General features: G+C 68.4%; 48 protein-coding genes and 1 pseudogene (1 of these 49 cut by a window edge). 29 read left to right on the top strand and 20 right to left on the bottom strand.

Features of this window, described 5'->3' with window-relative positions; translation table 11 throughout:
- On the bottom strand, positions 1–1,087 hold the 5' portion of the coding sequence (locus tag HNP48_RS33090) for a branched-chain amino acid ABC transporter substrate-binding protein (RefSeq protein WP_184865468.1). Its footprint begins 74 nt before the window's first position; the window shows 1,087 of its 1,161 coding nt (coding positions 1–1,087); its start codon is at positions 1,085–1,087; its stop codon lies off the left edge, out of view.
- Between the two features lie 206 nt (positions 1,088–1,293).
- Between HNP48_RS33090 and HNP48_RS33085 the strand changes: the two genes are divergently transcribed.
- The 4 genes from HNP48_RS33085 to HNP48_RS33070 all read left to right on the top strand — a co-directional run bounded on the left by HNP48_RS33085 (position 1,294) and on the right by HNP48_RS33070 (position 5,409).
- The gene (locus HNP48_RS33085) at positions 1,294–1,920 is read left to right on the top strand and encodes an ANTAR domain-containing response regulator (protein ID WP_184865467.1); all 627 of its coding nucleotides are present in this window, start codon (positions 1,294–1,296) and stop codon (positions 1,918–1,920) included.
- Between the two features lie 422 nt (positions 1,921–2,342).
- Positions 2,343–3,587: a CmpA/NrtA family ABC transporter substrate-binding protein gene (locus HNP48_RS33080; RefSeq protein ID WP_184865466.1), complete on the top strand. Its 1,245-nt coding sequence runs from the start codon at positions 2,343–2,345 to the stop codon at positions 3,585–3,587.
- 65 nt (positions 3,588–3,652) lie between these two features.
- Entirely contained in the window at positions 3,653–4,585 is a 933-nt protein-coding gene (gene ntrB, locus HNP48_RS33075) for a nitrate ABC transporter permease (RefSeq protein ID WP_184865465.1), read from the top strand.
- The gene (locus HNP48_RS33070) at positions 4,582–5,409 is read left to right on the top strand and encodes an ABC transporter ATP-binding protein (protein ID WP_184865464.1); all 828 of its coding nucleotides are present in this window, start codon (positions 4,582–4,584) and stop codon (positions 5,407–5,409) included. Before ntrB ends, HNP48_RS33070 begins: the two co-directional genes overlap by 4 nt.
- A gap of 80 nt (positions 5,410–5,489) precedes the next feature.
- On the opposite strand, the gene HNP48_RS33065 is transcribed toward HNP48_RS33070, so the two are convergent.
- Positions 5,490–5,927 carry a CBS domain-containing protein gene (locus tag HNP48_RS33065; RefSeq protein WP_184865463.1) on the bottom strand — a complete coding sequence of 146 codons (438 nt, stop codon included), beginning with the start codon at positions 5,925–5,927 and terminating at the stop codon, positions 5,490–5,492.
- A gap of 198 nt (positions 5,928–6,125) precedes the next feature.
- On the opposite strand from HNP48_RS33065, the gene HNP48_RS33060 reads away from it, so the two are divergent.
- The 3 genes from HNP48_RS33060 to HNP48_RS33050 are packed head-to-tail and all read left to right on the top strand — an operon-like array spanning position 6,126 to position 7,016.
- A complete protein-coding gene (locus HNP48_RS33060; protein WP_184865462.1) occupies positions 6,126–6,344 on the top strand; it encodes a hypothetical protein in 219 nt (72 codons plus the stop codon).
- A 28-nt stretch (positions 6,345–6,372) separates the two neighbouring features.
- Positions 6,373–6,666 (top strand): DUF4148 domain-containing protein, encoded by a 294-nt coding sequence (locus HNP48_RS33055; RefSeq protein ID WP_184865461.1) that lies wholly within the window; start codon positions 6,373–6,375, stop codon positions 6,664–6,666.
- 56 nt (positions 6,667–6,722) lie between these two features.
- Positions 6,723–7,016 carry a DUF4148 domain-containing protein gene (locus HNP48_RS33050; protein WP_184865460.1) on the top strand — a complete coding sequence of 98 codons (294 nt, stop codon included), beginning with the start codon at positions 6,723–6,725 and terminating at the stop codon, positions 7,014–7,016.
- Between the two features lie 92 nt (positions 7,017–7,108).
- On the opposite strand, the gene HNP48_RS33045 is transcribed toward HNP48_RS33050, so the two are convergent.
- From HNP48_RS33045 to HNP48_RS33030, 4 genes are read right to left on the bottom strand one after another with little or no spacing between them, the layout of a single operon-like run.
- Entirely contained in the window at positions 7,109–8,122 is a 1,014-nt protein-coding gene (locus HNP48_RS33045; RefSeq protein WP_184865458.1) for a TRAP transporter substrate-binding protein, read from the bottom strand.
- A gap of 59 nt (positions 8,123–8,181) precedes the next feature.
- Positions 8,182–9,477 (bottom strand): TRAP transporter large permease, encoded by a 1,296-nt coding sequence (locus HNP48_RS33040; RefSeq protein ID WP_184865483.1) that lies wholly within the window; start codon positions 9,475–9,477, stop codon positions 8,182–8,184.
- Positions 9,478–9,482: 5 nt separating this feature from the next.
- Positions 9,483–10,013, bottom strand: a complete 531-nt coding sequence (locus HNP48_RS33035; RefSeq protein WP_184865457.1) for a TRAP transporter small permease — start codon at positions 10,011–10,013, stop codon at positions 9,483–9,485.
- The gene (locus HNP48_RS33030; protein ID WP_184865481.1) at positions 10,010–10,501 is read right to left on the bottom strand and encodes a gluconokinase; all 492 of its coding nucleotides are present in this window, start codon (positions 10,499–10,501) and stop codon (positions 10,010–10,012) included. Before HNP48_RS33030 ends, HNP48_RS33035 begins: the two co-directional genes overlap by 4 nt.
- A 203-nt stretch (positions 10,502–10,704) precedes the next feature.
- Between HNP48_RS33030 and HNP48_RS33025 the strand changes: the two genes are divergently transcribed.
- Complete coding sequence (locus tag HNP48_RS33025; RefSeq protein ID WP_184865455.1) at positions 10,705–11,730, top strand: LacI family DNA-binding transcriptional regulator; 1,026 nt, start codon at positions 10,705–10,707, stop codon at positions 11,728–11,730.
- A gap of 156 nt (positions 11,731–11,886) precedes the next feature.
- On the opposite strand, the gene HNP48_RS33020 is transcribed toward HNP48_RS33025, so the two are convergent.
- On the bottom strand, positions 11,887–13,533 hold the full coding sequence (locus HNP48_RS33020) for a methyl-accepting chemotaxis protein (protein ID WP_184865453.1): 1,647 nt from the start codon (positions 13,531–13,533) through the stop codon (positions 11,887–11,889).
- Between the two features lie 554 nt (positions 13,534–14,087).
- Between HNP48_RS33020 and HNP48_RS33015 the strand changes: the two genes are divergently transcribed.
- Entirely contained in the window at positions 14,088–15,302 is a 1,215-nt protein-coding gene (locus tag HNP48_RS33015; RefSeq protein ID WP_184865451.1) for a nitrate/nitrite transporter, read from the top strand.
- 215 nt (positions 15,303–15,517) lie between these two features.
- Here HNP48_RS33015 and HNP48_RS33010 read toward each other — a convergent pair whose 3' ends face one another.
- Positions 15,518–17,275 carry a bifunctional protein-serine/threonine kinase/phosphatase gene (locus tag HNP48_RS33010; protein WP_184865449.1) on the bottom strand — a complete coding sequence of 586 codons (1,758 nt, stop codon included), beginning with the start codon at positions 17,273–17,275 and terminating at the stop codon, positions 15,518–15,520.
- 367 nt (positions 17,276–17,642) lie between these two features.
- On the opposite strand from HNP48_RS33010, the pseudogene HNP48_RS33005 reads away from it, so the two are divergent.
- From HNP48_RS33005 to HNP48_RS32980, 6 genes and pseudogenes are all read left to right on the top strand, one after another.
- Positions 17,643–18,854, top strand: a pseudogene (locus tag HNP48_RS33005) (NAD(P)/FAD-dependent oxidoreductase); the annotation flags it as partial.
- A 56-nt stretch (positions 18,855–18,910) separates the two neighbouring features.
- Positions 18,911–19,774 carry a type IV pili methyl-accepting chemotaxis transducer N-terminal domain-containing protein gene (locus tag HNP48_RS33000; protein ID WP_260420476.1) on the top strand — a complete coding sequence of 288 codons (864 nt, stop codon included), beginning with the start codon at positions 18,911–18,913 and terminating at the stop codon, positions 19,772–19,774.
- 762 nt (positions 19,775–20,536) lie between these two features.
- Positions 20,537–23,383 (top strand): nitrate reductase, encoded by a 2,847-nt coding sequence (locus tag HNP48_RS32995; protein WP_184865445.1) that lies wholly within the window; start codon positions 20,537–20,539, stop codon positions 23,381–23,383.
- Positions 23,384–23,444: 61 nt separating this feature from the next.
- Positions 23,445–24,380, top strand: coding sequence for a DNA-binding protein YbiB (gene ybiB / locus HNP48_RS32990; protein ID WP_184865443.1), 936 nt, complete (start codon positions 23,445–23,447; stop codon positions 24,378–24,380).
- A complete protein-coding gene (gene cobA, locus HNP48_RS32985) occupies positions 24,377–25,207 on the top strand; it encodes a uroporphyrinogen-III C-methyltransferase (protein ID WP_184865441.1) in 831 nt (276 codons plus the stop codon). Before ybiB ends, cobA begins: the two co-directional genes overlap by 4 nt.
- A gap of 178 nt (positions 25,208–25,385) precedes the next feature.
- Positions 25,386–26,081, top strand: a complete 696-nt coding sequence (locus HNP48_RS32980; protein WP_184865439.1) for a type IV pili methyl-accepting chemotaxis transducer N-terminal domain-containing protein — start codon at positions 25,386–25,388, stop codon at positions 26,079–26,081.
- On the opposite strand, the gene HNP48_RS32975 is transcribed toward HNP48_RS32980, so the two are convergent.
- Together HNP48_RS32975 and HNP48_RS32970 are read right to left on the bottom strand one after the other, a co-directional pair.
- On the bottom strand, positions 26,082–26,450 hold the full coding sequence (locus HNP48_RS32975; RefSeq protein ID WP_184865437.1) for a nuclear transport factor 2 family protein: 369 nt from the start codon (positions 26,448–26,450) through the stop codon (positions 26,082–26,084).
- A gap of 94 nt (positions 26,451–26,544) precedes the next feature.
- Entirely contained in the window at positions 26,545–27,048 is a 504-nt protein-coding gene (locus HNP48_RS32970) for an acyl-CoA thioesterase (RefSeq protein ID WP_184865435.1), read from the bottom strand.
- 119 nt (positions 27,049–27,167) lie between these two features.
- Here HNP48_RS32970 and HNP48_RS32965 point away from each other — a divergent pair, with 119 nt between their 5' ends.
- The 5 genes from HNP48_RS32965 (at position 27,168) to HNP48_RS32945 (ending at position 35,072) form a co-directional block, all read left to right on the top strand.
- Positions 27,168–28,301: a sterol desaturase family protein gene (locus HNP48_RS32965; RefSeq protein ID WP_184865433.1), complete on the top strand. Its 1,134-nt coding sequence runs from the start codon at positions 27,168–27,170 to the stop codon at positions 28,299–28,301.
- A 207-nt stretch (positions 28,302–28,508) separates the two neighbouring features.
- Positions 28,509–30,692 carry a TonB-dependent siderophore receptor gene (locus HNP48_RS32960; RefSeq protein WP_184865431.1) on the top strand — a complete coding sequence of 728 codons (2,184 nt, stop codon included), beginning with the start codon at positions 28,509–28,511 and terminating at the stop codon, positions 30,690–30,692.
- Positions 30,693–31,011: 319 nt separating this feature from the next.
- Positions 31,012–31,524, top strand: a complete 513-nt coding sequence (locus tag HNP48_RS32955) for a sigma-70 family RNA polymerase sigma factor (protein WP_184865429.1) — start codon at positions 31,012–31,014, stop codon at positions 31,522–31,524.
- Entirely contained in the window at positions 31,521–32,537 is a 1,017-nt protein-coding gene (locus tag HNP48_RS32950; RefSeq protein WP_184865427.1) for a FecR domain-containing protein, read from the top strand. Before HNP48_RS32955 ends, HNP48_RS32950 begins: the two co-directional genes overlap by 4 nt.
- A 96-nt stretch (positions 32,538–32,633) precedes the next feature.
- Positions 32,634–35,072: a TonB-dependent receptor gene (locus HNP48_RS32945; RefSeq protein ID WP_184865425.1), complete on the top strand. Its 2,439-nt coding sequence runs from the start codon at positions 32,634–32,636 to the stop codon at positions 35,070–35,072.
- Between the two features lie 7 nt (positions 35,073–35,079).
- Here the strand turns inward: HNP48_RS32945 and HNP48_RS32940 are convergent, their stop codons facing one another.
- Entirely contained in the window at positions 35,080–35,559 is a 480-nt protein-coding gene (locus tag HNP48_RS32940) for a DUF4124 domain-containing protein (RefSeq protein ID WP_184865423.1), read from the bottom strand.
- A 91-nt stretch (positions 35,560–35,650) separates the two neighbouring features.
- Between HNP48_RS32940 and HNP48_RS32935 the strand changes: the two genes are divergently transcribed.
- Entirely contained in the window at positions 35,651–36,883 is a 1,233-nt protein-coding gene (locus tag HNP48_RS32935) for an NAD(P)/FAD-dependent oxidoreductase (protein ID WP_184865421.1), read from the top strand.
- 128 nt (positions 36,884–37,011) lie between these two features.
- Here the strand turns inward: HNP48_RS32935 and HNP48_RS32930 are convergent, their stop codons facing one another.
- Positions 37,012–37,740 (bottom strand): helix-turn-helix transcriptional regulator, encoded by a 729-nt coding sequence (locus HNP48_RS32930; protein ID WP_184865419.1) that lies wholly within the window; start codon positions 37,738–37,740, stop codon positions 37,012–37,014.
- 58 nt (positions 37,741–37,798) lie between these two features.
- Positions 37,799–41,059 carry an EAL domain-containing protein gene (locus HNP48_RS32925; protein WP_184865417.1) on the bottom strand — a complete coding sequence of 1,087 codons (3,261 nt, stop codon included), beginning with the start codon at positions 41,057–41,059 and terminating at the stop codon, positions 37,799–37,801.
- A 265-nt stretch (positions 41,060–41,324) separates the two neighbouring features.
- Between HNP48_RS32925 and rpsU the strand changes: the two genes are divergently transcribed.
- Both rpsU and HNP48_RS32915 read left to right on the top strand, forming a co-directional pair.
- Positions 41,325–41,537 carry a 30S ribosomal protein S21 gene (gene rpsU / locus HNP48_RS32920; RefSeq protein ID WP_007833691.1) on the top strand — a complete coding sequence of 71 codons (213 nt, stop codon included), beginning with the start codon at positions 41,325–41,327 and terminating at the stop codon, positions 41,535–41,537.
- 116 nt (positions 41,538–41,653) lie between these two features.
- Positions 41,654–42,103, top strand: coding sequence for a GatB/YqeY domain-containing protein (locus tag HNP48_RS32915; RefSeq protein WP_184865415.1), 450 nt, complete (start codon positions 41,654–41,656; stop codon positions 42,101–42,103).
- Between the two features lie 7 nt (positions 42,104–42,110).
- Here HNP48_RS32915 and HNP48_RS32910 read toward each other — a convergent pair whose 3' ends face one another.
- Positions 42,111–43,022, bottom strand: a complete 912-nt coding sequence (locus HNP48_RS32910; RefSeq protein WP_184865413.1) for a LysR substrate-binding domain-containing protein — start codon at positions 43,020–43,022, stop codon at positions 42,111–42,113.
- A 100-nt stretch (positions 43,023–43,122) separates the two neighbouring features.
- Between HNP48_RS32910 and HNP48_RS32905 the strand changes: the two genes are divergently transcribed.
- Positions 43,123–44,220, top strand: coding sequence for a tartrate dehydrogenase (locus HNP48_RS32905; RefSeq protein ID WP_184865411.1), 1,098 nt, complete (start codon positions 43,123–43,125; stop codon positions 44,218–44,220).
- Positions 44,221–44,236: 16 nt separating this feature from the next.
- Here the strand turns inward: HNP48_RS32905 and HNP48_RS32900 are convergent, their stop codons facing one another.
- The 5 genes from HNP48_RS32900 to HNP48_RS32880 are packed head-to-tail and all read right to left on the bottom strand — an operon-like array spanning position 44,237 to position 49,395.
- Positions 44,237–45,169 carry an EamA family transporter gene (locus HNP48_RS32900; RefSeq protein WP_184865409.1) on the bottom strand — a complete coding sequence of 311 codons (933 nt, stop codon included), beginning with the start codon at positions 45,167–45,169 and terminating at the stop codon, positions 44,237–44,239.
- On the bottom strand, positions 45,166–46,185 hold the full coding sequence (locus tag HNP48_RS32895; protein WP_184865407.1) for an SDR family oxidoreductase: 1,020 nt from the start codon (positions 46,183–46,185) through the stop codon (positions 45,166–45,168). The genes HNP48_RS32900 and HNP48_RS32895 overlap by 4 nt, the downstream gene beginning before the upstream one ends.
- Positions 46,182–47,114 (bottom strand): bile acid:sodium symporter family protein, encoded by a 933-nt coding sequence (locus HNP48_RS32890; protein ID WP_184865405.1) that lies wholly within the window; start codon positions 47,112–47,114, stop codon positions 46,182–46,184. Before HNP48_RS32890 ends, HNP48_RS32895 begins: the two co-directional genes overlap by 4 nt.
- A 33-nt stretch (positions 47,115–47,147) precedes the next feature.
- Entirely contained in the window at positions 47,148–48,515 is a 1,368-nt protein-coding gene (locus tag HNP48_RS32885; protein ID WP_260420475.1) for an NAD(P)/FAD-dependent oxidoreductase, read from the bottom strand.
- A gap of 25 nt (positions 48,516–48,540) precedes the next feature.
- Entirely contained in the window at positions 48,541–49,395 is an 855-nt protein-coding gene (locus HNP48_RS32880) for an SDR family oxidoreductase (RefSeq protein ID WP_184865403.1), read from the bottom strand.
- 98 nt (positions 49,396–49,493) lie between these two features.
- Here HNP48_RS32880 and HNP48_RS32875 point away from each other — a divergent pair, with 98 nt between their 5' ends.
- Positions 49,494–50,258: an IclR family transcriptional regulator gene (locus tag HNP48_RS32875; RefSeq protein ID WP_184865401.1), complete on the top strand. Its 765-nt coding sequence runs from the start codon at positions 49,494–49,496 to the stop codon at positions 50,256–50,258.
- Here the strand turns inward: HNP48_RS32875 and HNP48_RS32870 are convergent.
- On the bottom strand, positions 50,255–51,211 hold the full coding sequence (locus tag HNP48_RS32870) for a LysR substrate-binding domain-containing protein (protein ID WP_184865399.1): 957 nt from the start codon (positions 51,209–51,211) through the stop codon (positions 50,255–50,257). The two genes, HNP48_RS32875 and HNP48_RS32870, sit on opposite strands and share 4 nt — an antisense overlap.
- A gap of 118 nt (positions 51,212–51,329) precedes the next feature.
- Here HNP48_RS32870 and HNP48_RS32865 point away from each other — a divergent pair, with 118 nt between their 5' ends.
- The 4 genes from HNP48_RS32865 to HNP48_RS32850 are packed head-to-tail and all read left to right on the top strand — an operon-like array spanning position 51,330 to position 56,247.
- Positions 51,330–52,322, top strand: a complete 993-nt coding sequence (locus HNP48_RS32865) for a tripartite tricarboxylate transporter substrate binding protein (protein WP_184865397.1) — start codon at positions 51,330–51,332, stop codon at positions 52,320–52,322.
- Between the two features lie 47 nt (positions 52,323–52,369).
- The gene (locus HNP48_RS32860; RefSeq protein ID WP_184865395.1) at positions 52,370–53,917 is read left to right on the top strand and encodes a UxaA family hydrolase; all 1,548 of its coding nucleotides are present in this window, start codon (positions 52,370–52,372) and stop codon (positions 53,915–53,917) included.
- A 38-nt stretch (positions 53,918–53,955) separates the two neighbouring features.
- Entirely contained in the window at positions 53,956–55,425 is a 1,470-nt protein-coding gene (locus HNP48_RS32855; protein ID WP_184865476.1) for an NAD-dependent succinate-semialdehyde dehydrogenase, read from the top strand.
- Positions 55,426–55,437: 12 nt separating this feature from the next.
- The gene (locus HNP48_RS32850) at positions 55,438–56,247 is read left to right on the top strand and encodes an aldolase/citrate lyase family protein (protein ID WP_184865393.1); all 810 of its coding nucleotides are present in this window, start codon (positions 55,438–55,440) and stop codon (positions 56,245–56,247) included.
- Positions 56,248–56,590 lie beyond the last annotated feature (343 nt).

Here is a 56,590-nt window from a genome sequence, read left to right as displayed (position 1 = left end):
GCTGCTCCCCCTTGTCGTCCCAGGTCATGGTGCCGATCACCGGTGCATAGCCGTTGATGCTGTGCATGGCCTTGGTGATGTCCTTGGGCGCGGCGGACTTGGCCTTCTGGATCGCGGCGGACAGCACGTAGGTGCTGTCGTAGCTGTAGTGGCCGCCATAGGCGGGGGCCTTCTTGAATTCGGCGATGTACTTTTCGAGGAAGGGCTTGCCGGTGGTGAATTCCTTGGCCTCCAGCACCGGCGAGGTGGCGTAGATGCCCTCCACGATGCCTGCGCCCTTGGCCATGTCGGTGGTCTTGATGGTGTCGCCACCGAGCAGGCGCACCTTGGTGTGGCCCACCTTGCGCAGGGCTTCCAGCACGGCGATGGCCTGGAAGTCGTTGAGCGTGGAGACGATCACCTCGACCCGGGCAGCCTTGAGCTCGCCGGCCAGGGCCTCGAAGTCCGTGGTCTTGTCGTCGAAGGACTTGCGCACCACGACCTCGCGCTTCTCGGCCTTGAGCTGCTCGGCTGCACCGTCGGCCAGGCCCTTGCCATAAGGGGTGCCGTCATCGAGCGCCGCATAGCGGCTGGCACCCAGCTGGGTGGCGGCGAAGGAGCCGATGGCTCGCGCCTGCAGCGTGTCGTTGGCCACCATGCGGAAGGTGGTGGGAAAGCCTAGCTGCGTGAACTTGGGATTGGTGGAGATGGCAATCTGCGGGATGTCCTTGGCCGCATAGATGGGCGCGGTCTCGATGCTCACGCCCGAATTGAGGTGGCCGATGACCGCCACCACTCCGGCATCCACCAGTTGCTGGGCCACGGTCTTGCCGGTGGCAGCGTCGGCCTTGTCGTCCACCGAGACCACTTCGAGGGTCACGCGCTTGCCGTCCACGGTGTAGCCGCCCTTGTTGAGCTCGGCCACAGCCAGGTTCACCCCGTTGAGCAAATCCTGGCCCAGGGCGGCCAGGGGGCCGCTCAGGGGCTGGGCCACACCGATCTTGATGGTGTCGGGCACTTTGCCGCAGCCCGCCAGCAAGGCGGTGGCGGCCAGGGCGGAGAAGGCCAGGCTGGCCGAGAATCGGCGCCGGTCGATGGGCAGGTTCATGCAGGAAACTCCATATCAGTATGTCAATGTGACCGGATGTATATGCGACGCCGCAAAGAGGCGCTATCGGGTATGCCCTCCCAATACACACTCTATTAGCAAGTTTCAGGCCCCCGCCGCCAGCGGCCCACCAAAACCAGGGTAGACCCCGGTCTGCACCAGCCCGGCGCACCAATTTGTGGCGTAAATCTTGCTATGCTGACGGCATGAACGAGGCCTTGCGCATAGTGGTAGTCGCCCCCGACCTGGCGGTCACCGACCCCGATGACGAGCACGCCCTGCTGCAGGCCGAGCGCTCGCGGGCGCTGCGCATCGGCCTTTTGGAAAACAACTTCAACCTGGTGGCCACGCTGCCGGCGGATGTATTTTTGAGCGAGCGCCTGGCCCAATTGCAGCCCGACCTCATCATCGTGGACGCCGAGAGCGAGGCCCGCGATGCGCTGGAACACGTGGTGATGGCCACGCGCAACGAGCGCCGCCCCATCGTGATGTTCACCAACGATGAGGACACCTCGCATGTGAAAGCGGCAGTGGCCGCCGGTGTGTCGGCCTACATCGTGGCCGGCCTGGCGCCCCAGCGCATCCGCCCCATCCTGGATGTGGCGATGGCGCGCTTCCAGCACGAGCAGGCACTGCGTGCCGAGCTCGCCGACGCCAAGACCGAGCTCAAGGACCGCAAGACCATCGACCGCGCCAAGGGCCTGCTGATGGAGCGCCAGGGCCTGACCGAGCAGGCCGCGTACGAGAAGCTGCGCAAGACGGCCATGGACAAGGGCCTCAAGCTGGTTGACGTGGCCCAGCGCATGCTCGACGTGGCCGATCTGCTGGGCTGACAGCCCCGCCGGCATCACGCACGGCGCCGCCAGCGCGCGGCGCACCACTCCCGCCCGCCCACCGCACTGCGCATGCCCGCGATGGTGCGCCGCACAACACCTGTGCAGTCAAAGCCGGTGCATGGCACCTGCATTCCCATGGTGCATCCGCCAGAAATCCTTTTGAAATAAGGAAATCACGCTATCAAGAACATAGCTACATAGCAGACAAAAAGGCTGGCACGGGGCTTGCATTACCGGGACAAGACCAACGAAGGTCTTCGATGAGCGGTATCCACCCAATGGCGGGCGGGTACCTCTCGCCACCGGACAGAGGCGTCCCCACCCGCGCTTGGCGCTGCGTGACTTTCTTTTGTGAAGTCGCAGCAGCCCGGCGCCGGGGGGACGCCTTTTTTGTTTTTCAAGCCACCAGGGAAGCAACCATGACCGATCTGCTCAAAACCAGTCTCAACCGCCGCACCGTGCTGCAGGCCGCCACCGTGGGTGCCGTCGGCGTGAGCCCCGCCCTGCGCGCCCTCGTGCATGCACAGGGCTCGGACGCGCCCGAGAAGAAGGAAGTGAAGATCGGCTTCATCCCGCTGACCGATTGCGCCAGCGTGGTGATGGCCTCGGTGCTGGGCATCGACAAGAAGTATGGCGTGACCATCATCCCCACCAAGGAAGCCAGCTGGGCCGGTGTGCGCGACAAGCTGGTCAACGGCGAACTGGACTTCGCCCACGTGCTCTACGGCCTGGTGTATGGCGTGCACCTGGGCATCGCCGGCCCCAAGAAGGACATGGCCGTGCTGATGAACCTGAACCACAACGGCCAGGCCATCACGCTGTCCAAGAAGCTGGCCGACAAGGGTGCCGTCAACGGCGCCGGCCTGGCCAAGCTCATGGCCAGCGAGAAGCGCGAATACACCTTTGCCCAGACCTTCCCCACGGGCACGCACGCCATGTGGCTGTACTACTGGCTCGCCGCGCACGGCATCGACCCGATGAAGGATGCCAAGGTCATCACCGTGCCGCCGCCGCAGATGGTGGCCAACATGCGCGTGGGCAACATGGACGGCTTCTGCGTGGGCGAGCCCTGGAACCACCGCGCCATCATGGACGGCATCGGCGTGACCGCCACCACCACCCAGGACATCTGGAAGGACCACCCCGAAAAGGTGCTGGGCACGACCTCGGAGTTCGTGCAGAAGTACCCCAACACGGCACGTGCCGTGACCGCCGCCATCCTGGAGGCCGGCCGCTGGATCGACGAAGGCCTGGCCAACAAGAACAAGATGGCCGAGACCATTGCCGGCAAGGCCTACGTGAACACCGGCGTGGATGCGATCAACCAGCGCATCCTGGGCCGTTACCAGGACGGCATGGGCAAGACCTGGGACGACCCCAACCACATGAAGTTCTACAACGATGGCGCGGTGAACTTCCCCTACCTGTCGGACGGCATGTGGTTCCTGACCCAGCACAAGCGCTGGGGCCTGCTCAAGGACCACCCCGACTATGCCGGCGTGGCCAAGGCCATCAACCGCACCGATGTCTACAAGCAGGCGGCCACCGCCTCCAAGACGCCGCTGCCCAAGAGCGAGATGCGCACGCACAAGCTCGTGGACGGCGTGGTCTGGGACGGCAAGGACCCCGCCAAGTACGCCGACGGCTTCAAGCTCAAGGCCTGAGTACCCGTCGCTACCCCATCGCCACCCCGATCGCCCCACGTTCCCACCCGCACAGGAGATCCACCATGGTCAGTGCCGTTTTCCACTCCCCTCCCGCCGCGCTGCCGGCCGACGCCGCGGCAGCGCCTGCCCGCAGCACGGCCGTGCAGGCCGAGGCGCGCAAGCCAGCCCCTGCCAGCGCACCCGCAGCCCGCGCCCCGCGCGACTGGGCTGCGCTCTCGCGCAGCTTCTGGATGGCCGTGCTGCCGCCGCTGTGCGGCCTGGGCCTGCTCATCGGCCTGTGGGCCGTGGTCTCGACCACCACCGGCGGCAACATCCCCAGCCCGCGTGAGACCTGGGTGCAGGCGCTGGAGATCTTCAGCAGCCCCTTCTACCGCAACGGCCCCAACGACCAGGGCGTGGGCTGGAACGTGCTGATGTCGCTGGAGCGCGTGGCCATCGGCTTCGGCCTGGCGGCGCTGGTGGGCATTCCCGCCGGTTTCGTGATCGGGCGCTTTTCCTTTCTCTCGCGCATGTTCAACCCGCTGATCAGCCTGCTGCGCCCGGTCTCGCCCCTGGCCTGGCTGCCCATCGGCCTGCTGGTGTTCAAGGGCGCCAATCCGGCCGCCATCTGGACCATCTTCATCTGCTCCATCTGGCCCATGGTCATCAACACCGCCGTAGGCGTGCAGCGTGTGCCGCAGGACTACATGAACGTGGCCCGCGTGCTCAACCTCTCGGAGTGGAAGATCGCCACCAAGATCCTGTTCCCCGCCGTGCTGCCCTACATGCTGACCGGCGTGCGCCTGGCCGTGGGCACAGCCTGGCTGGTGATCGTGGCCGCCGAAATGCTGACCGGCGGCGTGGGCATCGGCTTCTGGGTCTGGGACGAATGGAACAACCTGAACGTCAAGAACATCATCATCGCGATCTTCGTGATCGGCATCGTGGGGCTGGCGCTGGAGTTCGCGCTCATCAAGCTGGCCACCGCATTCACATTCGAAGAGGTGAAGGCATGAACACCACCGCAGCACACGCATCCCATTCCACGAAGTTCATCGAGGTCCACGGGGTCGAGCAGACCTTCAAGACCGCCAAGGGCCTGTTCCCGGCGCTCAGGGACATCCACCTGACCATCGCCAAGGGCGAGTTCGTGGCCCTGATCGGCCACTCGGGCTGCGGCAAGTCCACCCTGCTGAACCTGATCGCCGGGCTCACCACGCCCACGGCCGGCGCCCTGCTGTGCGCCAACAAGGAGATCAAGGGCCCCGGCCCCGAGCGTGCGGTGGTGTTCCAGAACCACTCGCTGCTGCCCTGGCTGACCTGCTTTGACAACATCTACCTGGCGGTGGAGCGGGTGTTCGGCGGGCGCGAGAACAAGGCCCAGCTCAAGGCCCGCACCGATGCCGCGCTGGCCCTGGTCGGCCTGACGCATGCGGGCCAGAAGCGCCCCGGCGAGATCTCGGGCGGCATGAAGCAGCGCGTGGGCATCGCCCGCGCCCTGTCGATGGAGCCCCAGGTGCTGCTGATGGACGAGCCCTTCGGCGCCCTGGACGCCCTCACGCGCGCCAAGCTGCAGGACGAGCTGCTGGAGATCGTGGCGCGCACGCAAAGCACCGTGGTCATGGTGACCCACGACGTGGACGAGGCCGTGCTGCTGTCCGACAAGATCGTGATGATGACCAACGGCCCTGCTGCCACCATCGGCGAGGTGCTGCAGGTCGACCTGCCGCGCCCGCGCAAGCGCGTGGAGCTGGCCGAAGACCCGCAGTACGTGCACTACCGCAAGGCGGTGATCGATTTTCTCTACACCCGCCAGGGGCACGTCGAGAAGGCGGCCTGACACCCCGCGCCGCAAGGCGCGGCAGCAAGAACGCACGCCCAAGGCGCTGGCCGGTCCCGGTCAGCGCCTTTTTTTCAGGTTCAGTGCGTGCCAGTGATGTACTGCTCCAGCTGTTCGATGATGAATTTCTGCTCGGAGATGATGTCCTTGACCAAGTCACCGATGGAAATCATGCCCACGAGCTTGCCGTTGTCCACCACGGGCAGGTGGCGCAGGCGGCCGGTGCTCATGATCTGCATGCACTGCTCGCTCGACTGGTCGGGCCGCACGAAGCGCACGGCCGTGGTCATCACGTCGCGCGCCAGCGTGGCGGCCGAGGTGCGGCCCAGGAGCGCGATCTTTCGCGCATAGTCGCGCTCGGTGAAGATGCCCACGATGGCGTCACCCTCGGTGACCACCAGAGCCCCGATGCCCTTGTCGGCCATCAGTTGCAGGGCCGAGAGCACCGAGTCGGTGGGCCGGATGGTGTGCACGGTGGTGTCAGGCTTGGACTGAAGAATCTTGGCTACGACGGTCATGGAAACCTCCCTCTGAGAGACGTGGATCGGGCACAGGGCCATTTCAGCCCATCTGCCCGGCCAGTGCAACCGCTAAGCGTCACGCAAGCGGCCACTGATGTTTCTGCGCTGTTGCATTGCCCGGCGGTCGAAACAAATCGAAAAGAAACGAAACCGCGACGAGACCCCCGCTACGGGTTAACCCGGCACGATACACCCATGTTCAACGCGCTGGCTCTCTCGGGAACAAGCCTGCTGGACACCGCAGGAACTCTGTGGATTGTTTCTGATACCGGAACAGTTAATTGGCGACTGAGTGGTTTTTCATTGAACACCCCAGGCGTACAGTTCACTCCATCGATGAGCCGAACCCGCAAGGCGACTCACCGAACCCGGTTCAGCAGCTGGTTTGCATCGCAGCCGTTCCGGTTTTTTTGAGACGCTTTTTTATCCAAAGGAAATCATCATGAACACGACCGCACGCTTCCTCTCCATCGCCGCTGTTGCCGCTTTTGCATCGTTCGGTGCCCAGGCCGACGAAGCCGACGCTTCGCAATTCGCCACCAAGTACGACACCAGCCGCACCCGCGCCGAAGTGATGGCCGAAGCCTCTTCGATCGCCAAGACCCGCAGCCTGGAGCCCGCTGGCTCCCGCGTGGTGAGCTACAGCTCCACCGCCGACCGCGCTGCCGTGAGCGCCCAGGCCGCCAACGCCGTGCGCACCGGCCAGATCCCAGCCGGCGAAATCGGCTCGCTGTAAGCGCCCGCCTGAACCGTAGCACCCCATTTATTTATTGAATTCGATCGGAGATCACCATGAACACCACCGCACGCTTTCTTTCCATTGCCGCCGTTGCCGCTTTCGCCTCCTTTGGTGCCCAGGCCGATGAGGCCGACGCCTCCCAGTTCGCCACCAAGTACGACACCACCCGCACCCGCGCCGAAGTGATGGCCGAAGCTTCCAGCGTGGCCAAGACCCGCAGCCTGGAACCCGCCGGTTCGCGCGTCGTGACCTACACCTCGACGGCCGACCGCGCCGCCGTGCGTGCCGCAGCCGCCGAAGCCGTGCGCACGGGCCAGATCCCAGCGGGCGAAATCAGCGCGCTGTAATTGCCAAGGCGGCCGACCGCACGGCAGCCCCCGCAAAAAAGGCCGGAACCCCGCAAGGGGCTCCGGCCTTTTGCCATCGGCGCAGATGCGGCTTACTTGCGCGCGGCCGCCACGGCGCCCTGCACTTCCTTCCACAGGTCCTCGCCCACGTTGGCGGCGATGCTGGCGTTCACGGCGCCGAGCTTCTCGCGCATGCGGCCGGCTTCGGCCGCTGGCAGTTCGTTGACCTGCATGCCCTTGCCCTTGAGGTCGGCCAACGCCTTGGCGGCCTCGTCACGCGTGTCCTGGCGCTCGAAGTCGCGGCTCTTCTTGGCGGCATCGAGCAGCACCTTCTGCTCGGCCTTCGACAGGCCGTCCCAGTACTTCTTGCTGACCAGCACGATCCAGGGGCTGTAGACGTGGTTGGTCACGGTGAGGTACTTCTGCACCTCGTAGAACTTGCTCGACAGGATGGTGTTGTAGGGGTTCTCCTGGCCATCGACCGTGTTGGTCTCGAGCGCCGTGAACAGTTCCGAGAACGGCAGCGGCACGGCGTTGGCGCCCAGGGTCTTGAAGCTGTCGAGGAACACATTGTTCTGCATCACGCGCAGCTTGATGCCGCTCATGTCTTCGAGCTTGGCCACGGGGCGCTTGCTGTTGGTCAGGTTGCGGAAACCGTTCTCCCAGTACACCAGGCCCACGAGGCCCTTTTCCTGCAGCTTGTCCATCACCTTCTGGCCCACGGGGCCGTCGAGCACCACGTCGGCCTCCTTGGCGTTGTTGAACAGGAAGGGCGTGTCCCAGATCGCCATTTCCTTGGTGATGCCCACCAGCGTGGCCGTGGAGCCGACCATCATCTCCTGCGCGCCGCCGATGAGCGCCTGCTGCATCTGCAGATCGGTGCCGAGGGCGGCAGCGCCGATGGCACGCACCTTCATCTTGCCGCCCGAGGCCTTCTCGACCTCTTGCGCGAACAGCTTGGTGGCGCGGCCCTGGTTGGACACCTCGTTGAGGCCATAGCCGAAGCGGATGATGCGCGGCTTGAAGTCCTGGGCAGCGGCCTGGAACGAGGCGGCGAAGGCGGCCACCGACAGGGCGGCCAGCAGGGTACGGCGGAAAGTCTTCATGGTTGTCTCCATTGGCAGGGAAAGAAGAAAGGTCACGGGGAAGAAACGGGTAACGGGGGTCAACGCATCCAGTGCACCGGCATGGTCACGAGCTGCGGGAACACCACCAGCAGCGCCAGGATGAACACGTAGGTGAGCAGGAACGGGTTGACGCCCTTGATGACGCTGTGCATCGAGATGCGGCCCACGCCGGCCACCACGTTGAGCACGGTGCCCACGGGCGGGGTGATCAGGCCGATGGCGCCGTTGAGCACGAACATCAGGCCGAAGTAGACCGGGTCGATGCCGGCCTTGACGGCGATCGGCAGCATCACGGGCGCGAAGATCAGGATGGTGGGCGTGAGGTCCAGCGCGGTGCCGATGAGCACCAGCACCACCATCATCACCGCCATCAGCAGGCGCGGGTTCTCCACCAGCGGGCCGAGCCAGCCGGTCAGCACGGTGGGCAGGTCGGCCAGCGTGATCATGTAGCTGGCCACCTGGGCGCCGGCGCACAGGAACATCACGATGGCCGTGGTCTTGGCGGCGCGCACCAGCACGCCATAGATCTCGGGCACCTTCATCTCGCGGTGCACGAACAGGGCCACCGCCAGCGCGTAGAAGGCGGCCACCACGGCGGCCTCGGTGGGCGTGAACACGCCCGACTTCATGCCGCCGATGATGATCAGCGGCATGAGCATGGCCCAGAAGGCCTTGCGCGTGGCGTGCAGGCGCTCGCGCAGCGGCAGGGCGGGACGGCTGTCGGGCAGGTCGATGCCGCGCAGCACCCAGCGCCACGCGAAGATCAGGCCCACACCCATCATGAGGCCGGGCACGATGCCCGAGACGAACAGTGCCGAGATCGAGGTATTGGTCGTCACGCCGTAGATCACGAAGGGCATGGACGGCGGGATGATGGGCGCGATGATGCCGCCCGAGGCGATCAGCCCGGCCGAGGTGTTCATCGGGTAGCCCTGCTGGCGCATCATGGGCAAGAGAATGGTGGCCAGCGCCGCCGTATCGGCCAGGGCCGAGCCACTCATGCTGGCCATGAGCACTGCCGCGCCGATGGCCACGTAGCCCAGGCCGCCGCGGATGTGCCCCACCCAGGCCTGCGCCATGTCGATGATGCGCCGGCTGATGCCGCCGGAGTTCATGAGCTCGCCGGCCAGGATGAAGAAGGGCACGGCCAGCAGCGGGAAGCTGTCGACCCCGGCCACGAGGTTCTGGGCCAGCAGCTGGGTGTCGAAGAAATCGAGCACCCAGGCCATGCCGGCGCCGGTGAGCACCAGGGCCAGGCCCATGTTCATGCCGGTGCCCATGAACACCAGCATGCCCAGCGAAAAGACGATGAAAGCCTGCGCTTCGGGACCCATGTCCATCACTCCACTTCTGCGCCGTGACCCAGGTCCAGCGGCTTGCGTTGAATCAATTCGATGAAGGCCATCACCCCGATGGCCACGGCGCACAGGAAGGCCGGCAGCGGCAGCAGTGCGGCCGGGTAGGCCAGCACCACGGAGCGGCTGCCCATGCCCACGACGACCTGCTGCCAGGCACCCCAGGCCAGCATGGCGCAGGCCGCGATCACCAGCAGCCGGATCAGGGCACTGAGCAGGGCAAAGGCCAGTGGCCGCCGGGCCAGCAACCCGGCCAGGCTGGTGAAGGCCATGTGCTCGCCCGCCGGGTAGGCCGCGGCGGCGCCGATGAACACCATCCAGACGAAGAGCAGGCGCGAGAGTTCTTCGCTGGCCACGATGCCACTGCCAAAGCCGTAGCGCAGCACCACGTTGACGAAAACGGCCAGGGCCATCACGCCCAGGCAGCTGGCCATCAGCACCTGGGCCAGCTTTTCAAAAGGACCGGGGGCCTTGTCTGCGGGTGCGGGTTCGGCAGGGGAGCGATTGGCACTCATGGGGCGGTTTCCTCGTGGGCAGCAAGCCAGGCGCAGACCTGGTCCTGCAGGGTGGCAAGGGGCAGCAGCGCATCGAGGCGCAGCACGCCGGGCTCGCCCACGGGCGACTCCAGCGTGGCGAACTGGCTGTCCACCAGTGTCGTGGAAAAGAAGTGGGTGTTCACCCGGGCGGCCACGCGCTCGGCGGCATGGGCGCGGTCGATCTCCAGGAAGGCGAAGCGCACGCCTGGGCAGGCGGCGCGCAGGCGCTCGCGGTAGGCCTTCTTGAGGGCCGAGCAGGTGAGTACAGCGCCCCCGGCATGGCCTTGCAGCAGCTGGCCCAGCGTGGCCAGCCAGCCTTCGCGGTCGGCGTCGGTCAGGGCAATGCCCTGGCGCATCTTCTCGCGGCTGACCAGGCTGTGGTGGTCATCCCCTTCGATCAGGGGCAGGCCCTGGGCGTGGGCGACGGCGGCGCCCAGGCTGGACTTGCCGCAGCCGGCCACGCCCATGACCACGAGGAATACCGGTGACGGCGAACGGTTCATATGGTAGCGCTATCCAACAAGCTTCAAAAAAACATCCCTGCGGGATGGCGGTGAAAAAACGGGAATCCAAAGAGAAAATGACACACTAGCGCACGCGCTGGCTTGCTCTCGCCATTGGATAGCGCTATCCTAAATCCATCAGGCCATAACCATCCGAGGGAAAACCCTTGCCCAGACCCGAAACCCGGCGCCGCTCCAGCGGGCGCGTCACGCTCAGCCATGTTGCCGAGGCGGCCGGCGTGAGCCCCATCACCGCCTCGCGCGCGCTGCGCGGCGAGCGCGGCGTGGCCGACGAACTGGTGCAGCGCGTGAAGGCGGCGGCTACCCAACTGGGCTATGTGCCCGACCCTGCGGCCCGTGCCCTGGCTTCGCAGCGCAGCGTGCAGGTGCCGGTGCTCGTGCCCCTGCTGTCCAATGCGCTGTTCGTGGATGTGCTCGATGCCGTGCACCGCATCCTCTTTCCGCATGGCTACCAGGCCCTGATCGGCGTGACCCACTACGACCCCGACGAGGAGGAGCAGCTGCTGCGCACCTACCTCGCGCACCGGCCGGCCGGCCTGCTGGTCACGGGCTTCGACCGCACCGAATCAGCGCGCCAGATGATTGCCGCCAGCGGCGTGCCCTGCGTGCACCTGATGGAGATGACCTCGGCCCCCGGCGTCTATTGCGTGGGCTTTTCGCAGCAGGACGCGGGCCACCGCATCACCGCCCACCTGCTGGAACGCAGCCGCCGGCGCGTGGCCTTTGTCGCGGCGCAACTGGACCCGCGCACCATGCAGCGCGCCGAAGGCTACCGCCGCTGCCTCAAGGAAGTCGGTCTGTACGACCCCCAGTTGGAGTTGCTGAGCCCGCAGCCCTCGTCCATTCGCCTGGGGGCCGAGCTGTTCGAGCAGATGCTGCGCACCCAGCCCGACGTGGACGCGATCTTCTTTTGCAACGACGACCTGGCCCAGGGTGGCCTGCTGGCAGCCCAGCGCCTGGGCATCGCCGTGCCGGGCCGGGTGGCGGTGGCGGGCTTCAACGACCTGGCCGGCAGCGACCAGATGCTGCCCACGCTGACCACCGTGCGCACGCCGCGCTCCTCGATCGGCGAGGCCAGCGCGCGCATGCTGCTGGCCCTGATGCGCGGCGAGGCACTCGAGCACAACTCGGTGAACCTGGGGTTCGAGCTGACCGTGCGCGAAAGCACGTAAATAAAGCACCCCCTGAGGCGCTGCGCGCCTTCACCCCTCTCTCGAATCGCTGCGCGATTCGGGAGGGGGACGCTCCCAGCGCGGCGGGGCGGCCCTTGCGCGGGAGCACTGGCTTTCGGCCGCGCCAGTTTTGGAGGCAGGGACGAAATTTGCTGACTACGCGGATACCAATGCCCGTTGTGGCGACGACTTCATGGCTTTGCGCAGGGCGACCGCGTCCTGGGCCTGGGCGGGCGCCGAGGCATCGAGGCGGAACACCGCTACGGTCTCGGTGACGGACTGGGCCTGGCCTTGCAGCTCCATGGCCGAGGCCGCGTTCTCCTCCACCAGCGCGGCGTTCTGCTGCGTGATGGTGTCGAGCTGGGCCACGGCGGCATTGACCTGCGAGATGCCCGTGAGCTGCTCGTTGGAGGCGTTGTGGATCTCGCCGATCAGCGTGTTCACGCGGCGCACCAGCTCCAGCGATTCGCTCATGGTCTTTTGCGCCGTGTCGGTCTTCTGGTGGCCTTCCTCGACCTTGGTGGCCGAATCGTCGATGAGCTGGCGGATCTCCTTGGCGGCCGACAGCGTGCGGTGCGACAGGCTGCGCACCTCGGAGGCCACCACGGCGAAGCCGCGCCCCTGGTCGCCCGCGCGTGCGGCCTCCACGGCGGCATTGAGCGCCAGGATGTTGGTCTGGAAGGCGATGCTGTCGATGAGCTGCGTGATCTCGCCAATGCGGCCCGACGCGGTCTGGATCTGCTTCATGGTCTCGGCCACGCCATCGACCGCCTGGTTGCTGCGCTCGGCCACCGAGGTGGCCTGCGTGGCCAGCACCGTGGCCTGGCGCGCCGATTCGGCCGTGTGCTTGACGGTGCCGGTGATCTCCTCCATCGACGCCGCGGTCTGCTGCAGGTTGCTGGCCTGGTTCTCGGTGCGCGAGGACAGGTCCTGGTTGCCCTGCGCGATCTCGCGCGTGGAGACCTGCATGCGCTCGCTCTCCTGGCGCGCATCGCGCACGATGGACAAGAGGTTCACATTGAGCTGCGACAGTGCCTTCTGCAGGTTGCCCACCGTGTCGTCGCGCGAGACCTCGATCTTCTGCGTGAGGTCGCCCGCCGCCATGCGGTTGGCCCAGCCCAGCATCTGGAACAGCGGTGCCACCGTGGCACTGTGCAGGTACCAGGCCATGCCCATGGCCAGTGCCAGCACGCCCACCCAGGCCAGGGTGGAGCCGAACGAGAAATTGTGCCCGCCCAGGTCGGCCGCGCCCCAGGCCGCCAGCACCAGCACGGCCAGGCACATGCACATCTTGCCCAGCGGCCCGAGCTTGAACCGGGCCGCCAGGGCGCCCCAGGCGGTGTTGCGCACCAGGCGCCCGTTGCGCAGCACGTGCACCAGGCTGCCGCGCTCCTTCTCGGCCCGCATGGTGGCGTAGAGCCGGTCGGCCGCCTGGATCTGCTCGCGCGAGGCCTCGGTGCGCACCGACATGTAGCCTGTGGGGTGGTCACCCTGCATCAAGGGGGTGACGTTGGCCATCACCCAGTAGAAGCTGCCGTCCTTGCGCCGGTTCTTGACCGCGGCCGACCACGGGTGGCCGTTGCCTATGGTCTCCCACATGTCGCGGAAGGCCTCCTCGGGCATCTCCGGGTGGCGGATCATGTTGTGGGGCTGGCCCAGCAGTTCTTCCTTCTCGTAACCGCTGACCTCGATGAACATCGGGTTGCAGTAGAGGATGCGGCCCTTGAGATCGGTCGTGGAGACCAGGGTTTCGCCTTTGGGAAAAACGTACTCCTGGGTACTGACGGGCAGATTCACGCGCATTGGATTCCCTCCAAGGATGGCATCTCGTCCCCGCTGTCTTCGGCCGTGGAACCAGGCCCGGGGCCTGCAGCGGTCAAAACATCCTAGGAAGAAACCTCCGTTCGCGCAAACAACATTTGCGCAATGCGGCCATCCCCAGGCTGGTGCAGGCCTTGGTGCACTGCGCCGCACCCCAGGCTCGGGCTTCGCACCATGGCGGCCCACAGGCGCGCCGTGCAGTACAAATTTCATAGCAGGCAGTTCAATGGAATCAAGCACTTGGCGGTGAATCGCCTTGGCACCACGGCACGCACCATCATCTGGCACACGCCTTGCTTCGATCACGGTACGGCCGAAGTTGGCCGTTCGTGCAACCGGGTGCAAAGGCGCATCCGGCGAGCACAGGACGCAGGCGTCCCCATGGAGAGTCGTTGGCCCATCGGCCCGCGTGCTCCATGCGGACGCCTTTTTGTTTTTCCATTTTTCCGCAGCAAGCCACGGTACAGAGCCGCGCTGCGGGCAGATCGGTCCCCGCCGTCCCTGCCTGCCGACGCCCCTTTCCACGCGAGACATCCATGCTTCAATTTCGGGACTTCCTCAAATCCGGCCACGCCCCCACGCTGTGGTCCGCGTTCCTCTACTTCGCCTTTTCGTGCGCCGTATGGGTCATCAACGGTGCGATGGCGCCGTTCATCACCGAGAGCCTGAAACTCACCCCCACGCAGATGGGGATCATGCTGTCCATCCCGATCTTCGCCGGCGCGCTGATGCGCTTTCCGCTGGGCATCCTGGCACAGTACATCGGGCGCAAGAACGCCACGCTGGTGGAGATGGCCGGCATCTTCATCGCCATGGGCTATGGCTACCTGTTCGTCAACGACTACAACGACCTGCTGGCCATGGGCGTGCTGCTGGGTGTGGCCGGGGCCAGCTTCGGCGTGGCGCTGTCGCTGGGCTCGGGCTCCTTCCCGCCGCGCTACAAGGGCCTGGCCATGGGCATCGTGGGCGCCGGCAACGTGGGCACGGCCGTGTCCGCGCTGCTGGCCCCGGTGCTGGCACAGAAGTTCGGCTGGCAATCGGTCTATGGCTTCGCCGCCGTGAGCGTGGCCGTACCGGCCCTGGTGATGGCCATCTACGCCAAGGAGCCGCCCGACCGCGCGCCCCACTCGTCCTTCCGCGAGCACATCGCCTGCCTGTTCGAGAAGGACGGCTGGGCCTTCAGCCTGATCTATGCCGTGACCTTCGGCGGCTTCATCGGCCTCATCGCCTTCATGCCCACCTACTTCTACGACCAGTTCGGCGTGAGCAAGGTGCAGGCCGGCCAGCTGACCATGATGGCCGCCTTTCTCGGCGCTGCGCTGCGGATCTTCGGCGGCTGGCTGTCGGACCTGTGGGGCGGTGTGAACACGCTCACGGGCGTGCTGGCCATCACCACCGTGTGCCTGGTGCTGTGCGGCCTGGCCGAGAAGTCGCTGCCAGTGACCATGCTGCTGTTCCTGGTGTGCTTCGCCGCACTGGGCGCGGGCAACGGCGCCCTGTTCCAGCTGGTGCCCCTGCGCTGGCCCCTGTCCACGGCCGTGGCCGGCTCCATGATCGGCGAGATCGGCGCCTTGGGCGGCGGCCTCATCCCCAACGCCATGGGCCTGTCGCGCCAGTACAGCGGCAGCTACCTCTGGGGCTTTGTCTCCATCGCCGTCTGCGCTGCGGCCATGCTGGTGCTGCTGCGCGTGATGCAGATCCGCTGGACGCGCACGTGGGCGGAAAAGGGCGGTCGGGCGCGCAGCGCCTGAGCTGGCGTCAGCCAGCCAACGCGCAGCGTTGCCAGCACTTTCACCAGAAGGGGGGCCGCGCGCGCAGCGCGTGACCGGCACAGCCGGTAAGCGCGACAGCGCTTGCCCCGCTTCCAGCGAAAGAGAGGGTGGCGCGCAGCGCCTGAGTTGGCGCACGCCAACCAACGCGCAGCGTTGCCCTCGCTTTCGCTAAAAGGGTGATCGCACGCGCAAGCTCATCTCGGCAAAAACAACACCCAATACACCAGCAACAGATTCACCAGCACGCTCACCGCCAGCGCGATCTTCCAGATGGCCGTGGCGTCGCGCTGCATCAGCGGTGCCTGCGGTGCGTGGGCATGCAGGGGCCTGGAGGCCCCGCGCTCCAGCGCCAGCAGCAGCTCCTCGGCTGTCTCGAAACGCTGGGCGCGGTGCCGCGCCACCGCCTTGAGGGCGATCTGGTCGAGCCAGATCGGCACCTCGGGGTTGTGGCGGCTGGGCGCCACGGGGTCGCGGTGGTAGCGCCCGATCTGGTAGGGCACGACCTCGCCATAGGGCAGTCGGCCGTGGCTGAGCAACTGGTACAGGGTCACGCCCAGCGCGAACAGATCGCTGCCGGCATCGGGCAGCCGACCGGTCTCGCCATCGGCGCTGCGCTCATAGCCCGGCCATTGCTCGGGGTTCATGTAGCTCGGCGTGCCGGCGTGCAGCAGCCGCGTGGCCTCGGGCTCGCGCCCGCTCAGAGCCACGCCCAGGTCGAGCACGCGCAGCACGCCATCGTCCCCCAGGTGCAGGTTGTCGGGCTTGATGTCCCGGTGCACCACGCCCTGGCGGTGCAGCAGGCCGAGCACGCGCACGGCCTGGGTGAGCACGCCCACGGTGCGGGCCACGCCAAAGGGCTGGCGCCGGCGCAGCTGCTGGCCCAGGGTCTCGCCGCGGTGCCAGTCGTAGAGCAGGTAAAAGAAGCTGCTGCCAGCCCCCGAAGCCGGGGCAGGCCAGTCGTTGAGGCAGGCCAGGTGGGCCGCGGCACTGCCCGACTGCATGCGCCGCGCCACCCAGGCCTCGTGCGCCAGCGTGGCGCGCTCCTCGCCATCGTGGGCGCGCTGGGGGTTCAAGGTCTTGAGCGCATACAGACGCTGGGTGGCGGGGTCGCGCACCTGGTAGATGCGGTGGATGCCGCTGTCAGCCACCAGCGCCGTGACCACCAGGCCATCGACCGCATCGCCCACCTTGAGCAGGGGCAGCACCGGCAGCTCCTGCGCACGCCGCGATTCGTCCTGCAGGGTGGCTTCGAGCACGCCGCGCACCTGCACGGCCATGGCGGTCACGTTGTCGCTGCTGCCGCGGCGCAGCGCCGTGCGCACCAGTTCCTCGCACAAGGCCTGCGGCGCCAGGCCCTGGCGCATCAGGCTGCGCAACTCACGCTCGGGCAGGCTGCCGTGCACGCCGTCGGACGCCAGCAGGAACAGATCGCCACTCTGCAACTCACCCTGGCTGTAGTCCACCACCACATGGTCGTCCAGCCCCAGGGCACGCGTGAGCTGGTGCGCCAGGTCGCGCTGCGCGATCACATGGTCGGCCGTGAGCTGCTGCAGCCTTCCGTTGCGCAGCAGGTAGGCCCGCGTATCCCCCACATGGGCCACGGTATAGGACTGGCCGCGCAGCACGATGGCGGTGAGCGTGGTCAGGCCCACGGCAGGCTGGCGCCGCCGGTTCATGGCCGCCAGCCAGGCGTTGTGCGCACTGAGGATGCGGTCCAGCGCCACCGTGGTGTCCCAGGTCTCGGGCGTGGCGAAGTAGTCGGACAGCAGCGTGCGCACCGTGGTCTGCGCCGCCTCGCGCCCATTGCCGCCCGCACTCACACCATCGGCCAGGGCAGCGACCGCGCCGCGCGCATGGTCGCGCCCCTGGCCCTCGACCAGGGCAGCAAAGTCTTCGTTGCCCTCCTTGCGCCCGGCCTGCGAGACGCAGCCGAAATCCAGTTCAAAACTCATGCACCACAGGCAAGCATCTTTCATGCCCAAGCTGGTGCACACCAGCACCCCAGCAAGACAGCCCGGCCCCGATAGCCCCAGGATGGTGCAGCGCAACATGGTGCACCGGGCACCACCCTGGGGCCGCCCCCAGCGATGACCGGCAGGCCTGGCGCGCCCCGCAACGGGGCACTCGGCTGGCACATCCATTGCTTATTTGCAGGCACGGCCCGCAAGGGCCCCGCGGGCCCCCGGTGCAATGGCGCACCCCGGCCTGCAAGGACGAAGGCGTCCCCACCTGCGGTATCGAGCGGTTTTCTCGGTGCAGCACGGTGTGGACGCCTTTTTTGTTTGTTTGTGTTTTTGACAGGTGCTGTGGGGGGCTGCGATGAAAAAATCCAGGCTGGTGATGGTGGGCAACGGCATGGCCGGCGTGCGCACGCTGGAAGAGCTGCTCAAGATCGCCCCCGACCTCTACGACATCACGGTGTTCGGCGCCGAGCCGCACCCCAACTACAACCGCATCCTGCTGTCGCCGGTGCTCGCAGGCGAGCAGACCATCGACGAGATCATCCTCAACGACTGGTCCTGGTACGAAGAGCACCAGATCACGCTGCATGCGGGCTTCACCGTGACCGAGGTGGACCGCGTGCGCCGCATCGTGCACGCCACCAGCGCCACCGGCGAGACCATCAGCACCGAGTACGACCGCCTGATCCTGGCCACGGGCTCCAACCCCTTCATCCTGCCCGTGCCAGGCAAGGACCTCGACGGCGTGCTGGCCTACCGCGACATCGCCGACACCGAGGCCATGATCGCCGCTGCGGCCACCTACCGCCATGCCGTGGTCATCGGCGGCGGCCTGCTGGGCCTGGAAGTGGCCAACGGCCTGGTCAAGCGCGGCATGCAGGTGAGCGTGGTGCATGTGGGCAACACGCTCATGGAGCGCCAGCTCGACGAGGTGGCGGGCGGCATGCTGCAGCAGTCGCTGCAGGAGCGCGGCATGCAGTTCCTGCTCAATGCCCAGACCGCGGAGCTGGTGGGCGGGCCCGAGGGCCGCGTGACCGCGGTGAAGTTCAAGGACGGCAGCGAAGTGCCGGCCGACCTGGTGGTGATGGCCGTGGGCATACGCCCCAACACGGCGCTGGCCGAGAAGATGCGCCTGCACGTGAACCGGGGCATCGTGGTCAGCGACACGCTGCAGACCATCACCGACGCGCGCATCTACGCGGTGGGCGAGTGCGCCGCGCACCGCGGCATCGCCTATGGCCTGGTGGCGCCGCTGTTCGAGCAGGGCAAGGTGCTGGCCAACCACCTGGCCGAGATGGGCATCGACCGCTACCAGGGCTCGCTCACCTCCACCAAGCTCAAGGTGACGGGCATCGACCTGTTCAGCGCCGGGGATTTCCAGGGCGGCGAGGGCACCGAGGAGATCGTCATGAGCGACCCGGTGACCGGCTCGTACAAGAAGCTGGTGATCAAGGACGACAAGCTCGTGGGCGCCTGCCTCTATGGCGACACGGTGGACGGCAGCTGGTACTTCGAGCTGCTGCGCGAAGGCCGCACGGTGGACGAGATCCGCGACCAGCTGATGTTCGGCCCGGCCGCCACGGAATGAGCAGCTCGGCAACACGACGAACAACCAAGGAGGGCCCCATGAACAAGCAGCACAACACCCCGATGGCCACGGCCTTGCCGGCCCTGCAACGCCGGACCCTGCTGGTGACCGCAACCGCCGCCACCGTGGCCGGTGCCCTGGGCCTGGTGGCCGCGCGCCAGGCCCATGCCCAGGTGGCCAACCTCAACGATGCCATCAACAAGGCCGGGCGCCAGCGCATGCTGAGCCAGCGCATGGGCAAGGCCTGGCTGGCCCTGGCGCACAAGGTGCAGGAGCCCGCCGCGCGCCAGGTGCTGGAGCAGTCCGTGGCCCTGTTCGAGCGCCAGCTCGCCGAGCTCAAGGCCTATGCCCCCAACCCGACGATCCGCGACACCTACGGCCAGCTCGATGCCGCCTGGTCCGCGCACAAGGCCACGCTGCTCACCGGCACACCCGCCCTGGCCGGCGCCACCGCGATGCTGCAGGCCGACGCCAAGGTGCTGGCCCTGGCCCACCAGGGCACGGTGCAGTACGAGTCGGCCTCGGGCAAGCCCGTGGGTCACCTGGTCAACGTGGCCGGCCGCCAGCGCATGCTGAGCCAGCGCATGGCCAAGTTTTACCTGGCCGCGCAGTTGCCGGTGGACGCGGCGGTTGCCGCGGCGGAGATTGCCAAGGCGCGCACCGAATTCATTGCGGCGACCGAGGTGCTGCGCAAGGCGCCCGAGGCCAATGACCGGATCCGGCAGGAATTGCTGCTGGCGGATGGGCAGTGGGTGTTCTTCGATGCGGCGCTGCAGCGGATGCAGGCCGGCGGGGTGGCGGGCAGCACGGCGCGGCAGGTGTCGGAGGTGTTTGTGGCGAGTGAGAATTTGTTGTCGAGCATGGATCGGGTGACTGGTCTCTATGCTGCTCTGGCAGGTTGAGGTCGTTGTGCTTGGTTGCTTCAGTTACTTTGCTGAGGGCGGGGGCCGGGATGTGCGCCCGGCGGCGCACCTTCTTTCTTTTGCGTCGCCAAAAGAAAGAAGGCAAAGAAAAGGCGACCCCGCTGCCCGTGTCCCTTCGCTTCGCTACGGGCAGCCTGCGATGCTCGGTCCTGGGGTGCACCGCGGAACTCGCTGCGTTCCCCCTGCGGGTGAACTCCGCTCAAACATCCGCGGTGAGTCAGACAACGCTGCGCGTGTCCTTCGGCACGCGCTCACCCCAGGCCCTGCGCTTCTCGGCACGGTCAGAAGGGGTGGGGAGCGGGCTCCACACGTCTGCTGCTTCGCAGCTGCGCCGGGTGTCGGTCACGCGCTGCGCGCTGCCGACGGGCCGATGCGCAGCGAGGCCAACGGGGCCGAGCAAAGCGATGGCCCGTGTGGGGCCCCCAATCCCTTCTGGACGTGCCGAGAAGCGCAGAAGCTGGGGTGGCGCGTGTGCCGCAGGACACACGCGCTTCGTCATCTGACTCGCCGAAGCTGTTTGACCGGAGCTCCCTCGAAGAGGGAGCGCAGGGAGTTCTTCGGTGCACCCCTGCTTCGAGCATCGCAGGTTGCCCCGGAGCGCAGCGCAGGGGACACGGACAGCAGGGTCGCCTTTTCTTTGCCCACTTTCTTTTGGCGAAGCAAAAGAAAGTAGGTGCGCCGCCGGGCGCACACCCCGGCCTCCGCCCCCAAGAACCAGCACGCCGCAACCACGAAATGAAAATGACAGAAACCAAATCCACCTGCCCCTACTGCGGCGTAGGCTGCGGCGTGATCATCGAATCCCAAGGCCCGCAGATCACCGGCGTGCGCGGCGACCCCACCCACCCCGCCAACTTCGGCCGCCTGTGCACCAAGGGCTCCACCCTGCACCTCACGGCTGCGAGCCCCGTCACGCAGCAAACCCGCCTGCTCCACCCCCTGCACCGCAGCCAGCGCGGTGCCGCGGCCCAGCCCATCGCCTGGGACGCCGCGCTGGGCATGGCAGCCCAGCGGTTCGCTGGCACCATTGCACAGCACGGCCCCGATGCGGTCGGCTTCTATGTGAGCGGCCAGTTGCTCACCGAGGACTACTACATCTTCAACAAGCTGGCCAAGGGCCTGATCGGCACCAACAACATCGACACCAACTCGCGCCTGTGCATGAGCAGCGCCGTGGCCGGCTACAAGGCCACGCTGGGGGCCGACGCGCCGCCCGCCTGCTACGACGACGTGAAGCACGCGCAGTGCCTGTTCTTCGTGGGCAGCAATGCGGCCTGGGCGCACCCCATCCTGTTCCGCCGCATCGAAGACGCGCGCGCCGCCAACCCGGGCATGAAGGTCATCGTCGCCGACCCGCGCCGCACCGACACCGCGGGCATGGCCGACCTGTTCCTGCCCATCGAGCCGGGCAGCGACGTGATGCTGTTCAACGGCATGCTGCACCTCATGCTGCGCGAGGGCTGGGTCGATGCCGACTACATCGGCGCCCACACCACCGGCTTCGAGGCCCTCAAGGCCTTGGTGGCCGACTGCACGCCCGAGCGCGTGAGCGCGGTGTGCGGCATCCCCGCGGCCGATCTGGCCACGGCGGCGCAGTGGTTTGCCACCTCCAAAGCCACGCTCAGCCTGTACTGCCAGGGCCTGAACCAGAGTTCGAGCGGCACGGCCAAGAACGCCGCGCTGATCAACCTGCACCTGGCCACAGCGCAGATCGGCAAGCCGGGCGCAGGCCCGTTCTCGCTGACCGGCCAGCCCAATGCCATGGGCGGGCGCGAGGTGGGCGGCCTGGCCAACCTGCTGAGCGCGCACCGCGACCTCGCCAACCCCGCGCACCGCGCCGAGGTGGCCGCCCTGTGGGGCGTGGCCGATGTGCCGGCCCGCCCCGGCAAGACGGCGGTGGAGATGTTCCAGGCCGCGGCCGATGGCGAGATCCGCGCGCTGTGGATCGCCTGCACCAACCCCGCGCAAAGCATGCCCGACCAGGCCACCGTGCGCCGCGCGCTGGAGCGTGCCGAGTTCGTGGTCGTACAGGAGGCCTTTGCCACCACCGCCACCGCGCAGTACGCCGACCTGCTGCTGCCCGCCACCACCTGGGGCGAGAAGGTCGGCACCGTGACCAACAGCGAGCGCCGCATCTCGCGTGTGCGCAGCGCCGTGCCCGCCCCCGGGCAGACGCGCCACGACTGGGCCATTGCGGTGCAGTTCGCGCACCAACTGGAGGCGCACCTGCGCCCCGGCGCCCCCAGCCTGTTCCCCTACAGCACCGAGGACGCCGATGCCGGCGCCGAGGCCGTGTGGAACGAGCACCGCGAGAGCACACGCGACCGCGACCTGGACATCACCGGCCTGTCGTGGACCCTGCTCGAAGCCAATGGCCCGCAGCAATGGCCGCTGCCCGAGGGCGCAAGCACCGGCAAGGTCCGCCTGTACGAAGACGGCATCTACCCCACGGCCGACGGCCGTGCGCGCTTTGCGGCGCACGCCTGGCAGCCCGTGGCCGAGCCGCGCGAGTCGCGCTACCCCTTTGCCCTGACCACCGGCCGCCTGCGCGACCAGTGGCATGGCATGAGCCGCACCGGCACACTGGGGCGGCTGTTCGGCCATGTGGCCGAGCCCTCGGTGCAGATGCACCCGGACGACATGGCGCAGCGCCAGCTGCAGGGCGGCGACCTGGTGCATGTCACCAGCAAGCGCGGCTCCATCGTCGTGCCGGTGCAGGCCGACACCACCATCGGGCGCTCGCAGGCCTTCATGGCCATGCACTGGGGCAGCGAATACCTCTCGGGCCAGTCGTCCACGGGGGGGCGCCTGTCGGGCGTGAATGCACTGACCACCTCGGCCTACTGCCCCACGTCCAAGCAGCCCGAGCTCAAGCACGCGGCCGTGAAGATCCTCAAGGCCGAGATGCCCTGGACGCTGCTGGCCCTGGCCTGGCTGCCGGCCGACAGCGCCCTGGCGGCGCGCACGGCCCTGGCGGAGCTGATGGAGGCCTTTCCCTTTGCGAGCTGCGTGCCCTTCAGCAACAACACACCGCTGTCGGAACCGGGCCGCGAGCGCACCGGCGTGCTGCTGCGCGCAGCCGCACACGAGGCACCGCCCGATGCCCTGATCGAGCGCATCGAGACCCTGCTGGGCCTGGCCGGCAGCGACACGCTGCGCTATGCCGACAGGAAGCGCGGCCAGCGCCGTGCGGCACGCCTGGCAAAGCGCGGCGATGGCGCCACGACGCTCGAAGCCATCGTGCTGGCGGGCGACACCAGCGCCCAGGGCTGGATCAAGACCCTGCTGCAGGAAGAACTGCCCGCGCAGACCTACGGCCGCCTGCTGCTCGTGCCCAGTGCCAAGGCGCCGGTCGCGGTGCAGTCGCGTGGCAAGACCGTGTGCACCTGCTTCAACGTCACCGACGCGGCCATCACCGGCAGGCTGGCGCAGTGCCACGGCACCGACGACGAGCGCCTGGCCCAGTTGCAGGGTGCGCTGCGCTGCGGCACCAACTGCGGCTCCTGCCTGCCCGAGCTCAAGCGCATGGTGCGCGCCACCGGCCCCCTGGCGCCCAAGGCAGCGACCATTGCCATCGCCACCATATAACCAAAAGTTCGCTGGCTTGCGAGAAAATACCCAACCCCACTCCAAAGAGCCACCAGCCACCATGGGCATCAGCCAGTACATCAAGGAAATCGGCCGCGGCCCGCGCGGTGCCAAGCCCCTCACGCGCGAGCAGGCCATGGACCTGTTCGGCCAGGTGCTGGACGGCACAGTGACCGACCTGGAGATCGGCGCCTTCTGCCTGGCCATGCGCATCAAGGGCGAGACGACCGCGGAGATGTGCGGCTTCCTCGACGCCACGCAGGCCCGCATGGCCCTGCTGCCCGCGAGCGACCGCCCGCTGGTGGTGCTGCCCAGCTACAACGGTGCACGCAAGCTGCCCGTGCTCACCCCGCTGCTGGCCTTGCTGCTGGCGCGCGCGGGCCAGCCTGTGCTGCTGCACGGCATGCGCACCGAGGCACGGCGCATCCTGGCCTCCGACGTGCTGGAGGCCCTGGACATCCCCGCGCTCACGGCCCCGCGCAAGGTGGCCGCGGGCGAAGTGGCCCATATCCACACCGAACGGCTGCACCCGGGCCTGGCCCGCCTGCTGGCCGTGCGCCAGACCGTGGGCCTGCGCAATGCCGGGCACAGCGCCGTCAAGCTCATGAACCCCTGCGCCGGCAGCGCGGTGGTGGTCACCAGCTACACCCACCCCGAATACCTGGAGATGCTGCACGGCAGCTTCGCCGCCCTGGGCATGAACGCCCTGCTCTCGCGCGGGCTGGAGGGCGAGGTCGCGGCCGACCCGCGCCGCACGCCCCGTTACGACGCCTTCATCGGCGGCGTGCACCATGTGCTGCAGGAGCAGGAAGCCGGCACCGCGAGCGAGGTGCCCGGCCTGCCCGCCGAGATCGATGTGGCCACCACGGCCGACTACACCCGGCGCGTGCTCGCCGGGCAATTGCCCGTGCCGCCGGCCCTTGTGCGGCAGGTGGAACATATCTTGCACATCACTGCTCAAACAGCGACCGCCGGAATGCCGGAGACACAGCCATGACCCGCCCCACGACCCCCTTCGAGACCTCGCCCCAGAACCAGCGCCCGCACCTGGGCACCGGTGGCTCCTGCACCCTGGTGGGCGCGGGGCCCGGCGATCCGGAACTGCTCACCCTCAAGGCGCTCAAGGCCATCCAGGCGGCCACCGTGCTGCTGGTGGATGATCTGGTGAGCGATGCCATCGTGGCCTTCGCCTCGCCCACGGCGCGCATCGTGCACGTAGGCAAGCGCGGCGGCTGCAAGAGCACGCCGCAGGCCTTCATCGAGAAGCTCATGCTCATGGCCGTGAACGAGGGCGAGAACGTGGTGCGCCTCAAGGGCGGCGACCCCTTCATCTTCGGCCGTGGCGGCGAAGAGGTGGAACACCTGCGCGCCGCCGGCGTGCCGGTCACGGTGATCAACGGCATCACCGCGGGCCTGGCGGGCCTGACCTCGCTGGGTGCACCGCTCACGCACCGCGAGCATGCGCACGGCGTGGTCTTCGTCACCGGCCATGCCAAGCCCGGCGATGCCGGCACCGACTGGCGCCAGCTCGCCGCCACGGCGCGCGACGCCAAGCTCACGCTGGTGATCTACATGGGCGTGAGCGGTGCCGCCACCATCGAGCAGGAACTGCTCACCGGCCTGCCGGCGGCCACGCCCGTGGCCATCATCCAGCACGCCAGCCTGCCGCACCAGCGCCACGCCGTGACGACACTGGGCGAGCTGCACGCCACCATCGGCCGCGAAGGGCTGGCCAGCCCGTCCGTGATCGTGGTCGGCGATGTGGTCCAGGGCATTGCCGCAGCGGCCCTGCCGCAGCAGCCGGCGGGCCTGCGCGCCGCCTGATCGCGCCCGCTCCTCTGACCCGCTTCCAGCACACCTTGCGAGCCCTTCGCAAGGTGGGTGCGTGCCTGTCCGTGACGGCCTGCATGCGCCCCCTCCAAGGGCAATAAGCGGGCATGCACTGGCCCGGGTATTGCTAGTTGAACCACGACAACCGATGGCAACCACACAGGATCACACCATGGCAGCCTATCCCCTCTCCACCCGCAGCGGCCCCAGCAACCTGCCCGCGCCCACCTCCACCACGGCACCACGCGATGGCGACATGTCGCTGGTCAACCTGGCAGCGCGCCAGCGCATGCTGTCGCAGCGCATGGTGTTGCAGACCGTGCTGGCCACGCGGGGCAGCGACCTGCACCTGAAGGCCGCACGCAGCTCGCTCGCGCTGTTCAGCGACAGCCACGCGCGGCTGGTGGATACGCCGCGCCACCTCGATGCGGCCATGGGCGAGCGCATCCGCACGACCTACGAGGGCCCCGCTGGCGTGGGCCCCACCATCGATGCCTTCATGCAGCAGGTGGAACGCACTCTGGAACTGGCCGAGCGGCAAAGCCCGCGCGTGGAGGAAGCGCTGGCCCGCCTGGTGGAGATCACCGATGGTGCGCTCGATGCGCTGAACACCGCCACCACCGCCTTCGACCAGATCGGCAAGGCCAAGTCCGATACATTGATGAAGGAACTGGCGGGCATCGTGGCCTCGATCCAGACCGTGGCGCGCGAAGCCAAGGTGGTGAGCTTCAACGCCCAGGTGATGGCCGCGCGCGCCGGCCAGCACGGCCGCGAGTTCGCGGTGGTGGCCAACGTGCTCTCGGGCATCACCAACGAGATCGACGGCCTGTCGCTGCAGGCCGTGTCGCTGGCAGGCCGCAACCGCTGATCAGAGGTTGGTGAAGCCGCCTTCGGGGGCCGGGTGTGGGATCGACCAGCCGAAGTAGACCTCCACCTCGGTGATGCGCCCGCCGCGCGTGGTCACCACCTCGGTGTTGCGAAAGCGCCCGCCGCCCTGGCGCGTGCCCTCGTAGGTGACGAAAACGATGTGGCCCAGCTCCACCAGGTGGATGAACTGGAAGCCGCTGATGCCCTCGCTGTTGGGCCAGCAGCGTGCGAAGTAGGTGGCGCGGTCGATGCGGTTGTCGAGCGGGCTGGAGAAATGGAAGTCCTCGTCGATCAGCGCCTCCAGGGCCTCGCGGTCCTTGCGGACATAGGCCTCGTAGCTGGCGCGCACCAGGGCGGTGGCATCGGTCATGGCGGGCAGCCCTTCGCAAAAGCATAGTCCACGGTCAGTGGACTAGCCTACGCCCCTTTGCCTCCGGGGCTGTTAGCACATGTGTGCTGGCGGCTCAGGCAGCGAGGGGCGCAGGGACAGGGGCGTTTCGCGCCTGCTCGAAGCGCGCCGCCAGCTCCTTGCGCAGGGTCTTGCGCATCACGGCGGCATCCCAGCGGCGGCGCTCCTCGGCGGTCGAGGGGGCCAGCGTGGGCACCTGCTTGGGCTTGCGGTCCTCGTCCACGGCCACCATGGTGAAGAAGCAGCTGTTCACATGCCGCACGACCTGCGAGCGGATGTCCTCGGCCACCACCTTGATGCCGATCTCCATCGACGAGGAGCCGGTGTAGTTGACGCTGGCCAGGAAGGTCACGAGCTCACCCACGTGGATGGGCTGCAGGAACATCACCTGGTCCACGCTGAGCGTGACCACATAGCAGGCCGAGTAGCGGCTGGCGCAGGAGTAGGCCACCTGATCGAGCAGCTTCAGGATGGCGCCGCCATGGACGTTGCCGGAAAAGTTGGCCATGTCGGGCGACATGAGCACGGTCATGCTCAACTGGTGCGAGGGGATGTTCATGGACCCCGATTTTACGTGCGATGGCGGTTACACAAGGATGCACAAGGCCCCGCTACACTGCGCAGTACACAAGCCTGGGCAAGCAGACTCCACGATCCGGGCGCAGAGGGGAAGAACACATGCTCGAAATCGACAAGCTCAATGAATTCACCGAGAGCCATGGCGCGCTGCGCACCGGGCGCGGGCTGGTCTCGGGGGTCATTGCGCTCACGCTGGCCATTCTGTGCTTCCTGGGCGTGCTGGCCTTCCACTTCCCCGAGTACCTGACCACGCCCCAGCTGCGCAAAAGCTACGACGTGACCGTGATCCGCTACATCATGCTGGCGGCCATGGCGATCGCGGGCGGCATCTCACTGGTCAACATCCTTTTCAACCGCTCGCGCTGGCTGGCCACCTTTGCCTTCGCAACCGTGGCACTGGCCGCCATCCTGGGCGGGCACAAGGTGGAGGTGGACCCGAACTTCCCCGACAACACGCCCTACATCGGCCTCGATTGGTTCATCCTCGACCTCCTGGGCAGCTCGCTGATCTTCATCTTCATCGAGAAGCTGTTCGCATTGCGCAAGGACCAGCCCATCTTCCGCGAGGAGTGGCAGACCGACTTCCACCACTTCATCGTGAACCACATGGTGGTGGGCTTCGTGCTGCTGGCCACCAACCTGCTGGTGCACAAGTTCTTCGGCTGGGCCGCGAGCGACGGCGTGCGCGGCTGGGTGCAGGGCCTGAATTTCTGGGTGGCACTGTTCCTCATCATCCTGGTGGCCGACCTGGTGCAGTACTGGACGCACCGCGCCTACCACGAGGTGCCCGTGCTGTGGCGCCTGCATGCCGTGCACCACAGCGTGAAGAGCATGGACTGGATGGCCGGCTCGCGCCAGCACATCCTGGAGCTGTTGATCACCCGCACCCTGGTGCTGGCGCCCATCTACGTGCTGGGCTTCTCCAAGGAAGTGATCGACGCCTACATCGTCGTCGTGGGCTTCCAGGCCGTGTTCAACCATGCCAACGTGAGCGTGCGCCTGGGGCCGCTGCGCTACGTGCTGGTCACGCCCAACTTCCACCACTGGCACCACAGCCAGGACCAGGAGGCACTGGACAAGAACTACGCCGCGCACTTCGCCTTCCTCGACTACCTGTTCGGCACGGCCGTGAAGAGCACCAAGCTCTGGCCCGAGAAGTACGGCGTGCTGGGCGACTACGTGCCCAACGGCTTCATCAAGCAGTTCAAGTTTCCGTTCACCTGGAAGGGCTGAGCGCACCGCCGCCGGGTGCCTCCCGGGTTACAAATGAGGCGCAAAAGCAACGCGCGCCCCCTTCTCACAGGGGCGTGCAAGGGCCTTGGTTAAGAATGATTGTCATTTAAAAGTTACAATTGGGCCATCAACCAGCCACGCCGTGCTCCCTCCCGTTGTTGCAGCGCTGCCAGCCAGTTACCTGCTTTCAAACTCGAGGAGTGCTCCATGTCTGTTTCCCGCCGGCAGCCCGTCTGCCGCCTGCGCCCGCTGGCGCTGGCCACCATCGCCACCGTCCTGGGCGGCGCCGTCCAGGCCCAGGATGCCGCCCCCGCGGCCTCCACCGACCAGATCGTGGCGCCCAAGGCGCTGGACAGCGTCACCGTGTCGGGCTCGCGCGAAAGCGCCTCCACGCGCCTGCAGCTGACCCCGCGCGAAACGCCGCAGTCCACCACCACGGTGAACCGTGAGCAGATCGAGCGCCAGTCGCTGACCAGCATCGACGCCGTGCTGCGCAACGTGAACGGCGTGGCCGTGAGCTTCTACGACACGCAGCGCCCGCTGTACTACGCACGCGGTTTTCAGATCACCGACTTCCAGATCGATGGCCTGCCCTCGTACAGCAGCAGCACCAACCAGGAGTTCGATACCGCGCTGTACGAGCGCATCGAGATCGTGCGCGGCGCCAACGGCATCCTGACCGGCGTGGGCGTGCCCTCGGCCACCATCAACATGGTCCGCAAGCGCCCGCAGCGCGAGTTCGCGGCTTCGGTGGCGCTCACCGCCGGCTCGTGGAACCTGTACCGCGGCGAGCTCGACATCAACGCCCCGCTGAACAAGGACGGCAGCGTGCGCAGCCGCCTGGTGATCGCGCCGCAGAAGAAGGACAGCTTCCGCGACCGCTACTCCGAAGACAAGACCGCGCTGCTCGCCGCCATCGAGGCCGACCTGGGCCCGTCCACCGTGGCCACGCTGGGCTACCAGCGCCAGTCCAACGTGCCCAAGGCGCCGATCTGGGGCACGATCCCGCGCTTTGCCACCGATGGCTCGCCCATCGACCTGCCCACCTCGGTGAGCTTCTCGCCCCCCTGGACGCGCTGGGAGCGCACCTCGGGCACGCTGTATGCCACGCTGGAGCACCAGCTCAATGACGACTGGAGCGTGAAGGCGGCCCTGAACCACACCGAGGGCGACACCTTCAGCCTGCGCACCTACGGCTATGGCCGCACCACCTCGCTGGCCCCCTTCGTCAACCCCATCACCGGCGCCGGCACCACGCTGTACGCGGCCGTGGGCGGCGGCAGCGAAAAGCAGGACACGGTGGATGCCTACCTGTCGGGCAAGTTCGAGCTCGGCGGCCGCAAGCACGACCTGATGGTGGGCGTGAGCTCCACGCGCATCGCCACGCGCACCGACGGCTACAGCTCCGTGGCCAACTGGAGCTACGTGATCCCCAACATCTACACCTGGGACGGCAATGCGCCCGAGCCTGCGGTTTCCAAGACCGGCGCATGGCGCACCCAGATCACGCAGCAGACCGGCCTGTTCGCCTCGGCCCGCTGGCGCCTGACCGAGCCGCTGTCGCTGCTCACCGGCGTGCGCCTGACCGACTGGCACCGCCATACCGACACCTACGGCACCGCCGGCAGCTACGCCGGCAAGAGCCTGGTGCAGGACGAGAACCGCAAGGTCACGCCCTACATCGGCGCGGTGTACGACATCACGCCCACGCTGTCGGCCTACGCCAGCTACACGCGCATCTTCAACCCGCAGAACTACAAGGACCGCAACAACGTGCCGCTGTCGCCCGTCATCGGCAGCAATGCCGAAGCGGGCCTGAAGGCCGAGCTGCTGGACCGCCGCATCCAGGCGCACTTCGCGGTGTTCCAGACCAAGCAGGACAACTATGGCGTGCGCGACGGCGCCATCACCACGCCGCTGCCCGACGGCACCCTGCCCTACGTGGCGGTCAACGGCACCAAGTCCACCGGTTTCGAGCTGGAGTTCGCGGGCATGGCCACCAACCAGTGGCGCGTGAGCGCAGGCCTCACGCGCGCCAAGGTCACGCGCGCCCCCACCGACCTGATCTACGCCAACCTGCCCGAGTACCTGCTGCAGCTGGGCACCGACTACCAGTTCGCGGGCGCGCTGGCCCCGCTGTCGGTGGGCGGCAACCTGGTCTGGCAGAGCTCGGTCGAGGGCTTCAACATCCCGCACCCGAGCGGCACGGTGACGGTGAAGCAGTCGCCCACGGCCATCCTGGGCCTGCGCGCCTCGTGGAAGTTCACCCCCAAGCTCAGCGCCACCCTGGCCGTCAACAACGTGACGAACAAGAAGTACTGGGCCAACCTGGACTACGGCAACTACAGCGACCCCCGCAACGTCAGCCTGACGATGCGCGCTGCATTCTGAGCATCCCCCTGAGGCGCTGCGCGCCTCGGGGCGTCCGCCAGAGTCGGCCGCTCTTCGGGCACGTCCAAGCCTGCGCAGGCAGGCTTGGAGCCGCGGCCCTCAGCCCCTTCTCTCGAATGGCTGCGCCATTCGGGAAGGGGGACACCGCCAGCGCGGCGGGGCGGCCCTTGCGCGGCGGTTCTGGCTTTCAGGCAGCGCGCGCTCAACGGGCCGCGGGAAACTGGGCCAAGTGCAGCAAGATGCAACAGTCCAGACCGCCCACGGCGTCCATATTTGCAAAGGTCTTCATGCAATCCCGTTGGTTGATGGCTGCACTGCGATGAACACACCACCCGCGCATACCGCCGGCCGCTGGTACACCAGCCACCATGCGTGGCTGGTGGGCTGGCTGCAGCGCAAGATGGGCTGCCCGCACGGGGCGGCCGATCTGGCGCAGGACACCTTTGTGCGCGTGCTCGCCGCACGCGGGCTCGACCAGGTGGCCGAGCCGCGCGCCTTCCTGACCACGCTGGCCAAGCGGGTGCTGTTCAGCCACTGGCGCCGGCGCGAGCTGGAGCAGGCCTACCTGCAGGCGCTGGCCGAGCTGCCGCAGGCCACGCTGCCATCGGTGGAGGACATGGCGCTGCTGCACGAGGCGCTGCAGGCCATCGACCAGCGCCTCGCGGGCCTGCCCGCGAAGGTGAGGCAGGCTTTTCTGCTGCACCGCATTGACGGCCTCACGCATGTGCAGATCGCGGCGGAGATGGGCGTGTCCTTGGCCAGTGTGGAACGCTATGTGAAGCATGCCTACCTGCACTGCTGCCGGCTGGACGCGGACAGCGAGACGCCATGAGCGGCACCTCCCCCGGCCCTTCCGAAGACGCCATCACCGCAGCGGTGGACTGGCAGGTTCGCCTGACCTCTGGCAGCGCATCGGCGGGCGAGCGTGAGGCCTTTGCGCGCTGGCTCGCAGCCGATGCACACCACGCGGCCGCCTGGCAGCGTGTGCAGGGTGTGCTCGCCGGCCCCGTGGAACAGATCCAGCGCATCGGCCAGCGCCACCCGGGCCAGATGCCCGCCGTGCACCAGAGCCTGGCCACGGCGCCAGACCCGGTCTCGCGCCGGCGCAGAAGCCTGCTGGGCGGCTCCACCCTGCTGCTGGCCACCAGCGTGGGTGCGGGCTACCTCGTGCACCGCAGCCAGCCGCTCGGTGAGCTGCTGGCCGATGTGCACACCGGCACCGCCGAAACCCGCCACGCCGTGCTGCCCGATGGCAGCACGCTGGACCTGAACGCGCGCAGCGCGGCCGACCTGCACTTCGACCCGGCACGGCGCCTGGTGCGGCTGCGCGCCGGCGAGCTGCTGGTGCAGGTGGCCAGCGAAGCCGCAGCGGCCAGTGCGCTGCCCCGCCCCTTCGTCGTGCAGACCCGGCATGGCACGGCCCAGGCCCTGGGCACCCGCTACCTGGTGCGCCAGGAGGCCGAGCGCAGCCTGGTGGTGGCACTGCAGCACGGCGTGGCCCTGCAGACCGGCGATGGCGTGCAGCGCACCCTGCACGAGGGCCAGGCCGCATGGCTGGATGGCCAGCGCATCGAGGTGTCCAGCCAGCGCATGGCGCACCGCACCAGCTGGACCGAAGGCATCCTGGATGTGCGCGATGAACCCCTGGGCGATGTGGTCGCCGCGCTGGGCGCCTGGCGCCGAGGGCTGCTGCGCGTGAGCCCGGCGGCGGCGCGGCTGCGGGTCTTCGGCGTGTTCCGGCTGAACGACACCACACAGGCCCTGCAGGCCCTGGTGGACACCCAGCCCATCCACGTCACCAGCTATGGCCCCCTGCTGACCCTGATCGACGCCATCGGTGCCTGAAAAAATGTGTGCGGGGATTGAGGGGTTTTGCGGGGCTCGCTGGACAAAGAGGAAGTCACCCCTCTTTGTCCCACCCCAGCACAGGAACCCGACCCCATGCCCAGCCCCTCCTTTCGCCCCCGCCTGCTCGTAGCGGCCCTGAGCGCAGCCCTCGGCAGCGCCAGCTTTGCCCAGACCCCATCCGCTGCCAGTGCCCCCCTGGTGGCCCAGGCCGGCGCCGTGCAGAACTGGGACCTGCCGGCCGGCGCCCTGGACGAGACCCTGGCCCGCATCGCCCGCCAGGGTGGCAAGATCCTCACCGCCGACCCGGCGCTGCTGCGCGGCAAGACCGCCCCGGCCGTGCGCGGCAGCTTCGCGCTGGAAGAAGCAGCGCAACGCGCACTGGCCGGCTCGGGGCTGGCGCTGGTACGCCTGGGCAGCGACACCCTGACCGTGCGCCTTGCCCCTTCTGCTGCCGCATCGGCCGCAGTCGCGCCCGGCACGGCGGAGCGCAGCATGGCGACCGTCACGGTCGAGGGCTCGCGCGACCCCAACCAGGTGTACCAGCCCTTCGCGGGCGGCCAGGTCGCCAAGGGCGCGCGCCTGGGAGCCCTGGGCAATACGGCGCTGCTCGACGCGCCCTTTGCCATCAGCGGCTACACCGAGCAGGCGGTGCGCGACGCGCAGGCCCGGCGCCTGATCGACGTGCTGGCGGTGGACCCGGCCGTGCGCTCCACCAACTCCGAGAGCAATGCGGTGGACGTGTTCTTCCTGCGCGGCCTGCCCATGCTGAGCCAGGACATCTCGTTCAACGAGACCTTCGCGGTGGTGGACACGCGGCGCATCGCGGTGGAGCAGTTCGAGCGCATCGAGGTGCTCAAGGGCCCGAGCGCGCTGCTCAACGGCATCGGTCCGAGCAGCAGCACCACGGGCGGCACCATCAACCTGGTGCCCAAGCGCGGCACGGACGTTCCGCTGACCCGATTGACCCTGTCGGGTTCGTCCCACGGCCAGGCGGGCGCCCACCTGGATGTGGGGCGCCGCTTCGGCGCCGACAACGAATGGGGCGTGCGCGTCAACGCCGCCGGCCGGGGCGGCGGCTCCACCGGCGTGCCGAACGAGAAGGTCGGCACCGAACATCTGTCGGCCGCGCTGGACTATGCGGGTGACAAGTTGCGCGCCAGCCTGGACCTCGCCCAGAACCGCCGGCACTTCGACGGCTTCCCCCAGTTCTACCGCTTCAACGACGGCTTCGCCCTGCCCGCACCGCCAGCGACGAAGCAGGCCGTCAGCCAACCCTGGGACCGCAGCGACACCAAGAGCTCCTCCGCCGTTGCGCGCGTGGAGTTCGACATCACGCCCGACTCCACCGTGTTCGGCGTGCTCGGTGGGGTGAACTACGAGGAGTCGAACGTCAACGCGGGCAACCCCCGCATCACCTCGACCAGCGGCAACTTCAGCGCCCAGCCCAGCATTTTCAGGACCGGCTCGTCCACGCGCTCAGGGGAGCTGGGCTGGCGCATGCGCTTTGCCACCGGCCCCGTCAAGCACCGGGTGGTGGTGGGCTATTCGCGCTTCACGGGAGATGGCGCCAGCCTGAGCCGGCAAATGGGCAGCGCGTTCACCAGCAACTTCAACAACCCGGTCTTCGTGGCACAGCCCGCGCTGCCCGTCGGCGGTGTGCCGCTGCGTTTCCAGGACGGCGCCTCCGACAGCCTGGCCGTGATGGACTCCATGCACCTGCTGGACGACCGCCTGCACCTGGTCGGCGGGGTGCGCTACCAGAAGCTGGACATCGGCGAATTCTCCGCGGGCGTGGAGCAGCGCCGCTTCGAGCAGACAGCCACGGCACCCTCGCTGGGTGCCAGCTACAAGCTGGCGCCCACCTTTTCGGTGTACGCCAACTACGCCGAAGGCCTGGCGCAGGGGCCCGTGGCCCCTGCCTCGACCGCCAACCTCGGCACGGTGTTCCCGCCCTTCAAGGGCAAGCAGATCGAAACGGGCCTGAAGTACGACGGCGGCTCCTTTGGTGCCAGCGCCGCCCTGTTCCAGATCCGCCAGCCGGTGTCCTATGTCAACGGCGCGAATTTTCTCGTGGTCGATGGCGAGCAGCGCAACCGGGGCCTGGAGCTGTCGCTCTACGGAGAGGTGGCCAAGGGCTTGCGCCTGAATGCGGGCCTGGCCATGTTCAAGGCCGTGCAGTCCAAGACCCTGAACGGCAGCAACGACGGCAAGAAGGCCATCGGCATTCCCGACCACAGCCTGGTGCTGGGCGGCGAATGGGACATCGCAGCCCTGCCCGGCCTGACCCTGACCGGCAAGTACACCAAGGTGGCGCGCCAGATGGCCAGCGTGGACAACCAGCAGAGCATCCCCGGCTTCGACAGCTACGACCTGGGCCTGCGCTATGCCACGCGCTTTGCCGGCAAGCCCACCGTGTTCCGCCTGACCGTGGAAAACGTGGCGGACTCGTCGCACTGGCTCTCGGTGCGCACGGGCTTCCTGGCGCGCAGCACACCGCGCACCGCCCTGTTCTCGGTCAGCACGGAGTTCTGACGCAGGGCTACGGGGCGCCGAGCTCTTCTTCCAGCGCTTTCAGCTGCTTGCGCAGCTCCTCGCTGCGGGCCTCGCAGGCGGCCTTGCCCTGGCCGGCTGCGGCCGCCCGCTCCTGCGCGAACTGGGTGCCCGATGCCAGGGTGCTGCGCAGCGGGCCCGCGGTGGCCACGGCCTCCGCGGACTGCGCGCCACATTCCTTCTGGTTGCGTTCCAGGGCCGCACGTGCCTGGGGAATGCCCTGGCTCCGCAGGTGGTTCTTGCGCTGCCAGGTAGGGCCGAACGCTCCCTCCCTGGAGGTGGAGGGCGGGGACGGTATCGGCGTGGCCCCCTCCAGCGCGGGGCGCACCTCGATCTTCTCGCCCTGGCCCGGGCAGGACGCATCCTGGAAGGACACCTTCCCATCGGCATCCGTGCACTTGTTGATGGCCCAGGCCGGGGCCAGAAGGCCCAGGGCCAGGGTGCAGGCGGCGTAGCGGATCGCGGTCATGGAAGCAGTCCTTGCGGGATGGATGGCGCATGTTAGTCCACTGAAGCCCAGCAGTCGGCCGTGCGTGAGGGTCCTACAATCCGCGGCGTCCATGACCATTCCTTTCTTTGACGCCATCATCATCGGCGCCGGCGCAGCCGGCCTGTTCTGCGCCGCCCAGGCCGGCCAGCGCGGCCTGTCGGTCCTGCTCATCGACCATGCCGAGAAGGTGGCTGAAAAAATCCGCATCTCGGGCGGGGGGCGCTGCAACTTCACCAACCGCGACCTCGACCCCTCGGCGCCGCACAAGCACTTCGTGGGCCAGAACCCGCAGTTCTGCCGCTCGGCGCTGTCGCGCTACACGCCGCAGGACTTCATCGCGCTGGTCGACAGGCATGGCATTCCCCACCACGAAAAGCACAAGGGCCAGCTGTTTGCCGACCGCTCGGCCGAGGACCTGATCGCCATGCTGCTGGCCGAATGCGCGGACGGCGGCGTCACGCATTGGCAGCCCTGCGGCGTGAAGAAGATCGCGCCCGAGGCCCTGGAGGATAGCCAGAGCGGCTACCGCGTGGAGACCGACCGCGGCCCGGTGCAGGCACGCAGCCTGGTCATCGCCACGGGGGGCCTGTCCATCCCCAAGATCGGGGCCACCGATTTCGGCTACCGCGTGGCCCGGCAATTCGATATCCCGCTGGTCGAGCAGCGCCCTGGGCTGGTGCCGCTGACCTTTGACGGCGCGGCCTGGGCGCCCTATGCACAGCTCGCCGGCCTGGCGCTGCCCGTGCGCATCGCCACCGGCGCCAAGAAGGCGCGCATGGCCTTCGACGAAGACCTGCTGTTCACGCACCGCGGCCTGTCGGGCCCGGCCGTGCTGCAGATTTCGAGCTACTGGCAGGAGGGCACGCCCCTGGCCATTGATCTCGCCCCCACAGTGGACCTGCCCGAGGCGCTGGCGCAGGCCAAGGCGCGCTCGCGCAAGCTCATCGCCAACGAGCTGGCCACCCTGGTCCCAAGCCGCCTGGCCGATGCCTGGGCCCAGCGCGAGGCCGACTGGCAGCGCCCGATTGCCGAGGCCTCGGACAAGGCGCTGGCGCGCCTGGCCGAGCAGTTGGCGCGCTGGGAGCTCACGCCCACCGGCACCGAAGGCTACAAGAAGGCCGAGGTGACCCTGGGCGGCGTGGACACGCGCGCCCTGTCGCAGCAGACCTTGGAGTGCAAGGCCCAGCCGGGCCTGTACTTCATCGGCGAGGTGGTGGACGTGACCGGCTGGCTCGGCGGCTACAACTTCCAGTGGGCCTGGGCCAGCGCCCATGCGTGTGCGCAGGCTTTGCCCCCCCCCTGAGTCGCTTCGCGCCTTCCCCCCAGGGGGACGCACCCAGCGCGGCGGGGCGGCCCTTGCGCGGGTGCCCTGGCGTGAGCCGCAGCCGTCTCACAGGCTGCGCATCGGACCACCCCGTGGGGTCCGCCTCCTCAAGGGCTCGCCACCGCGTTCCAGCGCGCATGCCCTAGCCAGTTGCGCAGCGCCACGGCGCCGCCCGGCGTGATCTCCAGCGCGCGGCTGTCGGCACGGCGCAGCAGCCAGCCCTCGGCCAGGCAGTGGCTGCAGATCATGGCGCCGAGCTTGCCCGCCACGTGCATGCGCCGCTCGCTCCAGTCCAGGCAAGGGCGGCAGTGCGGGCGCTTGCCACCGCCCGCGGCGTGCGCGGCTGCGTCGATGCCCAGGCGCTGCAGCACGGGCGCCGCCTGTGCCGTCACATGGCCGCCCGCATCGCCATCGAAGGCCATGGCCCCTTCGTCGAGCAGGTGCTCGGTGATGGCGATGCCCAGCCGGCCCGCGATGTGGTCGTAGCAGGTGCGCGCGGTACGCAGGGCCGCATCGCGCGGGCCCACCACCACGCGCCGGGCGGCTGCTTGCGGCGCCGGCTGCTGCACGGCCAGCTGCATCAGGCCTTCAAGCACGCGCGCCACGTCAGCCGATGCCAGGCGGTGGTAGCGGTGGCGGCCCTGGCGTTCCAGGCGCAGCAGGCCCGCCTCCACCAGCAGGGCCAGGTGCCGGCTGGCGGTCTGGGCGGTGATGTGGCCGGCATCGGCCAGCTCGCGCGCGGTGAGGGCGCGCCCGTCCATCAGCGCCATCAGCATGGCCGTGCGCGCGGGCTCGCCGACCAAGCCGGCGATGTGGGCAATCTGGTTGGTGTTCATGCCTGCAGTGTGCACCCACCAGGCACGGCCACACTTCGCCCGCCAGCGAAATGGGGGACTACGGAATGCGCACCAGTTCGCCGAAGCGCGAATCCCCGTGCGCCGGCCGCTGCGCATGCTGCAGCACCCATTGCTCCAGTTGCGCCACGGGCAGCGGCCGCGTGAAGTGAAAGCCCTGCAGCTCCTCACAGTCGAGCGCGCCCAGCACCTGGGCCGTGGCCAGGTCTTCTACGCCCTCGGCCACGACCTTGAGGTTGAGCGTATGGCCCAGCGCGATGATGGCGCGGGTGATGGCCATGTCCGCCGGGTTGGTGAGCATGTCGTGGATGAAGGACTTGTCGACCTTGAGCCGGTCGATGTCGAAGCGCTTGAGGTAGGCCAGGCTCGAATAACCGGTGCCGAAATCGTCGATGGACAGCTGCACGCCCAGGGCCTTGAGCGCGGCCAGTTGCCGCTCGGCCGAGTTGGCATGGTCCATGAGCTGCGACTCGGTGATCTCCAGCTCCAGCCGGTGCGCCGGCATGCCACAGCGCGCAAGCAGCGCCTCGATATCGGGCACGAGCTGCGGGTCGCCGAGCTGCGCAGCCGAGAGGTTCACCGACACCGGCACCATGGACAAAGGGTGGGCCATCGGGCCGTTCGGACCCTCGCATTCCAGCGACTGCCAGGCCACCCATTGCGCACTGGCCTGCTGCAGCACCCAGGCGCCGATGGCGCGGATCATGCCGGTCTCTTCCGCGATGGGAATGAACTCGCTGGGCGGCACCATGCCCAGCACCGGGTTGTTCCAGCGCAGCAAGGCCTCCACGCCCAGAAGGCGCGCACCCCGGGCGCTCATGCGCGGCTGGTAGTGCAGGCTGAACTCGTCGCGGCCGAGCGCGCGGCGCAGGTGCTGCTCCATGGACTGGCGCGCCAGCGCGCGCTGGTCGGTTTCGGCCGAGTAGAACAGCGCCATGTCGCGGCCCGTGGTCTTGGCTTCGTACATGGCCGCGTCGGCGCGGCGCATGAGTTCGTCGATGTCGCCGCCATCCTCGGGGTAGACCGCAATGCCCACGCTGCACGAGACGTTCAGGTCGTGCCCTTCCACCGGGTGGGGTTGGCGGATCAGCGGGATCAGGCGGTTCTCGACCAATTGCTGCACGTCCTCGGGGCCGGCCACGTCGCGCATGATGATCACGAACTCGTCGCCGCCCAGGCGGCTCACGGTGTCGCGGCTGCGCACGGCCTGCGTGAGGCGGCTGGCCACCGAGCGCAGCAGGCCGTCGCCGATGTGGTGGCCCAGCGTGTCGTTGATGGACTTGAAGCGGTCCAGGTCGATGAACAGCACGGCCACGCGCTCGTTGTGGCCCTGGGCATGCGCCAGCGCGATCTGCAGGCGCTGCACGCACAGCGAGCGGTTGGGCAGCTCGGTGAGCACGTCGTGGTGCGCCAGGAACTGGATGCGCTCCTCGTTCTGCTTGCGGTCGGTGATGTCGATGGCGATGCCGATGTGGTTGACCACCGCGCCCGCCTTGCCCTCGCGCACGGCCGAGACCATGAGCCAGGCCGGGTAGGTCTCGCCCGAGCGGCGGCGAAAGCGCACCTCGCCCTGCCAGGACTCCTTGTCCTGCATGGCCCGGCTGATCTGGGCCGACAGCGGCTCCTGGCCCGCCACGTCCTCCTGCAGAAAGCCCAGGTCTTCGCCGATCACTTCGTAGAAGTCGTAGTGCGTGCTGCGGCAGAAAGCCTTGTTCACGCTGATGATCTGCTGGTCGGCGTTCATGATGATGATGCCCTCGGACGAGGCCTCGAACACCTTGGCCCACAGCTCCAGGCGCTGCTCCATGACCTTGAGCACATTGATCGGCGTGAAGGCCGTGAGCACCGCATCGCGCCCCTGGAACACCAGGCGCCGCGCCGACAGCACGGCCCACGAGGGCTCGGGCCCGCCCTTCCAGCGCACCTCGAACTCGTCGACCGAGCCCTGGTCCGCCAGGCGCTGGAAAAAGCGCCCGCGCACGCCGGGCTCCAGCCCCGCCACCCAGGGGTCGATGGTGCGGCCGTTGAGCCACTGGCCCGCGGGGGTGTTGGAGTGCAGCACCTCGTGTTCGGGGATGGAGGTCACCATGATCGGTATCGGGAAGGCCTCCACCAGCTCGCGCTGCGCCTCGGCCGCGCGCGCGCTGGCGGCCAGCTCCTGCTGCAGCAGGCGCTCGCGGTCGAGCTGGGCCAGCATGCCGTTGAAGGCGGTGACCAGGCGGCCGATCTCGTCGCTGCTGTTCCAGTGGGCGCGCAGCGTGTGGTCGCCGCTCTTGCGCACTTCATCGGCCACGCGGGCCAGTTGTTGCAGGGGCTTGGCGATCTGCCGCGCCACCAGGGTCACCAGCGACAGGATGCAGCCCAGCAGCACCAGGGCCGTGCCCAGGTGCAGCCACATGCGCGAGTACAGGCTGTCCACGCGCTGGTGCAGCAGGCGGTCCAGGTCCTTGATGCCCGAGCCCCAGGCCGCCTGCAGGGCACCAAGCACCTTGGCCTCCTGCGCGGCCAGCTGGGCCATGGTCAGGCGCGATTCGCCGCTGGCGACGGCCTGCAGGTGCGACTGGAATTCCAGCAATGCGGCGTTGAGCGCACCGCGGTCGTGCACCAGCGCCGCACGCAGCTCGGGTGTGCCGGCGATGAAGGCCTGGTTGTAGTCCGACTCGATGCCCAAGGTGACGGCTTCGAGCCGCCCCACCAGCGTGAGCAGCTCGGACGACCACTGCGGCCCGCGCGCGGTGCGCGGCGAGTTCAGAAAGCTCACCGTGTCATGCACGGCCTGCAGCAACTCGGGAAAGCGCAGCACCGACAGCGACATCTCGTAGTAGCTGTCCAGGTCGGGGTCGAGGATCAGGTTGGACTGGTTGCCCACGGTGGTGAGCAGTTCGCGCCCGTCGCGCAGCAGCAGGCTGCGCAAGCGCGTGAGGGCCTGTGCATCGGCCTCTCCTGCGGCGTCCGTGCCCAGGCGCCCCAGCGCATCCTGGAAGCGCTGGCCGGCCTCCTGGGTGTGCAAGGCCTCGTCGTGCTCGGCGCGCACCTTGGCCAGGCGCTCCAGGGTCTCGGCCACGGACAGGGCGGGCTCGCCCGGCTGCAGGAAGCGGCCCAGCAGGCCGTCGCGCACCACGGTGGCATAGGTGGTGCCCACGATCTCCTTGCGCGTGAAGTCGATCGCCTGGTTCTTCTCGTGGATCAGGATGCTGGAGACGTAGATCACCGCCGTGAGGTCCAGCAGGTAGATGAGCATGAGCTTGCGGCCGACGCTGAGCCTTCCCAGCCAACCCGATACGCGGTGCATGATTGCCATTGGTGCCCAGTTCCTGTCTCTGCAAGAGGTGTCACGGCGAAACGCTGCCGACGGTAAGCACACTTGCAATTTCCGCGCCATGCGCACCACCTTGGGGCGAACGGGGCCCACTTGCACAATTTTCCGAAGTGGCTGCTATAATGCTCGGCTTCGCTGGCATACCCCGTCGGCCAATACTAGTTAGGACGGGGAAACCGCCACGCATGGTCCCAAGGCCCGATCTTCCTTGCGACCCTCTGTGGGCACATTTGGAACACATTAGCTAATGACTACGATCCGCGTAAAAGAAAACGAACCCTTTGACGTCGCCCTGCGCCGCTTCAAGCGCACCATTGAAAAGCTCGGCCTGCTGACCGACCTGCGCGCCCGTGAGTTCTACGAAAAGCCCACCGCCGAGCGCAAGCGCAAGAAGGCCGCCGCCGTGAAGCGCCACTACAAGCGCGTGCGCAGCATGCAGCTGCCCAAGAAGCTGTACTGATCGCTGGCCCTCACCGGCCACATCAACCCGCGCTCGGGACGCCAGGCGCGGGTTTTTTGTTTTCTGCTCATCCTTCGCCCCCCTTTTTCCACCTGACAAGCTACAGGAGCAAAGCCATGTCCCTCAAGGACCAGATCACCGAAGACATGAAGACCGCCATGCGCGCCAAGGACAGCGAGCGCCTGGCCACCATCCGCCTGCTGCTGGCAGCGATGAAGCAAAAGGAAGTCGATGAGCGCGTGGAACTCGACGACGTGGCCGTGGTCGCCATCGTGGACAAGCTGATCAAGCAGCGCAAGGACTCCATCGCCGCCTTCGAGCAGGCCAACCGCCAGGACCTGGCCGACAAGGAAAAGTCGGAAATGGCCGTGCTGCAGACCTACCTGCCCGAACGCATGTCGGCCGAAGAAACCCTGGCCGCCGTGAAGGCCATCGTGGCCGAGTTGGGCGCCTCGGGCCCCGGCGACATGGGCAAGGTCATGGGCGTGGTCAAGACGCGCCTGGCCGGCAAGGCCGACATGGGCCAGGTCTCCGGCGCAGTGAAAACCGCCCTGGCCGGCGGCTGATCGGCCTTCAGCCGATCCCGGACCATTCCTTCTGGAAATGGTCCTGCAAAAACTCCACGCACACGCGCACCTTGGCCGACAGGTGCAGCCGCGTGGGGTACACAGCCCAGACGTTGGCGTCCTGGCGCCATTCGGGCAGCACCTGCACCAGTTGCCCGGCCAAGAGATGGGGCTGCACGTCCCACAGCGAGCGCAGTGCAATGCCGCGCCCGTCCACGGCCCACTGCACCACCATCTCGCCGTTGTTGGCCGACAGCGGGCCTCGCACCTTGACCATCTCTTCCACCGCACCGGCGCGCAGGCGCCACACGCCGATGGGGTGGTCGCGCTCCTTGATGACCAGGCAATCGTGGCTGGAGAGCTCCGCCAGCGCGCGCGGCGTGCCGTGGCGCGCCAGGTAGGCCGGGGCCGCGCACAGCACGCGGTGGTTGTCGGCCAGGCGCCGCGCAATCAGGTGGGGCGCAATCTCGTCGCCCACGCGCACATCGAGATCGAAGCCCTCGCCCGCCACATCCACCAGCCGGTCGAACACCTCCAGCCGCACCTGCAGGCCCGGGTGCCGCTCCACCAGGCGCGACAGGGCCGGTGCCACGACGCGCCGGCCAAAGCCGAAGCTGCTGCTCACGCGCAACAGGCCGCGCGGCTCGCGGCGCGTGACCGCCACCTCCTGCAGCAGCTGGTCCACGTCGTCCAGGATGCGCTGGGCCCAGTGGAACACGCGCTCGCCCTCCTCCGTGACGGCCACGCGCCGCGTGGTGCGGTGCAGCAGCTTCACGGCCAGGTCTTCCTCGAGCAGGCGGATGCGCTTGCTCACATAGGCGGGCGAGGTGCCCAGCTCGGTGGCTGCGTCGGCAAAGCTCGACTTGCGCACGACCACGGTGAACACGCGCAGGTCTTCGTTGGAGGGTGTTTTATGCACGAAGTGTGAACAATGGATGCACAGGCGGCCGATTGTATTTTGGTGAGGGCTGTCCAACAATGCAGGCCACACACCCGCCACCATGCAAGGAAGACATCTGATGAGCAGCAGCACCACCCAATACACCATTGCCGTGATCCCCGGCGACGGCATCGGCAAGGAAGTCATGCCCGAAGGCCTGCGCGCCGTGAAGGCCGCAGCCGAGCGCTTCGGCATGGCGCTGAACTACCGCACCATCGACTGGGCCAGTTGCGACTACTACGCCGAACACGGCCAGATGATGCCCGACGACTGGAAGGCCCAGCTCTCGGACGTGGACGCCATCTTCTTCGGTGCCGTGGGCTGGCCCGCCACCGTGCCCGACCACGTCTCGCTGTGGGGCTCGCTGCTCAAGTTCCGCCGCGAGTTCGACCAGTACATCAACCTGCGCCCGGTGCGCCTGTTCGAGGGCGTGCCCTGCCCGCTGGCCGGCCGCAAGCCCGGCGACATCGACTACTACGTGGTGCGCGAGAACACCGAGGGTGAATACACCTCGCTGGGCGGCATCATGTACGAAGGCACGGACCGCGAGATCGTGATCCAGGAGTCGGTCTACTCGCGCAAGGGCGCCGAGCGCCTGCTGAAGTTCGCCTTCGACCTGGCCCAGAGCCGCCCGCGCAAGCACGTGACCCTGGCCACCAAGAGCAACGGCATCGCCATCAGCATGCCCTGGTGGGACCAGCGTGCCGAGGAAGTCGCCAAGGACTACCCGGAGATCACGCTGGACAAGCAGCACATCGACATCCTGACCGCGCGCTTCGTGCTGCAGCCCGGCCGCTTCGACGTGGTGGCCGCGACCAACCTGTTCGGCGACATCCTGTCGGACCTGGGCCCCGCGACCACCGGCACCATCGGCCTGGCGCCCTCGGCCAACCTGAACCCGGACCGCACCTTCCCCTCGCTGTTCGAGCCCGTGCACGGCTCGGCCCCCGATATCTACGGCAAGAACATCGCCAACCCCATCGCCATGATCTGGTCGGGCGCACTGATGCTGGACTTTTTGACCCGGGGCCAGGGCGCCGGCCGCGCCGCGCACAATGCCATCGTGGCCGCCATCGAAGCCGCCCTGAAGGAAGGCCCGCTCACGCCCGACCTGGGTGGCACGGCCAACACCACAGAACTGGGCCAGGCCATCGCAGCGCGCATCGCCAAGGCCTGACGATTGGGCGGGGCCTTCAGCCCCGCTTCAGCCGGTGCCCGAACTGGTTGATGAGCATGCCGAAAAGCACCGCAGCGGTGCCCGCCCATTGCGCGGGCGCCGGCTGCTCGCCCAGCACCAACATGGCGGCCAGCAGGCCCACCACCGGGATCAAAAGCGAGAACGGCGTCACCCGCCCGGCCGGGTGGCGCTGCAGCAAGCGCGTCCACAGGCTGTAGGCCAGCAAGGTGGCCAGCAGGGCCAGGTAGAGCACGGCGAACAGCGCCTGCCCGTTGAGCCCTGCGAGCTGCGCTGCCACCGAGGCCGGGCCATCGAGCCACAGCGCCAGCGCGAAGAAGGGGACGATGGGCACCGTGCTGCTCCACACCACGAAGGGAAACGGCGCGTACTGCCCGCCCACCCGCGCCGCGAAGCGCACCACCAGGTTGGACAGGGCCCACATGAAGGCCGCGCCCAGCGTGAGGATGAAACCCGCCAGGCTCATCTGCAGCGCGCCCTCGCCATGGGCGCTGGCGATCACCAGCAGGCCCGCGAACGCCACCGCCAGGCCCAGCCACTGCGCAGGGCGCGCGCGTTCGTGCAACAACGTGACAGCGAGGATCAGGGTAAAGAAGGCCTGGGTCTGCATGACCACCGAGGCCATGCCCGCCGTCATGCCCAGGCGAAGGCCCAGGAACAGCAGGCCGAACTGCCCCACGCCCTGGGCCAGGCCATAGGCCACGATGAAGCGCCAGGGCAGCTGCGGCCGGCGCACGAAGAGCAGAAAGGGCAGCGAGGCCGCGACGAAGCGCAGCGCACCCAGCAGCATGGGGCTCAGGGTCTGCAGCCCCATCTTCATGACCACGAAGTTCGAGCCCCAGATCAGGATGACCGCGAGCGCACAGGCCAGGTCGCCCTGCGAGAGTGCGCGCGGCGGCGCATCGCCCACGGCAGTCGCCGCCGTGCTCATGCGCCGCTGCCCGCCAGGGCGCCTGCCACGGCCACCGGCCGCCCCTGCCGCTGGCGCGCGGCCACGAAGGCATCGAAGGCCTCGGCGCTGGTCTTGCGCGGCACATAGCCCAGTTGCTCCTTGAGCGCGGTGTTGAGCAGCACCGGGCGGTAGCGCAGGAAGTCGAGCTGCTCGGGCCCGTAGCGGCTCACCCCCAGGCGCGAGCCCACGAACAGCGCCGCGCGCAGCAGGCCGGCCGGCAGGTCGAGCGTGGTCTTGCCCAGGCGCGCGGCGATCTGGTGGATGGTGAGCGCCCCGTCACCCGCAAGGTTGTAGCAGCCGGGCGCGGCGCCATCGAGGGCATGCAGCAGTGCGCCAGTCACGTCTTCGTCCCAGATGAAGACAAACGGGCTGTCGCTGCCGCGGATGGCCAGCAGGCGCGGCTTCTCGAACAGCGCAGTGATCTGGTTGTCCACCCGATCGCCCAGGATGGTGCCGATGCGCAGCACGGTCTGCGCCAGCGCAGGGTGGCTCTGGCGCCACGCGGCCAGCATCTCCTCGACCAGGCGCTTGTGGTGCGCGTAGGCAAAGGCCTCGTTGCCGCGCAGCGGGTGGTCCTCGGTGATCCAGGGCGCGTTGTCGGCATGGTAGCCATAGGCCGCACCGCTGGAGGACACGACCACATGCCGCACGCCCTGCGCTGCACAGGCTTCGAGCACATTGCGCGTGCCGTTCACGTCCACGTCGTACTCAAACGCCCGGTTCGAATCGCGGCCCGGCGTGACGATGGAGGCCAGGTGCACCACGGTGTCGATGGCATGGCGCTGCAGGGTGGTGGCCAGGGCCGGGTCGCGCACGTCCTGCGCCTCATAGGTGACGCCCGGTTCCCGACGCTCGGGCGGCACCTCGCGCACATCAAGGGCCACCACAGCGCCCGTGTCCGGCCGCCGTGCCAGTGCCGCCACCACGCCGCGGCCCAGAAAACCGTCGGCCCCGGTCACGAGGATGTTGCGGGCCCGCACCGGCGCGCCGCTCATGCCCGCTCTCCCAGCGCCACGGCAGGCGCACCGGCGGGGTCCTTGCGGCCCCACCAACTGGCCAGCGCCAGGCCCGCGATGATGTCCCAGAAGCCCCAGACGCCGGCCACCACGGCCATGCCGCCCAGGCCGCCGAAGAAGCTGAAGATCACCACCAGGCCCAGGCCCGCGTTGCGGATACCGACCTCGATGGAGACCGCGCGCCGGTCGTAGTCCTGCAGGCCGGTGGCGCGCGCACACAGGTAGCCGGTGCCGAAGGCCAGCGCATCGTGCAGCGCCACGGCCAGCAGCACCAGGCCCACGTAGTCGAGGAAGAAGCGCCAGTTGCCCGCGATGGCCCCGAGGATGAAGCCGATGAGCGCCAGGAAGCTGATGATGCGCACGGCCTTCTTCACGCGCTGCGTGAGGCGCGGCAGCTGGTGCGCACAGGCCAGGCCCAGCACGAAGGGCAGGCCGATGATGGCGACGATGTGGCCCACCATCTCCAGCGGGTCGAGCTCAATGGTCTTGAGCAGCGGCGCGGCCGTGGGGTGCATGCCGCCCCAGAAGGCGAAGTTGAGCGGCATGGCCACGATGGCGATGGCATTGGAGATCGCCGTCATGGACACCGACAGCGCCACATTGCCACGCGCGCGGTGCGTGAGGATGTTGGACACATTGCCCGGCGGGCAACAGGCCACCAGGATCATGCCCAGCGCAATGCTCGGCCCCACGCCCAGCAGCAGCGTGAGCACAAAGGTCACCGCCGGCAGCACGATGAACTGGGCGGCAATGCCCACGGCCATGGCCCAGGGCATCTTGGCCACGCGGCGGAAGTCGTCCACCCGTGTGTCGAGCGCGATGCCGAACATCAGGAAGGCCAGCACCGCGTTGAGCAGCATCAGCGAGGCGGGGTTGAAGTTCAGGCGGATCTCGTCCACGGGCAGCATGCGTTGTCTCCTCGAAGTTCTTCTTGTCGCCGATCAGGCCAGCCCGGCCGATGCTTTTCGGACGGCCGCGCGGTAGGTGTCCTTGTGCACGTAGTAGGCCATGCGTTCGAGCTGCAGGTACTTGAAGCCACCCGACAGGTCCGGCGGCGGGCCCTGCACCGCAGCCGTGAAGGCCTGCGCGGCCGGCGTGCCGGCATCGAGTGACTTGAAGTAGCGCGCCACCAGCTCGGCCTGCTCGTAGCGGCCCTGCCAGCCGATGCCGCTGGCTTCGATCATGCCCAGCACGGCCAGGCGGTGCCGGCCGGGTGCGAAGATGTTGAGATGCAGGCGCGGCGCCATGCCCTGCCAGTTGAGCAGCTCGCGCGCGATGAAGGGGTAGTGCAGCGTGTAGCCGGTGGCGGCCAGCACCATGTCGTAGTCCTGGCGCGTGCCGTCCTTGAAGTGCACGGTGGGGCCGTCGAAGCGCGCGATGTCGGGCTTGACGTGGATGTCGCCATGGCCCAGGTGGTGCAGGATGAGCGAGTTCACGATGGGGTGCGACTCGTACATCTTGTAGGTGGGCTTGGGAAAGCCGAAGCGCGTGGGGTCGCCCGTGAACCACTTGAGCACCGTGCTGTCCACCTTCTGCTTGAGCCACGGCGGCAGCGGGCGCCGGCCACCCAAGGTGTCGGCCGGCTTGCCGAACACGTACTTGGGTACGAAGTAGTAGCCGCGCCGCACCGAGATGTCCACGCTGTCGGCATAGTGCACCGCATCCACCGCGATGTCGCAGCCCGAGTTGCCCGCGCCCACGATGAGCACGCGCTTGCCCTGGAACTGCTGTGCATGCTTGTAGGCCGAGGTGTGCAGCAGCTCGCCGCTGAAATGGCCCTCGAACTTCGGCATGCTGGGCTCGGCCAGCGTGCCGTTGGCGATCACCACGCCCTTGTACTCGGCCGATTCGGTGCCGCCATCCGCCGTGGCGATGGTCACGCGCCACAGGCTGTCTGCGCGCTCATCCAGCGGCTCCACCTTGAGCACGCGCACGCCGAAGCGGAAATGCCGGCGCAGGTCGAAGCGGTCGGCAAAGGCCGCGAAGTAGCGGCACAGCTCGCGGTGGCTGGGGTAGTCGGCCACGCTGTCGGCCATGGGGAACTCGCTGAACTCGGTGGTGCGCTTGCTGGATATCAGGTGGGCCGACTCGTACACCGTGGAGCGCGGGTTGGCGATGTTCCACAGCCCACCCACGTCGGTATAGGCCTCGAAGCCCTGGAACGGGATGCCCAGCTTCTGCAGGTTGCGCGCCCCGGCCAGGCCCGAGGGGCCGGCGCCGATGAGCGCGATCATGCCCCGTGTGGCAGGTGTAGTGGTGTCCACGCAGGCCTGCAGGCCGGTGGGGGCGTGGCGGAGATCGTCTTGCATCTGGGGGCGTGCTCGCGGGTGGGATTCAACGGGGGTCGGAAGGGGCCTGGGTGGTGCCCGGCAGGCCCGGGATGGCCGTGGCACCGGCTTCGCCCACGCGCGGCTTGCGCGGCTGGCCGCGCAGCAGGTGGTCGTAGGTGGCCGCAGGCAGGCAGGCCAGCAGGCGCGAGAGCCAGCCGATATGGCGCGGCAGCACGATGTGTTCGCGCCCGCGTGCCACACCGGCCAGCAGCGCACGCGCGGCGGCATCGGGCTCCATCAGGCCGGGCATGGCAAAACGGTTGCCCGCGGTGAGCGCCGTGCGCAGGTAGCCCGGGCTCACGGTGTGCACGGACAGGCGCGTGCCCCGGCATTCGGCGCGCAGGCTCTCCAGGTAGCGGATGAGCCCGCCCTTGCTCGCGCAGTAGGCGCCATTGCCGGGCATGCCGCGCCAGCCCGCAATGCTGGCCACGCCCACCAGGGCGCAGCGCGGCCCCTGCTGGGCCTGCGCACGCAGCGCCCGCACGAAGGGCTGGAAGGTGGTGGCCGGGCCGAGCAGGTTGATCTCCAGCATGCGGCGCATCACGGCCAGGTCGCCGGCCTCGCCGGTATCGAAGCCGCCCGCCACGCCGGCATTGGCCACCACCAGGTCGGGCAGGCCGGCGCGCGCCATCCAATCGGCCGCCACCTGGGCCATGGCATCGGCATCGGCCACATCGGGCGTGTACACAGCACAGCGGCCGGGTGCCGTGGCGGCCAGGGAGTCGAGCACATCGCGCTGCAGGCCCACCAGGGCCACCTGTGCGCCCAGGGCCAGCAACTCGCGCACCAGGGCCTGGCCCAGGCCGCCACAGGCGCCGGTCACGACGGCATTGCGAAAGGGAGCGGAAGGTGAGGCCATGGACAGCAAAGGCTTTCAGGAAAGGGCTTGCGTCCACTGTAGGGCAGGCCTTATAAATCCCGGAATATTTTCTTATTTCGTCTCGAAATCAGAGATTCATGACAGAAACCACCGCTCCCGCCTCCCCCGGCCTGCGCCTGTTCGACCTGCTGGAGCTGCTGGTGCGCGAAGCGCGCCCGCTGACCCTGGCCGAGGCCGTGGCCGCCAGCGGCTGGCCCAAGCCCAGCGTGCACCGGCTGCTGGTGCAGCTGGAAGCCGGCGGCCTGCTGGCACGCGAGCCCGACGGCCGGCGCTATGCGCCCGCCCCCCGCCTGCTGCGCCTGGCCGAGGCCACGCTGGCCGGCAGCACCCAGCAGGGCGTGCGCCACGCCGTGCTGCGCCAGTTGGTGGCCGAGGTGGGTGAGAGCTGCAACTTCACCGCCCTGTCCGGTGCGGAGGTGGTGTACCTGGACCGCATCGAGTCGGCTTTTCCGCTGCAGATGAACCTGCGCCCCGGCACGCGCGTGCCCGTGCACTGCTCGGCCAGCGGCAAGCTGCTGCTGGCGCACATGGCCGCCGGCCAGCGCCACAAGCTGCTCGACGGCCTGGCCCTGACCCGCCACACCGCCACCACGCTGACCACGCGCGCCGCGCTCGATGCGGAGTTCAAGCGCATCCGCAAGGACGACTACGCGGTCGACGCCGAGGAGTTCGTCGAAGGCCTGGTCTGCGTGGCCGTGCCGGTGCGCGGTGCCGATGGCCACAGCATCCGCTGCGCCGTGGCGCTGCAGGCCCCGGCGGCGCGCATGACGTTGGCCCAGGCGCTGGAGAAGCTGCCCCGGCTGCAGGCTGCGGCGGCCGCCCTGGCCCGCACCTGGGGCTAACTCTTTGTGCGCGGCTTTCTGCGCATGCCGGCCGCAACCTCCCGCAGGCAGTCGATCAGTTGCTCGGTGCTGGGTGTGGGCCGCTGGCCGCGCAGGGTGATCAGGCCCACGGGCGGCAGGTCGATGGGCACGGCCAGCGGCAGCACGGCCACCTGGCCCTGGGCCGCGAAGTGCTGCGCCACCGAGCGCGCCATGAAGGCCACGGCACCGCGCTGGTGGATGAAGGACAGCTGCGTGAGAAAGGAGGCCGACTCCACGATGTCGGCCGGCGGGTGCAGGTCGTGCGCGAAGAACATCTGGTCGAGCTTGACGCGCAGCGAGGCCCAGGGCGGCGGCATCACGCAGGGCAGCGCGGCCAGGTCGGCCCACTGGGGCTTGCGCTTGCGTGCGAGCACGTGGCCGGGTTGCACCACCACGGCCATGGGCTCGGCATACAGGGCCTCGGTCTCCAGGTCGGGCGAGGCGTAGCCGGGTTCGAGCCGGCCCACGAAGAGGTCGAGCTCGCCCAGGCGCAGCTTGGGCAGCAGGCGCGTAAGGTCGCCCTCCTCCACCAGCACGCTGGTGTGGGTGGAGCGCGCCTTGAGCCGCTCCACCGCCTGGGCCAGCAGCACGGGCGTGGCCACCACCATGGCGCCCACGCTGGTGCGACCGCTGGCGCCGCTGGCCTCGGCCGCGATCTCGGCACGCGTGCGGTCGTAGCCGGCCAGCACCGAGCGCGCAAAGCGCACCACGCTGGCACCGGCGGCCGTGGGCTCGGTGCCCCGCGTGGAGCGCTCGAACAGCGGCAGGCCGAACATGCGCTCGATCTCGGCCAGGGTCTTGGAGACGGCCGGCTGCGTGACCGCCAGGAACTCGGCCGCCCTCCCCAGGTGGCGGAACTGGTCCAGCGCCACCAGCATCTGCAGGTGGCGCAGCTTGAGGTTGGAACGCAGGACGCGGTCGATGCGGGTCATCGGGGTTTCTCCTGATTCATGTCATTGGGGCTATGAAGAGAGTCCGTATTTTCATTGGATTGTTATGCAGTGCTTCTGAACAATCGCGGCTTCCGATACAACAACGATGGAGACACGCATGCACGACACCCCCCACGGCGGACGGCGCCAGCTCGTCCTGGGCGCCCTCGGCGCCACCGCGCTCAGCGCCCTGCCCGGCACGCTGCTGGCGCAGAACTACCCCGAGCGCCCCATCACCTTCATCTGCCCCTGGCCCGCGGGCGGCACGGCCGACCAGTCGATGCGCACGCTGTGCACCGTGGCCGGGCGCATCCTGGGCCAGGCCATCGCGGTGGAGAACCGCGCGGGTGCCTCGGGCATGATCGGCTCCAAGGCCCTGGCCTCGGCCAAGGCCGACGGCTACACCATCGGCCAGATCCCCATCTCGGTCACGCGCTTTGCGCAGCTGGGCACCTTGCAGGCCGACCCGCGCAAGGACTTCACCTACCTGGCGCGCACCTCGGGCCAGACCTTCGGCATTGCCGTGCCGGCGGACTCGCGCTTCAAGACCTTGAAGGACTTCGTCGACCATGCCAAGGCCAACCCCGGCAAGGTGACCTATGCCCATGCCGGTGTGGGCGGCGCGACCCACGTGGGCATGGAGGAGTTCGCCGCTGCAGCGGGCATCCAGCTGAACCACGTGCCCTACAAGGGCGGTGCCGAGGCGCTGCAGGGCGTGCTTGGCGGCCATGTGGATGCGCTGGCCGACTCCAGCTCCTGGGCGCCCCATGTCGAGGCCGGCAAGCTGCGCCTGCTGGCCACCTGGGGCGAGCAGCGCACCGCCCGCTTCAAGGACACGCCCACGCTGCGCGAAGCCGGCTACAACGTGGTGGTGGATGCCCCCAACGGCATCGGCGCCCCCAAGGGCCTGGAGCCGGCCGTGGCCGCCAAGCTGCGCGACGCCTTCCGCCAGGCCGTGGCCAGCCCCGAGTTCAAGGCCGTGGCCGACAAGCTCGATGCGCCGCTCCTGTACCTGGACGGCCCCGACTACGAGAAGTACGTGAACGCGGTCTACCAGAAGGAAACCGTGCTGATCGACAAGCTCAAGCTGCGTGAATTGATGCGCACTTGAGTTCCTGGGCCGCCACGAGCGGTCCCCCACCACAAAGAAGGCCCCCGATGAATGCCCCCGAGGCTCCCGCCCTCCTCTCCAGCCCCCTGCTGCACCTGCACCCCAACGACAACGTGCTGGTCGCCAAGTCCGCGCTGGCCCTGGGCCAGGCTATCCCCGAACTCGGCGTGCGCACACGCGCCCAGGTGCCCGCCGGCCACAAGATCGCCGCGCGCCGCATCGCCGAGGGCGAGCAGGTGCGCAAGTACGACACCGTGATCGGCGTGGCCACGCGCGACCTGGAGCCCGGCGACTACGTGCACAGCCACAACCTCAAGCTCGTGGACTACTACCGCGACCCGGCCTTCGGTGCCGACGTGCGGCCGGTGGACCTGGTGCCCGATGCCGAACGCGCCACCTTCCAGGGCTTCGTGCGCGCCGATGGCAGCGTGGGCACGCGCAACTTCATCGGCATCCTGTCGTCGGTGAACTGCTCGGCCACCGTCATCAAGCGCATTGCCGCGCACTTCACGCCCGAGAAGCTGGCCGCTTTTCCGCACGTGGACGGCGTGGCCGCCTTCGCGCAGACCAGCGGCTGCGGCATGTCCTCGCCCAGCGAGCATTTCGACGTGCTGCGCCGCACCCTGGCCGGCTATGCGCGCCACCCCAATCTGGCGGGCGTGCTCATCGTGGGCCTGGGCTGCGAGCGCAACCAGGTCGATGCGCTGGTGGACTCGCAGGGCTTGAAGGCCGGCCGGCTGATGCGCACCCTGGTGATGCAGGAGGTGGGCGGCACGCGCGCCACGATCGAGGCCGGCATCGCCGCCATTGAGGCCATGCTGCCCGAGGCGAACGCCGCACGGCGCCAGCCGGTGAGCGCGGCCCACCTCAAGATCGGGCTGGAATGCGGCGGCTCGGACGGTTTCTCGGGCATCACCGCCAACCCGGCGCTGGGTGCGGCCATGGACCTCCTGGTGCGCCATGGCGGCACGGCCATCCTGTCGGAGACGCCCGAGATCCATGGCGTGGAGTTCATGCTCACACGCCGCGCCGTGAGCCCCGCCGTCGGCCAGAAGCTGCTGGACCGCCTGGCCTGGTGGGAACGCTATGCCGCGGGCCAGAACGCCCAGTTCAACGGCGTGGTGGGCCATGGCAACCAGGCCGGCGGGCTGGCCAATATCTTCGAGAAATCGCTGGGCTCGGCCATGAAGGGCGGCACCACGCCCCTGAAGGCCGTGTACGAATACGCCGAGCCCATCACCGAAAGCGGCTTCGTGTTCATGGACTCGCCCGGCTACGACCCCGTGGCCTGCACCGGCCAGATCGCCAGCGGCGCGCAGCTGATCTGCTTCACCACCGGGCGCGGCTCCATGTTCGGCAGCAAGCCGGCACCCACCATCAAGCTGGCGAGCAACACGCCCATGTACACCCGGCTCGAAGAGGACATGGACATCAACTGCGGCGTGGTCATCGACGAAGGCGTTTCCGTGCCGGAGATGGGCCAGCGCATCTTCGCGCAGATCCTGCGCCATGCCAGCGGCGAGGCCACCAAGAGCGAGGCCCTGGGCCTGGGCGACCATGAATTCGTGCCCTGGCACCTCGGCATCGTGAGCTGAGCCCGCACCGACCATCCACCGACAGCCCCCCCATGCCCCTGACCCTGACCCTGACCCGCCCCGACCTGCTGCGCAGCGCCAACTTCATCGCCGGCCAATGGACGCCCGGCCCCGGCGCCCTGCTCGCCGTGACCGACCCCGCCACCGGCGCCACCATCACCGAGGTGCCCGACAGCGGCGCCGCCGAGGCACGCGCCGCGCTCGATGCCGCGCATGCCGCCTTCCCTGCCTGGAAGAAGGTGTCCGCCAAGCAACGCGCCCAGACCATCAAACGCTGGAACGACCTGGTGCTGGCCCACCAGGACGACCTGGGCAAGCTCATCAGCCGTGAACAGGGCAAGCCCCTGGCCGAAGGCAAGGGCGAGGTGGCCTATGCCGCCAGCTACATCGAATGGTTTGGCGAAGAGGCCACGCGCATGAACGGCGAACTCATCCCCGCGCCCGTGCCGGGCCGGCGCATGTTCGCGCTGAAGGAACCCGTGGGCGTGGTGGCCGCGATCACGCCGTGGAATTTTCCGGCCGCGATGATCGCGCGCAAGATCGCCCCGGCCCTGGCCGCCGGCTGCACCGTGGTCTGTAAGCCGGCCGAGGACACGCCGCTGACCTCGCTGGCCCTGGTGCTGCTGGCGCACGAGGCCGGGGTGCCCGCCGGTGTGCTCAACATCGTGACCGCCTCGCGCGAGAAGACGCCCGAGGTGGTGGACGTATGGCTCGACGACGCCCGCGTGCGCAAGATCACCTTCACCGGCTCCACCCCGGTGGGCAAGCACCTGGCGCGGCGCAGCGCCGACACGCTCAAGAAGCTCTCGCTGGAGCTGGGCGGCAACGCACCCTTCATCGTGTTCGAGGACGCGGACCTCGACGCGGCCGTGGACGGCTTCATGGCCGCCAAGTTCCGCAACGGCGGCCAGACCTGCGTGTGCCCGAACCGGGTGTTCGTACACACATCCATTCACGACGCATTTGCAGGCAAGCTCGCCGCCCGCGTGGCCGCCCTGCAGGTCGGCCCCGCAAGCGACCCGGCATCGCAGATCGGCCCCATGATCAACGACCGTGCGGTGGAGAAGATCGAGCGCCACGTGCAGGACGCCGTGGCCCGTGGCGCACGTGTGCTCACGGGCGGCGAACGCCTGCCGCAGCTAGGCCCCACCTACTATGCCCCCACCGTGCTCGTGGGCGCCGACGCGAGCATGGCCTGCGCCTGCGAGGAGACCTTCGGCCCCGTGGCCCCGCTCACGCGCTTCACCGACGAGGCCGAGGTGATCGCCGCCGCCAACGACACGCCCTTCGGCCTGGCCGCGTACTTCTACAGCCAGGACCTGCGCCGCATCTGGCGCGTGGCCGACGCGCTGGAGACCGGCATCGTGGGCATCAACGAAGGCGCCATCGCGGCCGAGGCCGCGCCCTTCGGCGGCGTCAAGGAGTCGGGCTACGGCCGCGAGGGCTCGACCCACGGCCTGGACGACTACCTGCACACCAAGTACCTCTGCCAAGGCCAACTCGACTGAGAACCCTTATCCATGCCCGCTCACAACCCCTTCAAGACCGCCCTCGCCGAACGCCGCCCCCAGGTCGGCCTGTGGCTTTCCATGGCCGACCCCTACCTGGCCGAAGCAGCCGCCACCTGCGGCTACGACTGGCTGCTGGTCGACGGCGAGCACGCCCCCAACGACGTGCGCAGCACCCTGGCCGCACTGCAGTCGGTGGCAGCCCACGGCGCCCAGCCCGTGGTGCGTGTGGTCGAGGGCAGCACGGCCCTCATCAAGCAGATGCTGGACATCGGCGCCCGCACCCTGCTCGTGCCCATGGTGGACACGGCCGAACAGGCCCGTGCCCTCGTGGCGGCCACGCAGTACCCGCCGCTCGGCACACGCGGCGTGGGCAGCGCCGTGGGGCGTGCCTCGCAGTGGAGCGCACGCAGCGACTACCTGAACGTGGCCGATGACGAGGTCTGCCTGCTGGTGCAGGCCGAAACGGTGACCGCGCTGCAGAACCTCCCTGCCATCTGCGCGGTGGAGGGCGTGCACGGCGTCTTCATCGGCCCGGCCGACCTGGCCGCCTCGATGGGCCACCGCGGCAACCCGGGCCACCCGGAGGTGCAGGCGGCCATCGAAGGCGCGATGAAGACCATCATCGCCAGTGGCAAGGCGGCGGGGACGCTGACCTCGGATCCGGTGTTGGCGCAGCGGTACCTGGATCTGGGGTGCACGTTTGTGGCGGTGGGCGTGGATGTGCTGATGTTTGTGAATGCAGCGCGGAAATTGAGGATGCAGTTTGGTGCGCCGGGTGCTGCTGCTGGCGAGCCAGCCAAGGTCAGTGCAGCGTATTGATCGTTTAGGGATGATGGTGGCGTCCTGCCTGTGTTGAGGGCGGAGGCCGGGATGTGCGCCCGGCGGCGCACCTACCTTCTTTTGCTTCGTCAAAAGAAGGTAGGCCAAGAAAAGACGACCCCGCTGCCCGTGTCCCCCTCGCCCGGGGGCGAGGGGGCAGCCTGCGATGCTCGGTCCTGGGGTGTGCCGCAGAACTCGCTGCGTTCTTCGAACTCCGCTCAGACAGCTGCGGCAAGCTAGACAACGAGGCGCGTGTCCTTCGGCACGCGCTCACCCCAGGCCCTGCGCTTCTCGGCACGGTCAGAAGGGGGTGGGAGCGGGCTCCATACGGGCCATTGCTTCG

The organism is Acidovorax soli (assembly GCF_014207955.1).
GTDB lineage: Bacteria > Pseudomonadota > Gammaproteobacteria > Burkholderiales > Burkholderiaceae_C > Acidovorax > Acidovorax soli_A.
Note: the sequence above shows the minus strand (reverse complement) of the source record. Positions and strands in the feature narration are given on the sequence as shown.

Bases quoted from the DNA above. Each gene is read 5' to 3' on its own strand.
- HNP48_RS33030 (WP_184865481.1), bottom strand. From the start codon at position 10,501: ATGGGCGTGGCCGGCTGCGGCAAGTCCAGCCTGGGCGCCGCCGTCGCC.
- HNP48_RS32930 (WP_184865419.1), bottom strand. From the start codon at position 37,740: ATGAACACCAACCAGATTGCCCACATCGCCGGCTTGGTCGGCGAGCCC.
- HNP48_RS32880 (WP_184865403.1), bottom strand. From the start codon at position 49,395: ATGGCCTCACCTTCCGCTCCCTTTCGCAATGCCGTCGTGACCGGCGCC.
- HNP48_RS33010 (WP_184865449.1), bottom strand. From the start codon at position 17,275: ATGAGTTTTGAACTGGATTTCGGCTGCGTCTCGCAGGCCGGGCGCAAG.
- HNP48_RS32970 (WP_184865435.1), bottom strand. From the start codon at position 27,048: ATGAACATCCCCTCGCACCAGTTGAGCATGACCGTGCTCATGTCGCCC.
- HNP48_RS32935 (WP_184865421.1), top strand. From the start codon at position 35,651: ATGACCATTCCTTTCTTTGACGCCATCATCATCGGCGCCGGCGCAGCC.
- HNP48_RS33060 (WP_184865462.1), top strand. From the start codon at position 6,126: ATGTTCAACGCGCTGGCTCTCTCGGGAACAAGCCTGCTGGACACCGCA.
- HNP48_RS33080 (WP_184865466.1), top strand. From the start codon at position 2,343: ATGACCGATCTGCTCAAAACCAGTCTCAACCGCCGCACCGTGCTGCAG.
- HNP48_RS32950 (WP_184865427.1), top strand. From the start codon at position 31,521: ATGAGCGGCACCTCCCCCGGCCCTTCCGAAGACGCCATCACCGCAGCG.
- HNP48_RS32865 (WP_184865397.1), top strand. From the start codon at position 51,330: ATGCACGACACCCCCCACGGCGGACGGCGCCAGCTCGTCCTGGGCGCC.
- rpsU (WP_007833691.1), top strand. From the start codon at position 41,325: ATGACTACGATCCGCGTAAAAGAAAACGAACCCTTTGACGTCGCCCTG.
- HNP48_RS32915 (WP_184865415.1), top strand. From the start codon at position 41,654: ATGTCCCTCAAGGACCAGATCACCGAAGACATGAAGACCGCCATGCGC.
- HNP48_RS32945 (WP_184865425.1), top strand. From the start codon at position 32,634: ATGCCCAGCCCCTCCTTTCGCCCCCGCCTGCTCGTAGCGGCCCTGAGC.
- HNP48_RS32925 (WP_184865417.1), bottom strand. From the start codon at position 41,059: ATGGCAATCATGCACCGCGTATCGGGTTGGCTGGGAAGGCTCAGCGTC.
- HNP48_RS32860 (WP_184865395.1), top strand. From the start codon at position 52,370: ATGAATGCCCCCGAGGCTCCCGCCCTCCTCTCCAGCCCCCTGCTGCAC.
- HNP48_RS33085 (WP_184865467.1), top strand. From the start codon at position 1,294: ATGAACGAGGCCTTGCGCATAGTGGTAGTCGCCCCCGACCTGGCGGTC.
- HNP48_RS33015 (WP_184865451.1), top strand. From the start codon at position 14,088: ATGCTTCAATTTCGGGACTTCCTCAAATCCGGCCACGCCCCCACGCTG.
- HNP48_RS32870 (WP_184865399.1), bottom strand. From the start codon at position 51,211: ATGACCCGCATCGACCGCGTCCTGCGTTCCAACCTCAAGCTGCGCCAC.
- HNP48_RS33045 (WP_184865458.1), bottom strand. From the start codon at position 8,122: ATGAAGACTTTCCGCCGTACCCTGCTGGCCGCCCTGTCGGTGGCCGCC.
- HNP48_RS33065 (WP_184865463.1), bottom strand. From the start codon at position 5,927: ATGACCGTCGTAGCCAAGATTCTTCAGTCCAAGCCTGACACCACCGTG.
- ntrB (WP_184865465.1), top strand. From the start codon at position 3,653: ATGGTCAGTGCCGTTTTCCACTCCCCTCCCGCCGCGCTGCCGGCCGAC.
- HNP48_RS33035 (WP_184865457.1), bottom strand. From the start codon at position 10,013: ATGAGTGCCAATCGCTCCCCTGCCGAACCCGCACCCGCAGACAAGGCC.
- HNP48_RS32905 (WP_184865411.1), top strand. From the start codon at position 43,123: ATGAGCAGCAGCACCACCCAATACACCATTGCCGTGATCCCCGGCGAC.
- HNP48_RS32975 (WP_184865437.1), bottom strand. From the start codon at position 26,450: ATGACCGATGCCACCGCCCTGGTGCGCGCCAGCTACGAGGCCTATGTC.
- HNP48_RS32875 (WP_184865401.1), top strand. From the start codon at position 49,494: ATGACAGAAACCACCGCTCCCGCCTCCCCCGGCCTGCGCCTGTTCGAC.
- HNP48_RS32850 (WP_184865393.1), top strand. From the start codon at position 55,438: ATGCCCGCTCACAACCCCTTCAAGACCGCCCTCGCCGAACGCCGCCCC.
- ybiB (WP_184865443.1), top strand. From the start codon at position 23,445: ATGGGCATCAGCCAGTACATCAAGGAAATCGGCCGCGGCCCGCGCGGT.
- HNP48_RS33050 (WP_184865460.1), top strand. From the start codon at position 6,723: ATGAACACCACCGCACGCTTTCTTTCCATTGCCGCCGTTGCCGCTTTC.
- HNP48_RS32965 (WP_184865433.1), top strand. From the start codon at position 27,168: ATGCTCGAAATCGACAAGCTCAATGAATTCACCGAGAGCCATGGCGCG.
- HNP48_RS33055 (WP_184865461.1), top strand. From the start codon at position 6,373: ATGAACACGACCGCACGCTTCCTCTCCATCGCCGCTGTTGCCGCTTTT.
- HNP48_RS33070 (WP_184865464.1), top strand. From the start codon at position 4,582: ATGAACACCACCGCAGCACACGCATCCCATTCCACGAAGTTCATCGAG.
- HNP48_RS33040 (WP_184865483.1), bottom strand. From the start codon at position 9,477: ATGGGTCCCGAAGCGCAGGCTTTCATCGTCTTTTCGCTGGGCATGCTG.
- HNP48_RS32960 (WP_184865431.1), top strand. From the start codon at position 28,509: ATGTCTGTTTCCCGCCGGCAGCCCGTCTGCCGCCTGCGCCCGCTGGCG.
- HNP48_RS32955 (WP_184865429.1), top strand. From the start codon at position 31,012: ATGAACACACCACCCGCGCATACCGCCGGCCGCTGGTACACCAGCCAC.
- HNP48_RS32940 (WP_184865423.1), bottom strand. From the start codon at position 35,559: ATGACCGCGATCCGCTACGCCGCCTGCACCCTGGCCCTGGGCCTTCTG.
- HNP48_RS33020 (WP_184865453.1), bottom strand. From the start codon at position 13,533: ATGCGCGTGAATCTGCCCGTCAGTACCCAGGAGTACGTTTTTCCCAAA.
- HNP48_RS32895 (WP_184865407.1), bottom strand. From the start codon at position 46,185: ATGAGCGGCGCGCCGGTGCGGGCCCGCAACATCCTCGTGACCGGGGCC.
- HNP48_RS32890 (WP_184865405.1), bottom strand. From the start codon at position 47,114: ATGCTGCCCGTGGACGAGATCCGCCTGAACTTCAACCCCGCCTCGCTG.
- HNP48_RS32900 (WP_184865409.1), bottom strand. From the start codon at position 45,169: ATGAGCACGGCGGCGACTGCCGTGGGCGATGCGCCGCCGCGCGCACTC.
- HNP48_RS32980 (WP_184865439.1), top strand. From the start codon at position 25,386: ATGGCAGCCTATCCCCTCTCCACCCGCAGCGGCCCCAGCAACCTGCCC.
- HNP48_RS33000 (WP_260420476.1), top strand. From the start codon at position 18,911: ATGAACAAGCAGCACAACACCCCGATGGCCACGGCCTTGCCGGCCCTG.
- HNP48_RS32995 (WP_184865445.1), top strand. From the start codon at position 20,537: ATGACAGAAACCAAATCCACCTGCCCCTACTGCGGCGTAGGCTGCGGC.
- cobA (WP_184865441.1), top strand. From the start codon at position 24,377: ATGACCCGCCCCACGACCCCCTTCGAGACCTCGCCCCAGAACCAGCGC.
- HNP48_RS32885 (WP_260420475.1), bottom strand. From the start codon at position 48,515: ATGCAAGACGATCTCCGCCACGCCCCCACCGGCCTGCAGGCCTGCGTG.